Source organism: Amycolatopsis sp. CA-126428 (genome assembly GCF_002904335.1).
GTDB lineage: Bacteria > Actinomycetota > Actinomycetes > Mycobacteriales > Pseudonocardiaceae > Amycolatopsis.
On the sequence record NZ_PPHF01000019.1, the window covers coordinates 170,564 to 216,119 of the forward strand.

Below are 45,556 nucleotides of genomic sequence, written 5' to 3' on the forward strand. Positions count from 1 at the left end.
CTCGCCGAAGCCCTCGCCGCCGTGCCTGAAGGGCAGAAGCTGCCCTGGTACGGGCCGCCGATGAGTGCCGCCTCGATGGCCACCGCGCGGATGATGGAGACCTGGGCGCACGGCCAGGACGTCTTCGACGCCCTCGGCCTGACCCGCGAGCCCACCGCGCGGCTGTGGCACATCGCCCGCTTCGGCACCCGGACCCGCGACTTCGCCTACAAGGTCCACGCGCTCGCGCCGCCGCCCGAGGAGTTCCGCGTCGAGCTGACCGCGCCCGACGGCTCCACCTGGGCGTTCGGCCCCGTGGACGCCGCGCAGAAGCTCACCGGCACCGCGGTGGACTTCTGTCTCGTCGTCACCCGGCGGCGGCACCCGGCCGACACCGGTCTGGTCGCCCACGGCGCCGACGTCGAGGAATGGTTGACCATCGCGCAGGCCTTCGCCGGGCCGCCCGGGGAAGGCCGCAAGCCGGGGCAGTTTGCATGACCTACCGCATCGGCAACGCGTCCGGGTTCTACGGCGACCGCTTCTCGGCCGTGCGCGAGATGCTCACCGGCGGCCCTCTCGACGTGCTCACCGGGGACTACCTGGCCGAGCTGACCATGCTCATCCTCGGCCGCGACCGGATGAAGGACGCGAACCGCGGCTACGCCAAGACGTTCCTCCGGCAGATGGAGGAAAACCTCGGGCTGGCGCAGGAAAACGGCGTCAAGATCGTCGCCAACGCGGGCGGGCTGAACCCGGCCGGGCTCGCGGACGCGCTGCGCGAGCTGGCCGGGAAACTGGGGCTCGACGTCAAGATCGCGCACGTCGAGGGCGACGACCTCGTGGCGCGGGCCGAGGAGCTGGACCTCGGCAAACCGCTGACCGCCAACGCCTACCTCGGCGCCTGGGGCATCGTCGAATGCCTCAACGCGGGCGCCGACGTCGTCGTGACCGGGCGCGTCACCGACGCCTCCGTCATCGTCGGCCCGGCCGCCGCGCACTACGGCTGGGCGCGTGACGACTTCGACGCCCTCGCCGGCGCGGTCGCCGCCGGGCACGTCATCGAATGCGGTGCCCAGGCCACCGGCGGCAACTACGCCTTCTTCACCGAGCACTCCCTCGGCGTGCCCGGGTTCCCGATCGCCGAGATCGAGGCCGACGGCTCCAGCGTCATCACCAAGCACCCCGGCACCGGCGGCGTGGTCAACGCCGGCACGGTCACCGCGCAGCTGCTGTACGAAATCACCGGCGCGCGGTACGCCGGGCCGGACGTCACGACCCGGTTCGACACGCTCTCGCTGACCGAGGACGGACCCGATCGCGTGCGCATCTCCGGCGTCCGCGGGGAAGCTCCGCCGCCGACGCTGAAGGTCGCGCTGAACACCCTCGGCGGGTTCCGCAACGAGACGACGTTCGTCCTCACCGGACTCGACATCGAGGCGAAAGCCGCGCTGGTGCGGGAACAGCTCGAAGCGTCCATGAAGGACCGGCCGCCGGCCGACGTCCGCTGGACCCTCGCGCGCACCGACCACCAGGACGCCGGCACCGAGCAGACCGCGAGCGCGCTGCTGCACGTCGCCGTCAAGGACGCCGACCCGAAGGTCGCCGGCCGCGCGTTCACCGGCGCGGCCGTCGAACTCGCGCTGGCCAGCTACCCCGGGTTCCACGTCACGGCGCCGCCGTCGGACGCCTCGCCGTACGGCGTCTACACCGCGGCCTACGTGGACGCGGGCGAGGTCCCGCACGTCGCCGTGCTGCCGGACGGGATGCGGGTCGACATAGCGCCCTCCACGTCCACTCAGGACCTGTCCGAAGTGGATGAACCGGCGCTGCCCGAACCCCTCGGCCACGGACCGGTGCGGCGGGTGCCCCTCGGCGCGATCGCCGGCGCGCGCAGCGGCGACAAGGGCGGCAACGCCAACCTCGGCGTCTGGGTGCGGTCGGAAGAGGCGTGGCGCTGGCTGGTGCACCGGCTGACCGTCGCCGAGTTCAAGCTGCTGCTGCCCGAGACCGCGGACCTGCCGGTGACGCGGTACCTGCTGCCGAACCTGCGGGCGATGAACTTCGTCGTCGAAGGCCTCCTCGGCGAGGGGGTCGCGTCGCAGGCCCGGTTCGACCCGCAGGCCAAGGCGCTCGGCGAGTGGCTGCGGTCGCGGGAGATCGACGTCCCGGAGGTCCTGCTGTGACCGACCCGTTCCGGACGCCCGAACGGGCCGAACTGCGCAAGACCGTGCGGAAGTTCGTCGAGCAGGAGGTCCTGCCGCACCTCGACGACTGGGAGCGCGCCGGCGAACTGCCCCGGGCCCTGCACCGCAGGGCCGGCGACCTCGGCCTGCTCGGCGTCGCCTTCCCGGAAGAGATCGGCGGTGGCGACGGCAACTACCTCGACGCTCTGGTCGTCGCGGAGGAGATGCACTACGCCGGCGGTTCCGGCGGCCTCTTCGCGTCGCTGTTCACCTGCGGCATCGCCGTGCCGCACATCGCCGAGGCGAACGACCCGGTGCAGCTCGAACGCTGGGTGCGGCCGACCCTGGCCGGGGCCAAGATCGGCTCGCTCGCCGTCACCGAGCCGGACGGCGGTTCCGACGTCGCCGGGATCCGGACCACCGCCGTCCGCGAGGGCGACGAGTACGTCATCAACGGCGCCAAGACGTTCATCACCTCCGGGTGCCGCGCGGACTTCGTGACGACGGTGGTGCGCACCGGCGGCGACGGCGCCCACGGGCTCTCGCTGATCGTCGTCGAACGCGGGACACCGGGGTTCACGGTGAGCCGCAAGCTCGAAAAGATGGGCTGGCTCTGCTCGGACACCGCCGAACTGTCCTACGTGGACGTCCGGGTGCCGGTGGAGCACCTGGTGGGCGCCGAGAACAGCGGGTTCGCGCAGGTGGCCACCCAGTTCGTCACCGAACGGCTGTCGCTGGCCGTGCAGGCGTACGCGCACGCCCAGCGCGCGCTCGACCTGACACTGGACTGGTGCCGGCTGCGCGAGACGTTCGGCCGTCCGCTCATCTCGCGGCAGGTCGTCCAGCACAAGCTCACCGAAATGGCGCGGAAGATCGACCTCGCCCGCACCTACACCCGGCAGGCCGCGATCCGGCACGTCTCCGGAGAAGAGGTCATCGCCGAAGCCTGTTTCGCCAAGAACACCGCCGTCGAGGCCGCCGAGTGGGTGGTCAACGAGGCCGTCCAGCTGCACGGCGGGCTCGGCTACATGCGCGAGTCCGAAGTGGAGCGCCACTACCGCGACGTCCGGATCCTCGGCATCGGCGGCGGCACCACCGAGATCCTCACCGGCCTGGCCGCGAAGCGATTGGGATACACCTCGTGACTGCTCTTAGGTCCACAGTGGACACACGGGCCGCCGAGTTCGGCGCGAACCGCGAGGCGATGCTGGAGAAGCTCGCCGAGATCGACGCCGAGCACGCCAAAGCCGTCGCCGGTGGCGGCGAGAAGTACGTCGAGCGGCACCGCAAGCGCGGCAAGCTCCTCGCGCGGGAACGCATCGAGCTGCTCCTCGACGCGGATTCGCCGTTCCTGGAGCTGTCGCCGCTGGCCGCGTGGGGCACCGACTACCGCGTCGGCGCGAGCCTGGTGACGGGCATCGGCGTCGTCGAAGGCGTCGAGTGCCTGATCTCGGCCAGCGACCCGACGGTCAAGGGTGGCGCGAGCAACCCGTGGACGACGAAGAAGAGCTTCCGGGCCGCGGACATCGCCGCGCAGAACCGGCTGCCGTCGATCAACCTCGTCGAGTCCGGCGGCGCGGACCTGCCGACGCAGAAGGAGATCTTCATCCCGGGCGGCCGGATCTTCCGGGACATCACGCGGGCCTCGGCCGCGGGCTGCCCGACGATCGCGCTGGTCTTCGGCAACTCCACCGCGGGCGGCGCGTACCTGCCGGGCATGTCGGACTACGTCGTGATGGTCAAGGAACGAGCGAAGGTGTTCCTCGGCGGGCCGCCGTTGGTCAAGATGGCCACCGGTGAGGAGTCCGACGACGAGTCGCTCGGCGGCGCCGAGATGCACGCGCGGACCTCGGGCCTGGCCGACTACCTGGCCGCCGACGAGCAGGACGCCATCCGGCTCGGCCGCAACATCGTCAAGCGGCTCAACTGGACCAAGCAGGGGCCTTCGCCCAAGCCGGACTACGAAGAGCCGCTCTACGACGCCGAGGACCTGCTCGGCATCGTCCCGACCGACCTCAAGGTGCCCTTCGACCCGCGCGAGGTCGTCGCCCGGGTCGTCGACGGCTCCGACTTCGACGAGTTCAAGCCGCTCTACGGCTCGTCGCTGGTGACGGGCTGGGCGAGCATCCACGGCTACCCGGTCGGCGTGCTGGCGAACGCGCAAGGTGTCCTGTTCGGCGAGGAGTCGCAGAAGGCCGCGCAGTTCATCCAGCTGGCCAACCAGATCCACACGCCGCTGGTGTTCCTGCACAACACGACCGGCTACATGGTCGGTAAGGAGTACGAGCAGAGCGGCATCATCAAGCATGGCGCGATGATGATCAACGCCGTGTCGAACTCGAAGGTGCCGCACTTGTCCGTCCTCATGGGAGCGTCCTACGGCGCCGGGCACTACGGGATGTGCGGCCGCGCCTTCGATCCCCGCTTCCTGTTCGCCTGGCCGAGCGCGAAGTCCGCGGTGATGGGCCCGGCGCAGCTGGCCGGCGTGCTGTCCATCGTGGCCCGCGCGGCGGCCGAGAGTCGCGGCCAGGAATACAACGAGGACCACGACAAGGCCATGCGTGCCATGGTGGAAGGCCAGATCGAGGCCGAGTCGATGCCGATGTTCCTCTCCGGCATGCTCTACGACGACGGCATCATCGACCCGCGCGACACCCGCACCGTGCTGGGGCTGAGCCTGTCCGCGATCCACAATGGACCAGTGAAGGGCGCCGAGGGCTTCGGCGTCTTCCGGATGTGAGCGAGCGATGATCCAGAACCTGCTGGTCGCCAACCGCGGCGAGATCGCCCGCCGCGTCTTCCGCACCTGCCGCGACGCCGGGATCGGCACCGTCGCGGTGTTCTCCGACGCCGATTCCGCCGCACCGCACGCCCGGGAAGCCGACGCGGCCGTCCGGCTGCCCGGCAACGCGCCGTCCGAGACGTACCTGCAGGCGGAGCTGCTGGTCAAGGCCGCGGCCGAGACCGGCGCCGACGCCGTCCACCCCGGCTACGGCTTCCTGTCGGAGAACGCCGCGTTCGCCCGCGCCGTGCTCGACGCCGGGCTCACCTGGGTCGGGCCGCCGCCCGAGGCCATCGAGACCATGGGCTCCAAAGTGGAGTCGAAGCGGCTGATGGCCGCGGCCGGGGTGCCGGTCCTGTCCGAACTGGACCCGGCGGCGGTGACCCCGGAAGACTTGCCGTTGCTGGTCAAGGCGTCCGCCGGGGGTGGTGGCCGCGGCATGCGCGTGGTCCGCTCGCTCGACGAGCTGGCCGAGGCGGTGGAAGGCGCGAGTGCGGAGGCCGCCTCGGCGTTCGGCGATCCCACCGTGTTCTGCGAGCGGTACCTGGAGACCGGGCGGCACATCGAAGTCCAGGTGCTCGCCGACCGGCACGGCACGGTGTGGGCGGTGGGGGAGCGGGAGTGCTCGATCCAGCGCCGCCACCAGAAGGTCGTCGAGGAGGCGCCGTCCCCGTTCGTCGACGACGCCATGCGCGCGGAGCTGTTCGACGCCGCGCGCAAGGCCGCCCAGGCGATCGACTACGTCGGCGCGGGCACGGTCGAGTTCCTCGCCGGGCCCGACGGCCGGTTCTACTTCCTCGAGATGAACACCCGGCTGCAGGTCGAGCACCCGGTCACCGAGAACGTCACGGGGCTCGACCTGGTCGCCTTGCAGCTGCGGATCGCCGAGGGCGAGCGCCTCCCGGCCGACCCGCCACCCACGGTGGGGCACTCCATCGAGGTCCGGCTCTACGCCGAAGACCCGGCAGCGGGCTGGCAGCCGCAGAGCGGCACCCTGCACACGTTCGACGTGCCCGATGTGGACCGTTCGTTCGAACACGGACCCGGCCTCAGGCTCGACTCCGGCTTCGAGAACGGGTCGGTGGTGGGCGTCCACTACGACCCGATGCTGGCCAAGGTGATCACCTGGGCACCCACTCGCGTCGAAGCGGCGAGGCGGCTCGCCAAGGCGCTGGCGGCGTCGAAGATCCACGGTGTGGTAACCAACCGCGACCTGCTGGTGAACATCCTCCGCCACGAAGCCTTCCTGGCCGGGGAGACGGACACGGCGTTCTTCGACCGCCACGGCCTCGACACCCTGGCCGCCCCTCTGGCCACAGTGGACACCGAACGGCTCTCGGCCCTCGCGGCGGCGTTGGCGGACGCGGCGGCCAACCGGGCGTCGGCGACCACGCAGAGCAGGCTCCCGAGTGGCTGGCGCAACGTCCGCTCGGCCGGGCAGCGCAAGGTCTTCTCGGTGGCGGACCGCGAGTACGAAGTGGTCTACTCGCTCACCCGCGACGGCTTGCAGGCGGACGGGTTCGAAGCCGAGCTGGTGTCGGCCGCGCCGGAACGGGTGGTCCTGGCCGTCGCCGGCGTGCGGCGCGCGTTCGACGTCGCCCGCCGGGACGGGACGTCCTATGTGGACTCCGCGCTCGGTTCGGTCGCGCTGACGGCGGCCCCGCGGTTCGCCGACCCGGACGCGGCGCTGGCCGCCGGTTCGCTCGTCGCGCCGATGCCGGGCACCGTCGTGCGGCTGGCCGTGCAGGCCGGGGACCCGGTCAAGGCCGGCGACCCGCTGCTCTGGCTCGAAGCGATGAAGATGGAACACCGGATCGCCGCCCCCGCCGACGGCGTGGTGACCGAGCTGCCGGTGACCGTGGGTCAACAGGTCGAAGTGGGCACGATCCTAGCTGTGGTGGGAGACGAAGCATGAACGCCATGAACTTCATCGAGCCGGAAGAGCGGATCGCGCTCCGCAAGGCCGTCGCCGAACTCGGCGCCAAGTACGGCCACGAGTACTACGCCCGCAAGGCCCGCGCGGACGAGAAGACGCACGAACTCTGGGACGAGGCCGGCCAGCTGGGCTACCTCGGCGTCAACATCCCCGAAGAGTACGGCGGCGGGGGCGCGGGCATCGCCGACCTCGCCGCGGTCCTCGAAGAACTCGCCGCCGCGGGCTCGCCGCTGCTGCTCATGGTCGTCTCGCCGGCCATCTGCGGCACCGTCATCTCCCGGTTCGGCACCGAAGAGCAGAAGAAGCAGTGGCTGCCCGGCATCGCCGACGGCAGCAAGCGGATGGTCTTCGCGATCACCGAGCCCGACGCCGGGTCGAACTCGCACAAGATCACCACCACCGCGAAGCGGGACGGCGACGGCTGGGTCCTCAACGGACGCAAGGTCTACATCTCCGGCGTCGACGAGGCCGACGCGGTGCTCGTCGTCGGCCGCATGGAGGACTCGAGGACCGGCAAGCTCAAGCCCGCGCTGTTCATCCTGCCGACCGGGACCGAGGGCTTCGAACACACGAAGATCCCGATGGACATCGTCGCGCCGGAGGACCAGTTCTCGCTCTTCCTCGACGACGTCAAGCTGCCCGCGGAAGCGCTGGTCGGGGAGGAGGACGCGGCGATCGCGCAGCTGTTCGCGGGCCTCAACCCGGAACGCATCATGGGCGCGTCGTTCTCCCTCGGCATCGCGCGGTACGCGCTGGCCAAGGCCGTCGGCTACGCGAACGAGCGGCGGGTCTGGGGCGCGCCGATCGGCACCCACCAGGGCCTCGCCCACCCGCTCGCCGAGATCAAGATCGAGCTGGAACTCGCGAAGCTGATGACGCAGAAAGCGGCGTCGCTCTACGACTCCGGTGACGACTTCGGCGCGGGGGAGTCGGCCAACATGGCGAAGTACGCCGCCGCCGAGGTCGCCATCCGGGCCACCGACCAGGCCGTGCAGACCCACGGCGGCAACGGCCTGGCCACCGAATACGGCCTCGGCACGCTGGTGACGGCGGTGCGCCTGGGCCGGATCGCGCCGGTCAGCCGCGAGATGGTGCTCAACTTCGTCGGCCAGCACAGCCTCGGCCTCCCCAAGTCCTACTAGGAGCCGGCATGTCTGCTTTGGACGGCAAGACGATCATCATGTCCGGCGGCAGCCGCGGCATCGGCCAGGCGATCGCGCTCCGGGCGGCCGCCGACGGCGCGAACGTCGCGCTGCTGGCCAAGACGGGTGAGCCGCACCCGAAGCTGCCCGGCACGATCTACACGGCGGCCGAAGCGATCGAGAAGGCCGGCGGGCACGCACTGCCGATCCTCGGCGACGTCCGCGACGACGAAGGTGTCGCCGCCGCGGTGGCGAAGACCGTCGAGCAGTTCGGCGGCATCGACGTCGTCGTGAACAACGCCAGCGCGATCGACCTGACGCCGACCGACCAGGTCAGCATGAAGCGCTACGACCTGATGCAGGACATCAACGCGCGCGGCACGTTCCTGCTGTCCAAACTGGCCATTCCGCACCTGCGTGCCGCCGCGAACCCGCACATCCTGACCCTGTCGCCCCCGATCAGCCTCGACGAGAAGTGGTTCACCGCCGGGCACCTCGCCTACAGCATCGCCAAGTACTCGATGAGCCTGGTGACCGTCGGGCTCGCCGCGGAACTCCGCCAGGACGGTGTCGCGGTCAACTCGCTGTGGCCGCGCACCACGATCGACACCGCCGCGATCCGCAACGTCGTCGGCGCGGAGCTGGCGTCGCGCAGCCGGACGCCGGCGATCATGGCCGACGCCGCCCACGCGATCCTGACCAAGCCCAGCCGGGAGGTCACCGGCCACTTCTTCCTCGACGACGAGGTGCTGCGGGCCGAAGGCGTCACCGACTTCGCGAAGTACCGCATCGGCGGCACCGCGGAGGAAGACCTGCAGCTCGACTTCTGGGTGGACCCGGCTTGACCGGCATCCGCGAACCCCAGCAGGAGCGCAGCCGCACCACGCGGCGGCGCCTGGTCGAGGCCGCCCTCGACAGCTTCGGCGAGCGCGGCTGGCACGGCGTGACGGTGGCCGGGATCGCCGAGCGGGCGGGCGTTTCCCGCGGCGCGGCCCAGCACCACTTCCCGGCCCGCGAGGACCTCGTGGTGGCGGCGGTCGACCTGCTCGGCGAAGCCCAGATCGACGAGCTGCGCGCCCAGGCGGCCGGCCTGCCGAGCGGGGCGTCCCGCATCGAGCGCGTCGTGGAGATGGTGCTGAACCTGTACACCGGCCCGCTGTTCCGCGCGGCCCTGCAGCTGTGGTCGGTGGCGGCGACCGACGAGGCCCTGCGGGACGTGCTGGTGCCGTTGGAGGCCAGGGTCGGCCGCGAGGCACACCGCGTGACGGTGGAGCTCCTCGGCGTCGACGAGTCCCGGCCGGGGGTGCGGGAACTGGTCCAGGCCACCCTGGACCTGGCCCGCGGGCTAGGCCTGGCCAACCTCCTGACGGACGACACCCGCCGGAGGCGCCAGATCGTGCGCGAGTGGGCCCGCACCCTAGAGCTGCGCCTGGCCTGAGCCCCCACACAAAGGAGCGGCGAGGTCATCCCGTCGCCTGAGGCCGCAAAAATCACTTTGAGCCGGGCCCGCAACCGACAGCGCAACGCAAGACAACGACGCAACCTTGCGGGCCCGGCTCAAAGTGATAGGCCTCAGTCAGGCGACGGGATGACCTCCCGCGGCCCACCCGAGAAGGTGACACAACGGCGAGACCCGAGGTCATCCCAGAGCCTGCCCGTCCGGCGAGGACACGCTTGAGAACCCCGGCAGACCCGGCAGTCTCCTTCCGGGATGGCGACCAAGACGGAACCTCACCCGCACCCCGAACGTCATAGTGCCGTAAGTAACACAATCGGCCCAACGGGCGAATAACCCGTTGTAGTGGCAAAAAAAGGGAAGGCAGTCCGGTGTCCGGTTCAGGAGTCGAGCTCACCCACCGCGCGATGGCCATGCTGAGGGCGGTGGCCGCGGGCCGTGCGCAGATGTCGTGCAGCTGTGAGCCCGACCTTTTCATCGACGGATTCGCCTGTTGCGATCAGATGACCGCCCACGCGCTGGCCCACGGCGGTTACCTCCGCCCCGGCGCCGAAGGGGCCACCGGCCGCGTCGCCGCCGAGCTGACCGAGGCGGGCCGCGCGGCGCTGGCGATCGCCGTCGCCGCCTGATTCCCCGGCCGCTGTCACGCAGCGTCGTGTGGGCGAACAGGTGTTCGGTCTCCCGCGCGGGCCGCTGACCTGGCAGTCTTGTCCCCATGGCGGAGCACCCCCCACCGGCGGACAACGAGGCGACGGTCTTCCTCCCGAGCGAGCTGCGGGGCCCGCACTGGCCGACCCGTGACCCCGACGTCTCCCGGCGGGCCTACGACGAGTTCGCCGGCCAGATCGTCGCGCGGCCGCCCGCGTCGCCGGTCAGCGCCGGGCGCGGGGAAGGGGCCGGCTCGTCGCTGGCGCGCTCCAGCGGCCGGATGGCGGTCGCCTCGGCCGTCAGCCGGGTCACCGGGTTCGTCGCGAAGCTGCTGCTCGCCGCCGTGGTCGGGGCCGGGGTCGTCAACGACTCCTTCACCGTCGCCAACACGTTGCCCAACATCGTCTTCGAACTGCTCTTCGGCGGCGTCCTGGCCAGCGTCGTGGTGCCGCTGCTGGTCCGCTCGCACGACGACCCCGACGGCGGCCGCGCCTACACCCAGCGGCTCATCACGATGGCGCTGGTGCTGCTCGCCGTCGGCACGGCCGTCGCGGTGGCGATCGCCCCGCTGTTCACGGCGCTCTACGTCGACAAATCGTCCGAGTCCGCCAACTCCGGGCTGACCACGGCGCTCGCGTACCTGCTGCTGCCGCAGATCCTGTTCTACGGCCTGTTCGCGCTGCTCTCGGCCATCCTCAACGCGCAGAACGTCTTCGGCCCGCCGGCCTGGGCGCCGGTGCTGAACAACGTCGTCGTCACCGGCACGCTCGTGGTGTTCGCGTTCGTGCCGGGGGAGCTGACCCTCGACCCGGTCCGGATGAGCGACCCCAAGCTGCTCGTGCTCGGCCTCGGCACCACGCTCGGCATCGTCGCGCAGGCGGTCGTGCTCATCCCGGCGTTGCTGCGCACCGGGTTCCGGTTCCGCTGGCGCTGGGGTTTCGACCCGCGGATCAAGGAGTTCGGCGGGCTCGCCGCGTGGATCCTCGGCTACGTCGTCGTCAGCCACGTCGGGTTCGTCATCACCACCCGCGTGCTGACCGGCGGCAACAGCGGCGGCGTGACGGCCTACAGCTACGCGTCCCTGCTTTTCCAGCTCCCGTACGGCATCCTCGGCGTTTCGCTGCTGACGGCGCTGATGCCGCGGATGAGCCGCGCCGCCGCGGACGGCGACACGGTCTCGCTCGTCGGCGACCTCTCGCTCGCCTCCCGCATGTCCACGGTGCTCTTCGTACCCATTTCGGCGGTGCTGGCCGTGGTCGGCACGCCGATCGGCATCGCGATCTTCACCTGGGGCCGCGGCACCCTCGACGACGCCGAGCGGCTCGGCCAGACCCTGGCGGTGTCGGCGGTCGGGCTGCTGCCCTTCGCGCTGGTCATGCTGCAGCTGCGGGTGTTCTACGCGATGAAGGACGCCCGCACGCCCACGCTGATCATGCTCGTGATGACGGCGGTGAAGATCCCGCTGCTGCTCCTGTGCCGTGGACTGCTCGACGGCGAGCACGTCGTCTACGGCGTCATGCTCGTCAACGGCGCCGGCTTCGTGGTCGGCGCCGTCCTCGGCCAGGTCTGGCTGTGGGTCCGGCTCGGGCACCTGCGCAGCAAGCGGTCGCTGCGGGTCGGGCTGATCACGCTCTCGGTGAGCGGGCTCGGCGTGGTGGCGGCGGTGCTCGCCGGGCGCGCGGTGCCCGCGTCGCTCGGGGTGATTCCCGGGGCGTGGGTGAAGCTGCCGGTGCAGGGGCTGCTCGGGATGGCCGTGCCGTTCGGGTTGCTGGCGTTGCTGAAGCTGCCGGAGTTCACCCCGGTGACCCGGCGGGTGGCGGGATTGCGGCGGCGGTTGGTGGCTCGTTGACAGCTACGGCCGGAAAGCCGATCCGGTTGTCTCGAAACGATAACGAGAGCGCGGCGATCAGCGCGTTTACAATTGCCGCAAGGGTTTCTACTATCCACCGGGATCATGCGTCGCGGGCGAGCGCGGCGTGGGGGAATCGGGTGGAGGTCGTGCATGACGCGCAGCGCGCGCAGGCGACGGGACCGGATCACGGTCGACGAGCTGCTCAAGCAGACCGGGGCGCGGCCGCGCAAACCGGGCTCGAGGGCGGCCGAACTGGCGGCGCGCCGGGACGTCGAGCCGGAAGCCGGGCCGCGGGGGGCGGCGCGGCTGGCGCTGGCGTCGGTGGTGATCGTCGTGCTGGGCGGGCTGGTCGTCGTGCTGGCGGCGCAGCCGGACTCCGTGCCCGGCTCCACGCAGTTCCCGCAGCTGCAGCCGGCCACCGCCGTGCCGTCCTCGACCGTGCTGGCCGTCCCGACCGAGACGACCACGCCGTCGCCGGCGGTGATGCACGCGCGCCGGACGCCGACGCCCACTCCGACGCCGACCGTCACGATCGAGCTGCCGCCACCGCCGCCCCCGTCCACGACCAAGACGAGCCCGCCGCCGGTGATCTGGAACCCCTACCAGTGCTCCCCGTACTCCTGCGGGCCCTACCCCGGTGGGCCGCGGCGCTGACCCGCGAAGGCCCCCTCACCGGCCCCGATGCCGGTGAGAGGGCCCCCGACAGCCCCACTACGGGTCCGGTGGGTCAGCCGGTGTAGCCGGCGACGATCTTGGTGAACGCGTACTTGTCCTGGCTGATCCCGCTGCACTCGCCACCGCCGCTGCAGTCGCGGTTGGTGGCCCAGAACGTGAACCGGGCCAAGTGGTGGCTCGTCGCGTAGCCGCGGATGGAGTTGAAGTTGGCGACCGTGACCGTCTCGCCCGCGTTGTCGGTCTTGCCGTTCATCGAGGAGAGGCCGCTGTGCCGGTAGGCGGTGTCGTCGTTCCAGCCGAACGTGGTCTTGAGCTGGTTCTTCAGCCCGTCGACCGCGGACTTCGTCAAGGCGGCCATGTCACCGCCGCCGGAGAAGTCGAACGGCATGACCGACCAGACGTCGACCGGGGCGCCGATCGCCTTGGCCTGGTTGATCAGGCGCTTGCCCCACGAGTCGGGGCCGGTCGTGGTGGTGCCGATGGTGATGACGACCTTCAGGTTCGGGTTCTTCTGCTTGGTCAGCTTGACCGCATTGAGGATGCGGTCCTGCACCGTGTTGTTCTGGAACTCGTCGGTGTTCTCGATGTCGAGGTCGATCGCCTTGAGCCCGTAGGCGTCGATCACCTTCTGGTAGGCACCCGCCAGCGCGGAGGCCGACGTGCACTTCGAGCCCAGCTTCGTGCCGGACCAGCCGCCGAAGGACGGGATCACGTCCCCGCCCGCGTTGCGGATGTTCTGGATCATCGTCTTGTCGGAGCCGGTCAGCGACCGGCTGCCGTCCCACTTGGGGTTGCAGGAGCCGTCCGAGAGGACGAACGCGAGCGTAAACGCTTTCACGCCGGTCGCGGACATCGCGGCGGTCGGGCTGGTCTGCCCGCCCCACTGGTACAGGTACGGGGAGGCGAGCACGGGGTCGGCCGCGGCCATGGCCTGCGGGGCGAACCCGACCGTCGTGGCCAGGGCGGCCGAAGCCGCGGCCGCGAGGGTGACGAGACGGCGCACCGGGTTCGTCGATCCGGCCGAAAGCAGGCCGCCCCCCGAGCGGCGGGCGACCGTCGCTACGAAGGTGTTCGGCCGTGACTGTGGGCGGATCGACGATGAACGAAGCAGCATGGGGGTCCTCCGTAATGCGCAGGTGGAGCACCTCCGGTTTGAGGCGGCGGGATCAACCCGGGAGGAGTGCTGTGTGCCACCACACAGTGGACTAGACCAATGTGGTGTGTCAACCCTCCGTCGGTCGGAAAATGACCCACGGTGCCCGGAGCTCGCGACGGTGTTAAATTCCCCTGAAGGCGGATCGACACGGGCCCGCATTCCGGCTACTTTGCCGAAATGGTGGGGGATTCCACGGTCGCCGCCGGCGGGGAAGGCCGCCCGGGCCGGTTCCTGGCCGCCCTCGTCCCGCAGCGCTGGGCCCCGCGGCGGTGGGCGCTGTGGCGGCTGCCGCGCCGCGGCCAGGTCTGCTACCTCGTCGGGATCGACGCCCTCGCCGTCGCCGCCGTCGTGCTCGCCGCCCTCCGCTTCCCGCCGCTCGCCGCGATGCTGACGCCGTTCGCGCTGCTCGCGGCCGGGATGCTCGTGTCGGCGGAGCTCGTGCGGCCGGTCGAGCGCCACCGCGAGGAGACCCTGCTCGGCCCCGGCGTCGACACGCCGTGGATCTTCGCCGGGGTGCTCGTGCTCCGCCCCGGTCTCGCTGTCGCGCTGGTCGTGCTCTCCGCGCTGCACCAATGGTTCCGGGTCCGCAGAAGACCCGTTCACCGGCAGGCGTTCGGCGCCGCGGCGACGGCGCTGGCCGGTCTCGTCGCGGGGGCTTTCCTCACCGCGACCGGCGTCCGGCCCCTCGGTGAGGTGCTCGGCTCCCGGACCGTCCTCCTGCTCGCCGCGGCCGGGCTGGTGTTCCTCGCCGTCAACGCCGCGCTCGTGACCGGCGCCGACGGGCCACGGCGGCCACCCGAAGCCGCACCCGCGTACGCCTTCGACGCCGCGATGACGGCCTTCGGCCTGCCGCTCGCCTGGGCGGCGGTGGCCGCGCCGCTGCTCGTTCCGGTGCTGGCCGGCGCCACCGTCGTGCTGCACCGCGGCGGGCTGGGCGGCGGCCGCCGCGACCACGTCACCCTCGACCCGGGCACCGGCGTGCTGACCGCCGCGTCCTGGCGCGGCGCGGCCGAGGCCCGGCTGGACCGCCCCGGCGGATCCGACCCGGCCGTGCTGCTGCTCGACCTCGACCACTTCCGCCTGCTCAACGACCGCTACGGCGCCCGGATCGGCGACGCCGTCCTGCGCGCGGTCGCCGGCACCCTGCGCGACGAGGTCCGGGCGGCCGACCTCGTGGGCCGCTCCGGCGGCGAGGAGTTCGCGGTGCTGCTGCCCGGCACCGGCCCCTTCGACGCGATGGCGATCGCCGAGCGCATCCGCCTGCGGATCGCCTCGACACTGGTGGCGCTGAAGGCTTCGGGTGACGGTCCGCAGTTCGTGGGGGTGACGGTGTCGATCGGTGTGGCGGGTTGTTCGGCCGGGCTTCTCGATGAAGCGTTGCTGGCGGCGGAGGCGGCTTTGCTGCGGGCGAAGGCGGCGGGCCGCAACCGGACGGTCTGCGCCGAACCGGACGTCAGCTCATCGTGATCGCGTCCAACTTCTCCTTCAGGTACTGCGACGCGATCACCTCGGGGTAGGTCCGGGTGCCCAGCGGCGGCGCCAGTGACGTGATCCGCGCGTCGTGGTCGGTCTCGTAGAAGAAGATCAACGACACGAGGTCTTCGTCGGGCGCCGTCGCGGGTGGGGGGAGGACGCGGTGGCGCGTCGAGCGCCAGCGGTCGCCCGTCCAGCGGGCCATCAGGTCGCCGATGTTGACCGTGAACGCCTCCGGGTGGAACGGCGCGTCCGCCCACTCGCCGTCGGCGGTGCACACCTGCAGGCCGCCGACGCCGGCCTGGCGGTCGAGCACCGTGACCGTGCCGAAGTCGGTGTGCGGGCCGATCCGGAACTGGTCCGGCGCCGGCGGGCCGACGTGGGTCATCGGCGGGTACCAGTTGATGTTGAACGTGTACGTCGGGTGCGCGGTGTGGCGGGTGAAGTGGCTCTGCGCGAGACCGAGCGCCGCGGCGAAGATCTCCAGCAGGTGGTCCGCCAGCGCCCGCATCCGGCGCATGTACTCCGTGGCCACCTCGCCCAGGCCGGGTACCTCGTGCGGCCAGACGTTGGGCTGGAACCAGAACCCGTCGACCTCGGCCACGCCGGTGCGGGTGTCCGCACCCGCCGAGTAGGACTCCTTGAGGTCCGGCGGGGTCTCGGTGCCCTCGGCGTAACCGTTGGCCTCGACCCCCGGCGGCAGCCAGCCGCGGCCGCCGACCGTGACGGCGTAGCGCTGCTTGACGTCCTCGGGCAGCGCGAAGAACCGCCGCGCCAGCTCGCGCGTCCGGTGGCGCAGGTCGTCCGGGACGCCGTGCCCGGTGACCAGCAGGAAGCCGGACTCCCGCAGCGCCTGGTCGATCCGGCCCGCCACTTCGGCCCGGCCCTCGGACGTGCCCGCGAACCACGGCGAAAGGTCCACGAGCGGAACGGATGACGGCATACCGGCTCCTGTAAAGCGCTGTTGGTCAAGCATGTCCGGTCGAGCGAGCCCGATCGCTACTGTCCTATTCGGACTTTTCCACCCCGATGTCCTCGAACCACAGGTCCGGGCGCGCGGCGATGAACTCCGTCATCAGCGCGGTGCAGCCGGGATCGTCGAGCAGGGTGATCTCCACCCCGAGCCCGGCGAGCCAGTCGTGACCGCCGTGGAACGTCTCGGCCTCACCGATGACGACGTGCCCGATACCGAACTGACGGACGAGCCCGGAGCAGTACCAGCACGGCGAGAGCGTGGTGACCATGATCGTGTCCCGGTAGTGCGGGCGGCGGCCGGCGTTGCGGAACGCCGCGGTTTCGGCGTGCATCGACGGGTCGCCGTCCTGCACGCGCCGGTTGTGCCCGCGGCCCAGCAGCGTGCCCGCGGAGTCGAACAGCGCGGCCCCGATCGGCACGCCCCCTTCGGCCTTGCCCCGCTCGGCTTCTTCGCGGGCGACGGCGAGCAGGGTGTGCGGATCGATCGGCATGCGTCACTCTTTCCGCCCGGGGTGGTGCCTGGCAAGTGCTTGAAGCCCGGACTGCACCTTCCGGCCGATTGCGGACAGGAGCTGTCCGCGATGTCTGGCACACTGCGTGCCATGTACGGCACTTCGGAACGGCTGCTCAGGCTGCTCTCGCTGCTGCAGGCGCGCCGGGACTGGCCGGGTGCCGACCTCGCGGCCCGCCTCGAGGTCGACGTCCGCACGATCCGCCGCGACATCGAGCGGCTGCGCTCCCTCGGCTACCCGGTGCACGCGACGCCGGGGGTGGCGGGCGGCTACCGGCTGGGCGCGGGCGCGGCCCTGCCGCCGCTGCTGCTGGACGACGACGAGGCGGTCGCGGTCGCAGTCGGCCTGCGCACGGCGGCGAGCGGCACGGTCAGCGGCATCGAGGAGACGTCGGTGCGCGCGCTGGCGAAGCTGGAGCAGGTGCTGCCGGCCCGGCTGCGGCCGCGGGTGAGCGCGCTGCAGGCGGCGACGGTGTCCCTGCCCGGAGCCGGCCCGACGGTGGACGCCTCGGTGCTGACGACGATCGCCGCCGCCTGCCGCGACCAGGAACGGCTGCGGTTCGGCTACGGCGACCGGTCGGGGGCCGCGACGCAGCGGTCGGCCGAGCCGCTGCGGCTGGTCCACACGGGGCGGCGCTGGTACCTGGTCGCCTTCGACCTCGACCGCGCGGACTGGCGCACCTTCCGGGTGGACCGGATCGCCGGGGTGCCGGCGGTGGGTTTCCGGTTCACGCCGCGCGAGCCCCCGGCGCCGGACCTCGCGGAGTACGTCTCCCGCCAGATCTCGACGGCGGTCTACCCGCACCAGCTGGTCCTGCGCGTGGCCGCCCCGGCCGACGCGGTGGCCCGGCGCGTGCCGCCGACGGCCGGGGTGGTCGAGGCGATCGACGAACACCGCTGCCGGGTGCGCACCGGGGCGAACACCCTGGACACGGTGCCGTACTACCTGGCCCAGTGGGGCTTCGACTTCGTGGTCGAGGAGGCGCCGCCGGGGCTGGTCGAGCGGCTGCGCGAGGTGGCGGAACGCTTCGCCCGGGCGGTCGGCTGAGCGCCGGCGAGCGTCGTGCCTCGGCGGCCGTCGTGCTAGCTCGGTTCGACCCGGACGCAAGCGCTTTCGCCGTCGCTCAAGAACCCCGCCAGCGCGCTGCCCTCGGCCGCGAGCTCTTCGCGTTCCGCCCCGGTCAGCCGCCGCAGCGGCCGGACCACGACCGTGTCGCTCTCCGTCGTCCACGTCGCGGAAACGCGGCCGTCGACCAGGACCACCCGCTCGCCCGCGACCGAGAGCCCGCGGTGGGCGTCGTCGATGATGCGGGAGCGGTCGTCGTAGCCGAGGATCGCGTTGTCGAACGCCGGCAGGAACCGGACCGGCGCCACCGTGTCCGGGTCGGGGCGGGGTGCCTCGGGCAGGTCGAGCAGCTCGCGGCCCCGCTCGTCGCGGAAGACCACCAGCTCCTCGCGCACCGCCTTCACCGCGGCCGGCAGGCCGGCCAGGCCCGACCACGCGCGCAGATCCGCCGTCGCCGCCGGGCCGAACGCCGCGAGGTAGCGCCGGACCAGCGTCCGCCCGACGCCGTCGGCCGGGTCGATCGGGTCGGCGTCACGGCCGAGCCACGTGGCCAGCGGCAGGTTCCGCACGCCCGCCTTGGTGCGCCACAGCCCGCGCGGCGGCAGCTGCACCGACGGGATCAACGCGGCGATCAGCAGCTCCCCGAGCGGGCGGTGGCCCGGCGCGGGCCACCGGTCGGCGACCGCCCGCGCGAGCTCGCCCATCGAGCGGGGCTCGCCGTCGGCCAGCACCGCCCGGCCCGCCGCGGCGAGCTCGGCCATGTCCACCGTCGCCAGTTCGCGGCGGTAGGTGCCGACGACCCGCTGCCGCAGCATCGTGTCGAACCGGCTCCGCCACGCCAGGACGTCGACGGCGGTCAGCAGGTGCACGGTGCGGCGCATGAGGTGGGTCCGCACGACCTGCCGCCCGGTCAGCAGGGCGTCCAGCGCGGCCGGGTCGAACGCGCGCAGCCGCGACCACAGCCCTGTGAACGGTTCCTGCGGCTCCTGCGCCTGCAGGCCGCCGAGGTGGGCGACGGCGTCGAGCACGGGCCGGCCGGCCCGTTCGAGAAGCAGCTGCCGGGCGAGGGTGGCGCGGTTGAGGGCTCGCGCGTCGAGGACGGGGTGCACGAGGCCAGCGTGGCAGAGGTAGCGGACAGGTTGTGACCGCTACTGGGGCGCCATGCCGACGCCGAGCATCCGCAGCACGAGCCCGCCGTACTCCTTGCCCAGCGCCGCGGGCGTCTGGCGGGCGCGCTCGCTGTACCAGCGGGCGACGTCGACGCCGAGTGAGAGCACGGCCCGGGCGGCGACGTGCGGGTCGGACACGGTGAACACCCCGCTCTCGACGCCCTCGGCGATGACCTCGCGCACGATCCGCTCGATCCGGCGCCGCAGCTCGGCGACCACCTCGAACTCCTGCTCGGGCAGCGCCTGCAGCTCGTACTGGACGACCCGCGCGACGGTGTGGCGCCGCGCGTGCCACGCCACGAAGTCCTCGACGATCAGCCGGATCCGCTCGACGGGATCGGACTCCTTGGCGACGACGTTCTCGACCAGCGAGAGCGTCTGCTCGTGGCCGTACCGGCTGATCGCGAACAGCAGCGCGGCCTTGGAGGGGAAGTGCACGTAGAGCGCGGCGGGCGACATCCCCGCGGCGCCGGCGATGTCCCGCGTGGTGGTGGCGTGGTAGCCGCGCTGGGCGAAGGCCTCCACGCCGGCCAGCATGAGCCGCCGGGCGGTCTCCGGCTGCACGTCCGGCCAGAGCTCGGCCGACAGCGACATCGTCATCCGGTGGTCCTCCCCGCTCGCGCGCCCGGACGGCGGCCACGACGGCCGGCCCGGTCGTGCCCATTGTAAGCGGGCGCTTTGTCAGCGGAGCCGGGGATCATCCCCGAGAAGGGGGATGTCATGCCGCGTCAGGCGTGCACACCCGGCTCGATTCCGGTCGACTCACCTGGCTCGTGGTGCACCGCCTTCCGCGGGTCCAGGTGCAGATCCTGCCCAGCACCGGTCCGGATCCGATGCGGTGCCGCGGCCCCGACGGCGCCGGCCATCATCGGGACCCCGATCGCCGCCACGATGGGCAGGTACGGGTTGCCGCCCGCCACCTTGTACACATTGGACACTTCCCGCCGGGGGTAGCGGGCGGCGTCGGACATCGCGTGGACGGTGGTGGTGAAGCCGTCGGGAAGTTCCCCGGAGTTGTTTCGGCCGCCCCGGTAGCGCGTTGCGTGCGGCATGGGCATGCGCGCGTGGACCAGGCGCTGTCCCGCACGGGAAGCCCGGCTGACCGGGCGCTGACCTGCGGTTTGACTTTTTCGAGTGGGCTGGCCCAGGCCACCCCTTCGCCGTGCCGACGAGCATGGGCGAGGTCTGCCGCCACCCGTCACTGGGTGCTGATGCGCCCACGCTCGTCTGCCCCCACGTCCACCCGGGGGCGCGCAGGCATGGCCCGGGCGTCCTCGTGGCCAAGTTGTCCTGTTTGCGACAAGACACCCGAACCGGGCAAGATCGGGAGTGAACTCTGGGGGAACGATGAGAAAATCTTTCTCGCCTGCGTGCAGCACGCTGCGGTTTCGTGTGCTCGGTCCTCTCGAAGTCCTCGATGGCAACGGGAGCGCCCTGACCATCACGCGGCGCAAAGCCCGGTCGCTGCTCGCGGTGCTCCTGTTCAAGGCCAACTCGGCCGTGTCGGCCGACTCGCTCGTGGATCAGCTATGGGGCGAGTTTCCGCCCAAGTCCGCGGTGGCCAACCTGCAGTCGTACGTGGCCGAGCTGCGCCGCGTCCTCGGCGCCGCGGATCCCACCCGGGCGGACCGGCTGAGGACGTACCGCGGCGGATACCAGCTCACGGTCGACGATGGAGAGCTCGACGCCGAGCGGTTCGCACGGCTCGCCCGGTTGGGCACCGATCAGCTCGGCCGGGGGATGCCGGCCACCGCGGTCGAACACCTCAGCGTTGCTCTCGAACTTTGGCGCGGGCCGGTCCTCGGTGGTCTGGAACTGCCCGAGTTACTGCGTCCGGAAGCCGAACGGCTCGACGAGCTGCGCCTGCAAGTCGCCGAGGAACGCGCGCGGGCATGGCTCGATCTGGGGTGCAACGACGTCGCTGCCGCCGACCTCCGGGTGCTGACCGGCGAGGCGCCGCTGCGGGAGCGGCCATGGGAATTGCTGATGCTGGCCCACCATCGCGGGGGACGGACCGACGAGGCACTCGCCACCTACCAGCGAGCCCGCGCGATGCTCGTCGAGCAGCTCGGTGTCGAGCCCGGACCAGCGTTGCGCCGGACCCACCGCACGATCCTCACCGACGCCCCGGCGATCGAACCGGCACCGGTGCCGCAGCACAACGGCTGGATCCGTCCGCGGCAACTCCCGCCGGACTCGGCCGTCGTCATCGGTCGTGCCTCGCAACTGTCGGCTTTGGACGAACTGCTGATCCGGCGGGAGACGAGTGGTACCCCGCCGATCGCCGTGGTCGTCGGACCGGCCGGGGTGGGCAAGACCACCCTGGCCCTGCACTGGGCCCACCGCGTCGCACCGGCATTTCCCGATGGCCAGCTGTTCGTCGACCTCCACGGCTATTCGTCCACGCCCGCGCTCGATCAGCTCGAGGTTCTCAGCCGGTTCCTGCACTCACTGGGCGTCCCGGCCGCCCGCGTGCCGAAGGATCTCGCCGACGCGGCCGCACTGTACCGTTCGGTGCTGTCCGACCGGCGGCTCCTCGTCGTGCTCGACAACGCCGCCCTCGCCGATCAAGTCCGGTGGTTGCTGCCCGGGACTCGGGATGTTCCGTCCTGATCACCAGCAGGCATCGGCTGGCCGGCGTGGAGATCACACTCGGCGCTACGTCGCTCACGGTGGACGAGCTGTCGGCGGACGAATCCCTCGCGTTGCTCACCACGGTCGTCGGCGCGGACCGGATCGCCGCCGACGTGCCGGCGGCCCGGGAACTGACCGAGCTGTGCGCGGGGCTCCCGCTCGCCCTGCGAATCGTCGCCGCGAACCTGGTGCTGTGGCCCGGACAAACCCTTGCCGACTACCGGTCGGAGCTGGCCGGCGCCGGTCTGGTCGCCCGGTTGAGCGTGCCAGGCGACGAGCGGCTCGGCCTTCGCCGCGCCTTCGACATGTCCTACGACGCCGTCTCGGAGCAGGGCGCTTGGTTGTTCTCCCTGCTCGGCCTCGTGCCGGGTGCCGACGTCAGCCTGATCGCCACGGCAGCCCTCGCGGGCCTGGACACCAGGGCGACGCGGCAGGTGCTCCGCGAACTCGTCGCCAGTCACCTCGTGCAGTACCGGGCTTCCGAACGGTTCGGGCTGCACGATCTCCTTCGAGACTACGCAGCGGAACGTGCCGGCGAGCGGATCCCTGCGGCGATCCGGGACGAAGCGCTGGGCAGGCTGTTCGACCACTACCTGCGGACCGCGGACCGCGCGGCGACCGCCCTCTACCCCGACATGCTGCGGCTGCCGGTCGGCGAACCGCGCGAGCGGCCGTTCGATCCGGCCGAGGCACGGCAGTGGCTGCTGGCCGAGCACACGAACATACTGGCCGCGATCCGGTGGACCGCCGAACACGGCCCGATTTCCTACGCCTGGCGGCTCGCGGACGTCCTGCGCGGCTTCTACCATTCGCACCGCCTGGACGCGGACTGGGAGGCGGCGGCGGGCACCGGGCTGACGGCCGCGGAGAAGGCGGACGACCGGCACGCGGCCGGCGCCATGCGGCACAGCCTCGGCGCTCTGGCGTGGAGCCGTGGCGCCTACGGCCGGGCGCTCGCGGAACTCGACGCGGCCAAGGAGTCCTATCACGTCAGCGGGGCGCGCGCCGGCGAGGATTCGGTGCTGCACGCCCTCGGTGTCGTCCACCTCGACCTCGGCCGGCTCGACCGGGCCACGGACCATTTCACGGCCGCGCTCGCCGCGACCGAGGAGTGTGGCGCCCCGCTCCGCATCGCCAACGGCCTGATCAACCTCGGTGCCGTGCTCATCGAACGCGGCCGGCTGGCCGAGGGCATCCGGCACAACGAGCGCGCACTCGAGGTCTGCCGCCGGCTTGGTTCTCCGCACGCGGCGGCCATCGCCTTGTGCAACCTCGGTCACGGCTATCGGGTGACCGGCGACCTGGACCGTGCGCTGGAGGTCCTCACCGAGGCCCGCGAGATCCTCCGGGAACTGGGCTCACGCGACGACGAAGCGGACGTCTTGGTGCGCCTGGCCGCCGTGCACCTGGACACCGGTGGCTTCCCGGACGCGCACTCATGCGCCCACGAAGCGCTGCGCGCCGCCCGAGACGCGGACAACCGCAGGTTCGAAGCCGACGCGCTGTGCGCACTCGGCGACGTCCACGTCCAGGTCGGTGGCGAGGAAACCGGGCACGGCCACTATCTCGAAGCGCTTCGTCTGGCGAAGCGGATCGGCTACCGCCGGGGCGAGATCGTGGCGGCGATCGGGCTCTCCTCGGCCGCCCCTCGGACGGCAGCCGACTACGCCTCCATCGCGCTGCGGACCGCCGAACGGGGCGGCTTCGGTCTCCTCGCCGGGCAGGCCCGGATCGGCCTCGCGGAGGCGGTCCTCGCGGCCGGCGACCCGGTCGCGGCCGACGAGCACGCTTCGCGAGGTCTCCAGGACCTGCGAGCGAGCGGGCATGTGCTCGGCGAGGCGCGTGCCCTCGTCGTCCTGGGCGCCGTCCGGTCATACCAGGCCGACCACGTGGGTGCGCGAGAACACTGGCTCGCGGCCGGGGAACTGCTCGACCTCGGAAGCGCGGCGCCGATCGCCGTCGAGGTGCGAACCCTCCTGTCGACCGAAGCAGGCGTGGCACCCGGGTGCGGGCGGCATACCTAGGATGCGCTCACGATGAGGAGCGCGGAGCCGAACGTCGTCGGCCGGTGCCGCGCCGCGCCGCCGGCGCGATCGGTGACGATCAGCCCCGAATCGCGCAGGACAGTGGCGTGCTGGCTGGCCCCCGCCGCGGAAATCCGGAGCTCGGCGGCGATCTCTGTCGTGGAGACCAGCGGTCTGGCGCAGATGATGTCCAGCACCGCGGCCCGGGTCCGGCCCAGCAGCGCGGTCGCGGACCTGATGGGTGTGACCCCGGTGAACCAGCCGGGGCGCCGGTCGATCGGGTAGACGAGCACCGGCTGCCGGGCCGCGTCGAGCAGCGTGACCGGCGACTGCCAGCAGAACAGCGAAGGAACCAGCAGGAGACCGCGGCCGCCGAGCCGCAGTTCCTGGTCCACCGGGTAGTCGATCTCGAGTACCGGGGACTGCCATCGCACCTGCTGATGCAGGGTGGACAGCAGCGCCTCGACACCACCGTCGAGCACGATCTCGCCGCGTTGCAGCCTGTCCGCCCGAGCCTGGCTGACGATGGCAGGCCAGTACGGTTCGACCGCGACCGAGAAGTACCGCCGCACCGCGTCGCCGAGTTCGTGCAGGACGTCGAGCTCACCGGCGGCGAGCGACGGCGCCCACGACGGAAGGGGCCGGGAGGCGGCCAGCTCGGTGCGATCGGCGGCCAGCAGCGAGCGAGGAGTGCTGAGCACGGCGTCGAGTCCCGTTTCGAGGTCGGTCGCGCCCGCCCCGGGGGTCAGGAAGTCCACCGAGTAGCCGCGCGGTGGCGCCAGGGTGAGCAGCAATCCCACCGAACGGTCCAGCCGCTGCCGGACCCAGGACCGCCACTCGCCGAACACCGGCTGCCCGGTACCGCCCTGCAGCAGGTGCAAGCTCAGCAGCGTCTCCCACAACGGATCCGGCGTGTGCTGGACGCGGGTGCGGGCAAGATCTTCGGCCTCGAAATGAACGCGCAAAGTATTCTGGTGAACCCCCATGACCGGAAATGATCACAAAGTGTGCCATTCAGATGCTATACACGGATGTATGGCGGAATCTGGCTTCACCTCGCAGAACGCAACGATCCCGTGTGGCGGGGTTTCCGCCACACGGGATCGATGCTTCTTGCGAATCAGCAGAGGCCGGTGTACCAGGCGTTCTCCGCGAAATAGCCGAGGCTGGTGACGCCCGGGGTCACGCACAGGTTGTCGCTGCCGACGGTGTACTCGACGTGGATGGTGATGTTCGTCGGACCACAGTGGTTGTAGTAGCCTTTGCCGCCGGACGAGTAGTAGCCGCAGATTGCCTGCGTACCCGCGTCACTCGCCGGCGTTGCGGCGGAGGCGGGGGCGGCGGCGCCGAGCAGCAGTGCGCCCGCGGTCGCGGCGACGGCGGTCGCTGCGCCGGCCTTGGCGGCAAGCTTTGTCAACATACTGAATCCCTCCAGATTGCGTTTTCAGAGTACCGGAGCGAATTCCTGGTACGGCGAATTTTTCTGACGGAGCGATTCGTCGATTCCGGAATGCGCCGGACAAGACGAGCTTAGAAGAGGGCCAAGGCACCGACAACCCGTTTCAGCCAGGTCTGAAACGTCGCCTGCGGGGACGAGTGCTCGTCGTCACTCACGGGCAGGTGACGACCTGGCCGGCCCAGGAGAGCCCGCCGCCGAAGGCGAAGAGCAGGACCGGCTCGCCGGACGGCAGCTCGCCGCGGGCGACCATTTTGGACAGTGCGAGCGGCACGGACGCCGCCGACGTGTTGCCCGAATCGACCACGTCCCGGCCGATCACGACGTCGTCGCGCAGATCGAGCCGGCCGGTCAGCGCCTCGACGATCCGCAGGTTGGCCTGGTGGGTGACGACTCCGGCGAGGTCCGTGGTGGCGATGTCCGCGCGGCGGCAGGCCTCCGCGGCGACCGCGGGCAGTTCCTGGGCGGCCCAGCGGAACACGGACTGGCCGTCCTGGGCGAACGCGGGCTGCCAAGCGTCCACGAGCCGGACCAGGTGCCTGCGTGAAGGGTCGGATCCCCAGACGACCGGGCCGAGCCCCGGTGTGTCGGCGGCGCTCAGGATGGCCGCGCCGGCCCCGTCGCCGAGGAGGACGCAGGTGCCGCGATCGGTCCAGTCGGTGACGTCCGACATCTTCTCGGCGCCGATGACCAGCGCGTGCCGGGCGGCTCCGGCCTGGATGGCGTGGTCCGCGGTGGCCAAGGCGGTGCAGAAGCCCGCGCAGCCGTTGTTGAGGTCGAAACAGACCGGGGCGGGGATGCCCAGCCGGCCCGCGACCTGGGCGGCGATCGACGGGCAGCGGTCGATCGCACTGCAGGTGGCCACGGTGACCAGGCCGATTTCGCCGGGGTCCAGACCGGCCGCGGCCAGCGCCTTCGCCGCGGCTTCGGTGGCCAGGTCGGCCACCGAGCCGTCGGCGATGTGGCGGGTGGCGATACCGGTGCGGCGGCGGATCCACTCGTCGGAGGTGTCGACCATGCCTTCCAGGTCGGCGTTGGTCAGCACGCGGGCGGGCTGGTGGTGGCCGAGCGCGGTCAGGCGGGAGCCGGGCATGGGTCCTCCTCAGGAGCCGGGCAAAATAGCGACCGATCGTTCGTAATCTATAGTGTTTCCATGAGTCCCCGGAAGTCCCTGGCCGAATCCCGGCTCACCCGGCAGCGCATCCTCGACGCCGGCTTGGTGATCGCGTCGGCGGAGGGGCTGGAAGGGCTGACCATCGGGCGGCTCGCCGCCGAGCTGGGGATGAGCAAGGCGGGCGTGATCGGTCACTTCGGCACCAAGGAGAGCCTCCAGCTGGCCGTCGTCGACGCCGCCACCGCGATGTTCGTCCGCGAGGTACCAGAACGTGCGCGCGGGGTGGCGCGCGGCCTGCCGTACCTCCGCGCGGCTTGCGAGGCGTGGATTTCCCACCTGGAACGGGAACTCCTGCCCGGCGGCTGCTTCTTCACCGCGGCTGCGGCCGAGTTCGACGGCCGGGACGGGCCGGTGCGCGACGCCATCGTGCGGGCCGACCAGCTCTGGCAGCGCGAGCTGCGGCTCAACATCTGGCGGGCGGTGAGCCTGGCGGAACTGCCGCCGGACACCGACATCGACCAGCTGCTCTACGAGATCGTCGCGATCATGCTGGCCCTCAACCACTTCCTGCAGCTGCACGGCGACCGGCAGGCGCCGGCTCGCGCGCGCCGGGCGCTGGCACGCCTGGTGTAAAAGACACTGGGACAGGAAAAGGCGGGCCCGGCTTGCGCCGAGCCCGCCCGCTCCGGTTCACCGTTCCCGCTCGATCAGCGCTGCAGGGTCAGCACGCCCGGCTTGTACGGCAGGAGGCCGTAGTCCATGCCGTCGGAGCTCGGATCGCGCCCCTGGTAGAGCAGCTGCAGGTTGCACGGGTCGACGGTCTTGGTCTGGTCGGGGTTGGTGCGGACCAGGTCGCCGTGGCTGATGTCCCTGGTCCAGGTGGCGCCGCTGTTGGCCTTGCCCGCGAAGGGATTGCTCTCGGTGGCGGCCTGCGGAGTCCACGAGCCGCCCAGGCTGGTGGCGGTGAACGACCGGAAGAAGCGCCCGTTCGCGCCCTGGGCCTCGACGATCATGAGGTACTGGTTCTGGCCCTGGACCTTGTAGACCTCGGGCGCCTCGAACAGGTTGACGGGAGTGTCGCTCATGATCTTCGTGTAGCTCGAGCCGAAACTGCCCGGGAAGTTCCCGATCGGCATGGTGGCGCGGTGGATGCCGCCGTTGTCGTCGGCGAAGAACAGGTACATGTTCGTGCCGTCGCCGATGATGGTCTGGTCGAGCGGGGCCCCGCTGGGAAGGGTGCCGGTGAACAGCGTCTGCTGCGCGGACCAGCCGTTGGGGTTGGTGGGGTCGCTCGAGGTGCGGTAGGAGAAGGTGTCGGGCCAGCCCCACTGGTAGGTGAGCACCCAGATGTTCTTCGGGGCGAAGTAGAACAGCGTCGGCGCGACGGCCCCGATGGACAACGTGTTCTGGCCGGCGGTGGCCATGTCGGACCAGTTCGTGAAGGGGGCGAAGCTCATCGATCCCCAGTTCGATCCGGTGTCGTGCGTCGTGCCGTAGACGACGTGCTTGCCGTTGTAGACGACGCTGGTGAAGTCCTTGAGCGCGACCCACCCGGCCTTCGGGTTCGCCAGCGGGCCGGTCGACGACCAGCGGTACGTCGACGGCAGCGTGCAGGTGGCGCCGCCCCCGTCGACCTGGACGAGCTGCCACTGCTGGTCGTTGCCGGTCCCGCTGCTCGCCTGCACCACGCCGGCGCCGTCGGCCGTCGAAGCGCCCTGCACGCCGGCCACCTTGCCGCTGTTGCGGTTGACCAGCCGGACGTACCCGCTGCCGGAGTCGGCGAGGCCGAACTGCTGGTTGGCGCCGCCGTTGTCGGTCCACTGCACCACGCTGGCGCCGTCGGCGGTGGACGCGCCCAGCACGTCGGCGAGCTTGCCGGAGTGCCGCGCGCGCAGCTTGTAGTTGCCACCGCCGGCGTCCACGAACTGGAACTGCTGGTTGGTGGCGTTGGAGCGGGTCCACTGGATGAGGTTGGCGCCGTCGGCGGTGGAGGCGCCGTTGACGTCGAGGGCCTTGCCGCTGTTGCGGTTCAGCAGGACGTACCAGGCGCTGGTGTCCACAGTGGCGGCCGACGCCGTGGCCGGGGCCACCGTGAGCAGCCCGCCCGCGACGGCCACGACCGCCGCGGCGGCCGACCCCGCCCGGCGGCGCCACCTCGCGGTACGCGCAAGTCCAAGCGACATGGCATCTTTCCTTTCGGCGTGGGACCGCCCGCGCACTGTTAGCGTTAACATTTTGTGGCGGATGCGGTGGGGGAGCAGGAAAGGGCAGGGGGTGGGTGGTCGATCGGCGGTGCGGCTGAACGCAGTAGGAGGACTGTGAACGATTACGTCGGCCGCGTCAAGATGTAACACGAAGGTTTCGAGTTCTTCGGCCGGCTGTCGAATCCGGTGTCGCGCGATCGACGCAGGGGTGAGAGCGACTTCGTGCCCGAGGGTCACGCCGCCGCCGACTGTCCGGACGAAGGGAACGAAGATGGCCAGGACACCACTGCGGCTGTACATGTCCATGTCGGTCGACGGCTACATCGCCGGGCCGGACGACCGGCCGGGCCAGGAACTCGGCCGCGGCGGCGGGCGGCTGTTCGACTGGCTCGACGACCGGATGTCCGAGGGCGTCAACGGGCAGGTGTACGCCGAGGCCTCGTCGACCGGCGCGGTGGTGTCCGGCCGCCGGACGTTCGAGCTGGCCGGGCGGTGGCAGGGCGACCACCACGACGGCGTGCCGATCCACGTGCTCACCCACCGCATCGACCCGGCCGACGAGCCGCCGGGCAGCGCGAAGTTCTACACCGACGTCACCGCGTGTGCGGGCGAGGCCCGGGAAGCGGCGGGAGACCGGGCCGTGCTGGTCCACGGCGCGGGTGCGGCGCGGGCCTTGCTGGCGGCGGGCCAGCTCGACGAGCTCGAACTGCACCTGATCCCGGTCCTGCTGGGCGGCGGCCGCCGCTTGTTCGAGCCGGCCGGGCTCGGCCCCGTCGAACTGGAACCCGTCCGGCGGCTCGAAGGCCGCAACGCCACGCATCTGCGTTACCGCATCGTCCGGGACGGTCCTGAATCGCCGCGGTGAAGCCGGGATCCGCGGCGAGTCCGGCCGGTCGCGCCGGATTCGCTGCGCTGAACGGGTTTTCCCGGTATTGCGGCGGTCGCGGACCGCCTCTGCGGGGAGCGCGTCGCCGCACCCTGGTCCGGCGGCTTGAGCCTTCTCGGCGGCATCGAGTGTGAGGTGTTGTTCTTGGTGGTGGCAGCGGGCTATTGGGCCTGCCTGCCGTTCTGGCGCTGAGGTGACTCTGCGGCCGGCGGGTCAGGCGTCGGCGGGTTCGAGGACGACCACCGGAATCTTGCGCTCGGTGTAGGTCGCATAGGTCGCATAGGGCTTGTAGACCGCCACCGCTCGCTCCCACAAGCGAGCCCGCTCCGCACCTTCGGCGACGCGCGGGCGGACCCGCCGGCGTTCGCCGCCGGGCAGTTCCACCTCGGTGGCCGCCATCGCCGTCAGGTTGTGGAACCACGCCGGGTGGGCGTCCACGCCGCCTTTCGAGGCGACGACGACCAGGCGCGGGGAGTCGTCGACGTAGATCAGGGGGCTGATCCGGGCCTCGCCGGACTTGCGGCCGACGTGGTGCAGCAGCAGCACGGGCGCGCCGCCGAAGAACGACCCGCCCACTCTGCCGCCGGTGGTGCGGAACAGGAACGTGTTGAGCCGCGCCAGGCGGCGCTGCAGCTTCCAGTAGCGGGACGTCGGCGGGGGAGGCTTCATGCCGGCACACTGTCACATAGTGACAAGTGTCGTCAACTGACAAAAGCCTGTCCGTGACGCGGCTGTCGTATGCTGGCCGGCATGGAGAAGCTCGGCCTGCGGGAACGGAAGAAGCAGCGGACGCGGGAAGCGTTGATCGACGCGGCCCACGCGCTGTTCTGCGCCCACGGCTTCGAGGCCACGACCATCGACCAGATCGCCGAATCGGTCGAAGTTTCCTCGCGAACGTTCTTCCGCTACTTCACCTCGAAGGGAGACGTGGCGCTGGCCCTCGCGGACGACCAGATCACGGCGGTGCTCGAGGCGTTCGCCGCGCAACCGGCCGACCGGCCGGTGCTGACCGCGCTGCGGACGGCCGCGGTCGAAGTCATCCGGACGTCCGAGGCCGACACGCGCTTCCACAGCCTGCAGGAGGTGATCTCGGTCAGCCCGGCGCTGACGGCCGCACGCATCGAGCGCGCGACCGCCCGGTTCGACGAGGTGGCGCGGCTGATCGGCGCCCGGATGGGTGTGGACCCGGCCGTGGACCCCCGTCCGTACCTGGTGGCCTCGGTGGCACTGTGCGCGGTGCAGACGGCAGTCGTCGCGTGGCGAGCGGCCGGCCGGCAGGCGCCGGAATCCGAGCTGACCGGGCAGGCGTTCGACCTGCTGTCCACCGGCCTGGACTACCCCGCAGGGCCGACGGCTGCCAGTCAGTGACATCGGGGTGGGACGGCGAGCCCTTCCCGTGTTCCGGTCGGCGCCGCCGCGAACTTCCGCTTGGGTATCCCGGCGCTACTCTCCGCGGAGAACGTCCTTGAGTGCGTCGGGGATGACCGCGGTCGGCAGCATCGCGGTCAGCCGGTCGGTGAGCCGGCTGTCGCGGACGAGGCTTCCCGCGGCGAGGCCGGCGCCGACGGCGGCCGCGTCCGGCTGCCGCCGAGCCCAGGTTCGCGCCAGTTCACCGGCCAGCAGGAGCTGGTAGTCCTCGCGCATGTGCCAGCCGATGCCCGGATCGAGGCGAGTGTTGGCGGCGAAGGCGGATCCCGCGTTGGCGACCTTGCGGGTGAACTGCGCCAGTCCGCGGTCGGGCACGTGCAGGATCCCCAGGGGCCGCTCGGCGGCGAGTTCGCCGAGCGCGGCGCCGGTCGCGCTGTGGTTGCCGACGCCGACCGTCACCCCGGGATCGGCGCGGTGGCACACTTTGTTCCCGATCCGCGTGCCGCGCGCCGACAGCGCCAGGGTGTCGCGCAGGACGTGCGTCGACGGCCACGGACCGCCGCGAGCGGGATCGGCCACCAGGTTGTCGCGGACCATCTCCACGGTGCCGCACCGGCTGTCGACGGCGGCCAGCGCGTCCGGGATCGCCGTCCGGTCCACATCGGTCGCCGCGCCGGGCCAGAGGAACTCGTCGGCGTCACCGTTGATCACCCAGTCGGCGCCGTGCGCCTCCGCGGCGCGCCGGGCCATCGCGGTGACCCACCGGCTCTGCTCGTAGTCGCGGCCCGGCTCGTGCCACAGCTCCAGGACCCCGGCTTCGCGGTAGCGTTCCAGGATTTCGGTGGTGCCGTCGACGGACCCGTTGTCCGTCGCCACGACGAAATCCACCCCCGCGGCGAGGTGGTGCTCCACCGTGGCCGCCACGATGTCGGCCTCGTCGCGCACCAGCAACGTCATCACGATCCGCACTCGCCAACCCCCGGTCGATTTCGAACGGAGCTCAGCATACAAGCCGGAAATCGATCGCCGAGGTCCCTGGCCGAGCCCGGCGTTCGGGGACGCGGCGGCGAGCATCCGTCTGCCCGCCGCCGGAAGACCCGCGATGACCGGGTGGTCAGACTCCCTGCAGTTGATGGAGGTTCAGCGAAGTGCAGGTGCCGTTCGGGTCGTAGACCCAGGCGTCGGTCCGGTAGCTGAAGCGGTAGTCGTCGGCGAAGTTGCGGCCGAACCGGCCGAGCTTGTTGTAGCGGTACGTGCCGTCGGCGAACCGGTCCCAGACCGAGACGGGGCCGGAAGCGCGATTCCAGAACGAGTAGGTGTGGTCCTGCAGGCTCGTGCCTTCGAACCGCCACCCTTCGCAGGGCGCGTAGTTCCCGCTGAAGGCGACGAACGTGCCGGAGTAGTAGTCACCGGTCCAGAAACAGATGCGGTAGTCCACGCAGTCGTTCGCGGAGGCGGCGGCGAACGCCGCCGGCGACAGGACGTGGACGGCCGGTTGGTCACTGGTCGCCGCGGTGGCGGGGCTACCGCTCAGCAGCAGGGCGCAGAGCCCGGCACCGGCGATGAGCGCGGAAGCGAATCTCTTGAAGCGGTGGGTCATGGCAGTTCTCCTTCGAATGGTTCCCGGTCGAAGTCACCCTGATCCGCCGCAGCTGTGAAACGCCTGCAAGGCACTGCATTCCGCTGGTCAGGCCACGGTCGCCGACGTTGCGACCGTTCGTGTGAATCGCGCGCGTTCTTCCACGTTCCTCGACGCGGACCGGTATGCAGGTCCCTGGAGGGGGAGGGGGGAGCATGGCGGCGGAGTTCAGGCTGCTGGGCGAGGTGACCGCGCACGTCGACGGGCGGCCGGTGGATCTCGGACCCGCGCGGCAGCGGTGCGTGCTGGCCGCGCTGGCGGTGGACGCCGGCCGGTTGGTCCCGGTGGAACGGCTGGCCGAGCGGGTGTGGGGGACGGACGTGCCCCGCCGGGGGCGCGCGACGCTGCAGAGCTACCTTTCGCGACTGCGCCGAGCCTTGGCCGCGGACGCCACGGTCGAGATCGTCCTGCGTTCGGGTGGCTACGCCTTGGTGGCGGAGCAGGCGGACCGCGTGGTGGACGTGCACCGGTTCCGTGGCCTGTGCGCGGGCAGCCGGGGCGCGGAGGACGAGCGGGCCAGGGCGTTGCTGGAAGAAGCCCTGGGGCTCTGGCGCGGAGCGGCGCTGACCGGGCTCGACGGCGACTGGGCGGAGGCCGAACGCGACCGGCTGACGAACGAGCGGCAGGAGGCCGAGCACGACCTCACCGACGTCCTCTTGCGGCTGGGACACGGCGAAGACCTGCTCGCCGAGCTGTCCCGGCGCGCCGTCCGGTGGCCGTCGGACGAGCGGGTCGCGGGGCAGTACATGCTGGCCCTGCACCGCGCGGGCCGGACGGCTTCGGCGCTGGCGCACTACCAGCGCGTGCGGGACAGGCTGGTCGAGGAGCTGGGTGCCGATCCCGGAACCGCGCTCCAGGACCTCCACCTGCGGCTCCTCACCGACGCCCCGGCGCCGAGCGGGTCACGGCCCGGCGAGGTGGCGGTCCCGGTACCGCGGCAGTTGCCGCCGGATCCGGTGCGGTTCATCGGACGCGACGCCGAACTCGCCGCGCTCACCGGCGCCTTGGACCGCGCGAGGCGAGCCGGCACGGTGATGATTTCCACGATCACCGGGGCCGGCGGCATCGGCAAGACCTGGCTGGCGCTGCACTGGGCCCACCGGCACGCCGCCGGCTTCGAAGACGGCCAGTTGTACGTCGACCTCCAGGGCTACTCTCCGGCCGCCCTCGCGATGAACCCGGCGACCGCGGTGCGCGGGTTCATCACCGCGCTCGGGTTCGACCCGCAGCTGATCCCGCCCGACCCGCACGCCCAAATCGGCCTGTACCGCAGCCTGGTCGCGGACAAGCGCCTGCTGGTCGTGCTGGAAAACGTCCGGGACAGCAAGCAGGCCACGCCCCTGTTGCCCGGCTCGGCGTCGTGCACCGTGCTGATCACGAGCCGCCACCGGCTCGAAGACCTCGTCGTCGCGCACGGCACGGTCCGGACCGAACCACGCCTTTTCGACGAGTCCGACGCCCGCACCCTGTTCGGCTTGCAGTTGGGCGAGGACCGCGTCACCGCCGAGCCCGACGCGGTGACCGCGCTCGTCGCCGGCTGTGGCGGCCACCCACTCGCACTGGGAATCGCTGCGGCGCGCGCCGGATCGAATCCTTCCCTGACACTGGCATCGCTCGCCGAGGAGGTCATCGACCCGTCGACGCGCCTGGACGCGCTCAGCGCCGGTGAGCTCGGCAGCGATCTGCGCACCGTCCTGGGCTGCTCGTTTCGGGGACTCGGTCCCGAAGCAGCGGCTGTGTTCAGCTTGCTGGGTCTCGTGCCGGGGACCGGCATCAGCACCTCGGCGCTCGCGGCACTCGCCGGTCTCCCCGCCCGGCGAGCCGGCCGGGTGCTCCGCGAACTCGAGGCGTTGTCCCTGGTGTCGCAGTACGTGCCCGGTCGCTACCGGATGCACGATCTGGTGCACCTGTACGCCGCGGAACAACCGCCGGCCGACCACGATGCCGCGTTGCGGCGCTGGGTGGAGTTCTACCTCCACACCGCCTATTCCGGTGAACGGTTGCTGTACCCGCATCGCTTGCCCATCGCCCCGGCGCCGCCTGCGGCGGACTGCGTTCCCGTGCTTCTGCCCGACGAGCCGGCGGCACTGGCGTGGTTCGACACCGAGCATTCGTTGATCCTCGCTGCCCAGCACCTCGCCGCCGAGAAGGGGTGGAACGAGCTGGTCTGGCAGATCGCCTGGTCGCTGAGTGCGTTCCACCGGCGTCGCGGGCACATCCACGCCGACATCAGTGCGTGGCGCGCCGGTTTGGTTGCCACGCAACGCCTTGGCGATACCACTCTCCAGGCCTGGGCGCATCGATTCCTCAGCCATGCGTGCGCGCGGCTCGGCTTGGGGAGGGAAACCGAAGCGGTCCACCACCTCCAGGAAGCGGTTGCCCTCGGCAAGAGCGCGGCCACTTCGCCGGTTCGGGCGTCGCTGGCGTGGACACCGGCGGATCGGCAGGCCATCGACGACATCATCCAGCTCGTCGCCGATTCCCTGCACCTCTACCAATCCGTGCACGATACGCATTGGGAAGCCGACGCCTATGCCGCACTGGGCTGGCTGACCGCCAGAACCGGCAAACTCCGCGAGGCGCACGATTACTGCAGATCCGCGCTCGCCCTGTTTCGGCGGCACCAGGATCACGCGGGTGAATCCGCGGTCCTGGACAGTCTCGGGCACATCGCCCTCCACGCCGGCGAAAACAGCCAGGCGCTGACCTACTACCACGAGGCGTTGTCCATCCGTCGCACCAAAGGCGACACCTACAACGAGGCCGACACGCTGAGCAGAGTCGGCGAAGTGCACGCCGTCAACGGCATGAACGCGGAAGCGCGCGCAGTGTGGCGGCGCGCGCTCGCCCGATCGAAAAACGGTTCGTAGCCGGTTATCCCGGCGGCCGACCGGTCGCCCGCACCCGGAACTCGTTGCCGTCCGGATCCGCCAGTACGACGGTGCCGTCGTGGCCGGCGTCGAGCCGAGTGGCGCCGAGGGAGATCAGGGCGTCGACCGCCGCCCGCTGGTCGCCGTCCGCCGGGAGCAGCTCGAAGCGCTGCCGGTTCGGCCCCTCGGGTGTGCTTTCCCAGGTGTCCCAGGCGATTTTCGTGCCGCCGCGCGGTGATTGGATCGCGGTCTGCTCGCCGCGGTCCCACACCAGGGGCCAGCCCAGCGCCTCACTCCAGAACAGGCCGGCCTGCCGCGAGCCGGCACAGGTGAGCTCGCCCAGCGGGCCGCACCCGGCGAGGTAGTCGTTGCCGGGCTCGATCACGCAGAACTCGTAGCCTGCCGGGTCGGCCAGGACGACGTGCGTCTCCTCGGGTCGCTGCCCGACGTCGAAGTGGCGGCCACCGAGCCGGATCGCCGTGGCGACCGTGTGCCGCTGGTCGTCGAGGTCGGCGCTGGTCAGGTGCAGGTGCATCCGGTTCGCGCCGAGTTGCCCGGCGCGGCCCGGTATGAACCGCAGGCCGAGCTGGGTGTTCGCGCCCGGTAGCAGCAACCCGCCGGTGTCCTCGATGACTTCCCGGCCGAGAACGTCGGCCCAGAAGCGCGCCGGTTCGGCCGGGTTGTCCGCCTCGAAGGTCACCGCCAGCAGTCGCGAACGCATCACCGGAACGTAGACACCGCCGCCACGAGGGGGCAAGGCAATAGGGGACCGGCGGAATCCGAATCGCGGCGATCCAGTGCCGGTGTGTCCCTGAAACATCCTGCCCACGTACGGGTTTCTTCAGGCGGAGTCGCGGGCGAGCAGGCCGTCGACGAGGAGTTGCAGCATGCGGGTGGCCTGGTCGGTGTCGGCGGCGGTCAGCATGATGCCGGCCATGCCGGCGGAGATGTCGGCCGGTCGGACGTCGGTGCGCAGGGTGCCGTCCGCGCGGCCCGCGTCGAGGATGGTGGCGATGGCGACCTCGAGCCGCTCGCGGGTGTGGCCGGAGTTGATCGCGCCGCTGGCGATCACCGCGCGCAGGGCTTCGGCCATGCCGCGTTTCGTGGCGACGAAGTCCTGGTAGCGGCGCATCCATTCGCGCAGGGCTGCGGGCGGCGGCAGCTCGGCAAAGTCGGCGGCATCGGGCTGAGCCACGTCGATCTCGCCCAGCTGCGGCAGGCCCTTCCCGCCGGCATCGTCTGCGTGCAGAACCTGTACAACGTCCTCACCCGGGGCCACGAAGACGTGCTGACCGAGTGCGCCGAGCGGGGCATCGCCTGGGTGCCGTACTGCCCGCTCGGATCGGCTTTCGACCGGCTGCCCAGCGTCACCGACCACCCGGTCGTCGTCGCGCACGCCGGGCGCCTCGGCATCACCCCGGCTCAGGCCGGGCTGGCCTGGCTGCTCGGGCACAGCCCGGCCACGCTGCTGATCCCCGGCACCCGCGACCTCGCCCACCTGGCCGACAACGTCGCGGTCGCCCGGATCGAGCTGGACCACGAAGCGACGACGGCCTTCGACGCTCTGGCGCAGCGGCCGGGAACGCCCACCTGACACCGAAAAGAGGTTCGCTCCACCCGCGGCCTCGGCCTCGCGCACCAGCCGCAGCGCCTCGTCACCGCGCCTGACCAGCTCCGCCGCGTCGCGGAAACTGCCCGCGAACTCGCTGAGCAGGGGCGGCGCGCCGCATCCGGCCAGTTCGGTGCCGCCTTGGCGACCTCGGTGTCGTAGTTCTCACGAGCGGACTGGCGCTGCACCACGAGGGCGCGCCGCAGGAACGCGGTGAGGTTGCGGTTGCCGATCGCCGACCCGAGCCGGGCAACCGCGGGTGGCCGCGGGTGCACCGGCTCGTGGGCGCGCGCGACCTCGGCCGCATGATCGGGGTGGCGCAAGTGCTCGGGCACCGGTCCACGGTGACCCGTCGGCTTTTACCGACCGGACGCGCCTTTGCAGGCGGGGCGCGTCGCCCTTTCGGGCAACCCTCAGCCGGCGCAGGTCCAGCTGGCCGGCACCAACGTCTTGCCGTCCGCCGAGGGGCGCTGTCCGGCGAGTTCGCCGTCCTCCGTCACCACCTGGACCCAGCGTTCCGAGGTGATGTTGCCGGTGAACGTGGAATCGCGCCACACACCCAGTTCCCGCGCGGTGCCGCCGACGGGCGTGTACGAGGCAACCATCAGGCCGTGGGAGTTGATCCCTCGCGGGGAGGGGCGATCCTGCGCCTCGTACCGGTACACCAGGCTTCCGGTCGCGTCCCACTTGTGCAGGCTGGTGTAGTCGCCGAAGGCCTGGCCGAGGGCGTAACCGCCCTGGAACTTCTGGACCTGGAGGTCGGGAGAGCCGGCGAGCCGGTGGGTGGTCCCGTCCGGCGACCACACCGATCCCTTCTCGGTCACCACGTTGCCCGCGTTGTCGATGCCGACCGCCACGTCGTCGGCGACGATCTGGTAGGTGCCCGGCCGGTCTCGTTTCCACACGACGCTCTGGTAGGGACCAGGGGCGGCGAAAGAGGTACCGACGATGTCACCGGAATCGTTGATGGCCGTGGCGGACACGCTCGCCCCGGCGGGGCCGGGGAGCGTCTGGAACGTGCCGTCGCGGTACACGAAGGCCGCGTTCGAGAGCCCGTTGTAGCCCACGATCTCGCCGCTGCCGTTGACCCCGAGAACGTAGATGGACCTGCTGGCCGGCGCGTTCACGTCGAGGAGGGCACCGTGGTGCCACAGCAAGACCCTTCCGTCGGTTGCTTGACCGGCCAGGTAGCCGTCCGCGCCCGCGGCCCACACCGCTCCGCTCGTGGCACCCGCCGGCAACGGCAGGGCCGACGACGTCCAGGTGCATTGATCCAGAGTTCGCGCTTGAGCGGGAACGGATCCCCCGGACAGTGCCACCAACGCAGCACAAACGACCAAGATGCGACGCATTTGTTTCCCCCCAGGGTCGCTGAAACGTGCCAACCGTACCACGCCGGCCAGGGTGCGTGGAGATCTTTTCCGGCCGGCCTGCTGCCGGCGGCACCGGCGATTCGGAGATCGCCGGGCCGGGCGTGCGGCCACCATGGTGTCCACTGTGGACCGGATCGGGCCTGGGATGTGGATCAGTTCGCTGGTTGCGGCTCGAACAAGCCAGGACCAGGCAGATCTGGTCGTAACGCGCCGGCCGGTGCATCCTGGTTGACATGCCTGACCAGCCGCGGGTGCACAACGTCGTCAACGGCCATGTGACGGGAATGGTTGTGCAGGCCGGAGAAGTCGTCATCGCCCGGGTGCCGCCGCCGCCTCGGCAGTTGCCTGCCGCGCCGGCACGGTTCGTGGGCCGGGCCGGTGACTTGGCCGATTTGGCCGGCGGCCCCGGGGTGCACGTGATAGCCGGGATCGGCGGAATCGGCAAGACGTGGCTGGCGGTGCACTGGGCGCACACCCACCGGCACCGGTTTCCGGACGGTCAGCTGTTCGTCGATCTGCGCGGGTTTTCGCCGGATCGACCGATGGTTCCCGCGGTCGCGGTGCGGGGGTTCCTCGACGCTCTCGGAGCCGTCGACGTCCCACCTGATCCGCATGCTCAAGTCGCGCTCTACCGAAGCTTGACCGCGGACAAGCGGCTGTTGGTGGTCCTCGACAACGCTGCTGACGCGGTCCAGGTGGAGCCACTGCTGCCCGGTGGGTCATCCTGCTCGGTCCTGGTGACCAGCCGCCGTCGACTCAGCTCGCTGAACACCCGGCACGGCGCCGTGCACCTGCGGCTCGGCGTGCTCGGCGACGCCGAGTCCCGCGACTTGCTGGCCGCGCGACTCGGATCGGCCCGGGTCGCCTCGGATCCCGCGGCTGTGCGGCGGATCGTGGAGCATTGTGCGGGACTGCCGCTCGCCCTGGCGGTCGTGGGCAGCCGCGGCCAGATGGACCCGGAGACGTCGCTGGCACGGATCGCCGACGAGCTGGGCCGGCTCGATGACGAAGACCCGGCCAACAGCGTGCCTGCGGCGCTGTCGTGGTCGCTGCGCGCGTTGACCAAGACGCAGTCGCGTCTCCTCGGGCTGCTTGCCGCCGCCCCAGGCCCGGACATCGGGCTCGCCGCCCTGGCGAGCCTCGCCGGACCGGAATCCGACCTGCCGGCTCTGGAGCGCCTTTGCCTGCTGGAACGGGTGGCCGGCGGGCGGTACCGCATGCACGACCTGCTCCGTGCCCAAGTCCGCGCCGAAGACGTCGAGGCCACGCGCCGGGTGATCGACCACTACCTGTACACGGCCGACTCGGCGGACCGCCGGCTCCAGCCGTACGGTGCACCCGCGGAATTGCCGCCGATGTCGCGGGGATGCCGGCCGGAGGCGCTCAGTGGCGTCGATGCGGCGCTGGCCTGGTTCGACGCGGAACACCAGTGCCTGCTTGCCGCGGTCGACACCGCCGCGGAGCACGGGTGGCACGACGTGGTCTGGCACCTGGCGCGAACGTTGACGACCTACCACCACCGACGAGACCACGCCGACGCCGACATCCGGACCTGGGGACTTGCCCTGCGCGCCCGAACGCCGAGTCCGGCCTTGATCACTTCCCATCGACGTCTCGGCGAAGCTCTCACTCGTGCCCACCGGAATGCGGAAGGGCTGACACACCTGAGGGAAGCAGGCGTCCTCGCCGCGCGGTCGGGGGATCTGTACCAGCTCTCGCACACACATCGTGCGCTGGCTTGGGCCCTCGGCCGCCAGGACGAGAACGCCGAGGCGGTGAACCACGCTCAGGAGAACCTGCGGCTGTCCAGGGAACTCCGCGACACGATCAGCGAAGCCCACGCCCTGAACGCGGTCGCGTGGTTCACCGCCCGGCTCGGCGACCTCGATCGGGCCCGGTCGTTCGGCGAGGCCGCTCTCGCCCTGGGGCCCAATCCGGAGGGCGAGGCGTCCTGCCGGGAAACCCTCGCCCACATCGAGTACCTCGCCCACCGGCCGGCCGAGTCGATCGAGCACTACGAGCGAGCCCTCACCCTGCGCCGTTCCCACGGATATCTCCGGCACAGAGCCAATACCCTGGACAGGATGGTCGCCCCGCTGCGCGCCTTGGGCCGGGATGAGGAGGCCGAAGCCCGATCCCGGGAGGCAAGGGAACTGTTCGCCCGGCTCCGGGAATGACCCGGCAGACCACGACCACGACACACTCATCGGCGTGGGATGCTCACCGGCCGCGCCTCGGGCGCCGGGACGTGCTGGCACGACGCCTGGGGATTCGCCGGTGCCGGCCCTGGACACACCTGGTCCACCGGGGTGGGGCCGGGCAGCCCCACCGGGCGGAGATCTTCGGCACGGCGGCGGCCTGCGCCACCGCGCCCTCCGACCACTGCGCTACTGAGCTTGCCGCCGGGGGTGGTGTTCAGGGCAGGCTGAAGAACGCGAGGCCCAGCGGGGAGTGGCCCGGGACGGCGATCCGGACCGGGCCGCCGATGCGGGGTTCGCCCAGCACGCGGAGGTGGCCCGTCCGCTCGATGTGGCGGGTCAGGACGTCGTCGGTGCTGGTCAACTTGAACGCCAGCTCGGTGCCGTCGGGAGTTCGGGCCAGCCGCCAGGGCTCGGCCGCCGCCGGGCCGATGACCTGTAGTTCCGTCCACGTTGCCGGGAGCCGGGAGCGGAAGCGCACCGAGTCGACCAGTGCGGCCACCGCCGCGAAACCGGCGATGAACGCCGAGCTGACGAGCGGCGCGCGCCACGGTCCGTCCGGCAGCAGCGTGAGCGCCGCCAAGGCGGCGGACAGCACCGCGCAGATGCCGGCGATGGCGCGGGAAGCCCGCACCCGGGCGCGCGTGGCCGCCACGACGACCGTGTCTTCATCCGGTGGCACGGCGGGGGTTCCCGGATCGCCGGGAACCGGCTCGGGTCGTGCCTGCGTGCGCCGCAGCTCCCGGAGCGCGGCCACCGGCCGGATCGGGTTCCTGCCGGACTTCGTGATCCCCACGCGCCGAGAGTACGCCACGGGCGGGCCTCGGACGGCCGTCGAGAGCGCCACTCCAGGCTCGGTCACCGGTGGCACTCCGGCAGGCGGTGCAGGATTTCGACGATCCGCCGGAACTGCTCGGCGGTCGCGGCGTGCCCCGCGTCCACCGAGTGGACGTCGAAGCGGTTGTCCGGGGTCAGCCGGTCGGCTTCGGTGATCATCCGGTCCTGCAGCGCGAGGGGGATCATCCGGTCCGCGGTGTGCCGGATGTAGGTCCGCGGGATGCGGCCCCAAGTGTCCGGCCGGACCTGGGAGTTCTCCCGGCCCACGGTCAGCGATTCGTCGGGGTGCAGGGAAGCGAGCATGGCGTGGAACTCGGCGTCGCTCGCGCCGGCCATCAGCACCTTTTTCAGCCTGGTCAGGGTTTCGACGTCGGCGGTGCGGTAGTTGGCCCGCACCGCGCCGATGACCGCGGGGTCGGCGACCACCAGGGCGGCGACCTCGCCGGCCAGGGTCGTCGAACCCTCCGGCGTGGTCAGGTAGTCCTCCGGGCAGGCCAGGTCCACGCAGCAGAACGCGCTGTCGTAGACGATCCGGTCGATCAGGTGGGGCACCGCGTTGCCGACCCGGTTCAGCGTCGCTCCGCCCATGCTGCCGCCGTAGAGCACGACCGGGCCGAACTCGGCGACCGTGCGGACCGTTTCGATCGCCGCCGCGGCGTACGCGTCGAGGCCGACACCCGCCATCGGCGACGGCCGGGTCGCCAGGGACGCCGGGTCCTGCGGGCACTGGTAGTCGAGGGCGAACTGGGCGTCGGTGGCGCGGTGCCCCGGCAGGTCCACCCCCACGGTGCGGTGCCCACGCAGCGACAGCGCGTCGATCCCGCCCGGGTTCCCGCTCGCACCGGTGACGACCACGAACGTCGTCGTGCGGCCCCGGCCGGTGCGGGCCTGGGCCATCGCGCCGCCTCCGGCCAGGGTGAGCCCGCCGGCCGTCACGCCGAGTGCCGCCGCGCGCAACGCCGTGCGCCTGGAATGCCGTGTTTTCGTCATGACGCCCAGGGAACCGCGCCGGGCTGTCCCGGGGTAAGCGGTGAAGGTGGACATCGGGGGCGACGAAAGTTGATGGGCGGTGTGAGAGGGCACGCCGTCAGAGCAGGGCCGGGTCGGCGAGGGCCCGGCTGCTGACGTCGGGGACGTAGGCACCCAGCGCGGCGACGAGCTTGCGGATGCCGCTGCGGGTTTCGGTGGTCAGCGCAGCGGTGCGGGCCACGTCGAGTTCGTTGGCGATGGTCAGGAAAGCGAAGTCGGTCAGGTCGTCGGCGGCCAGGGGGACGGTCTCGCCGGTGAAGCGGTCCGTGAGCGGCAGCGGTGTCGTGCCGAGGTGGGCGTAGGTCCTGCTCCGGTCGCACCCGCCGTAGAGGTGGACGAGGGCCTCGGCGTCGTCGCCGATGGCCGCGCGCAGGCGGGCCCGGCGATCCGGCGGCAGCAGCGGGTGCGGGAAACCGTCGGTGCCGTAGGTGGCGTGGCACAGCGCGGCGAGGCGGGCGCGCCGGCTCCCGCCCCACTCGGCCACCTGATCGCGGACGCGCCGGAGGTGGTCGAGGAGATGGCCGCCGGGGTGGCCGGCCCGCTCCGCGCCGAGCTCGCGCAGGAGCGCGAGCGCGGGCCACTCGGTGGTGGCGGCGGCGAGGGTTTCGGCCAGCGCCACCGGCTGGTCCCGGGCGATCAGGTGCCCGGCCCCGGGGATGCGGGTCACCACGGCGTGCGGAGCCTGACGCAGCAAGCGGTCGACGTCGTCGTCGGTGACGGGCGACCCGTCGCCGCCGCGCACCAGCAGGATCGGCAGGTCGAGCCGGGCGGTGATCTCTCGCAGCCGGGGAACCCCGGCCAGGATGTCTTCGACGAGTCCGGCGTGCGTGTCGAGCAGGCCGCCGGCGGCGAGGAAGCGGCGGACCCGGCCCGGATCCAGACCGGGGACGACGTCCACCAGCACGAGACCCGCCACCCTGGCCCGGACCGCCGGGTCGCCGAGGGCGGCGATGGCGGCGAGCCCGCCCAGGGAGGCGCCCACGACCACGCAGCCCGGCGGTTCGGCGTGGAGCATGGCGGCGACGTCGTCCGCGCAGAGCGCGAGCGTCCGCGGCGAGCCGGCACTCTCACCGTGCCCGCGTTGGTCGAAGGCCACGCACCGGAACCCGGCCTCGGCGAGGACGTCGGTGACCGGCGTCCAGACCCGGCGCCGCTCACCGCCGGCGTGCAGCAGCAGAACGGTCGGTCCGGCGCCGGTCTCGTGTCCGATGAGGACCGCGTCCGGACGTGCGAGGCGTCGCTCCGAAACGAGCACGGCGGCCCCCCTCTACCTTGTGGTGTCAAGGTAGGACCGTAGGCCCCGTACTTTGACCAGTCAAGGTATGGTGGCGGCGTGACCTCTCCGCGTGTGCGCCGTCCTCCCGAGGAGGCCCGGCGCCTGATCCTGGACGCCGCCGAGCGGATCCTGGCCGAGGGTGGCGTCGCCGCGGTGCAGGTCCGGGCCGTCGCCGCGCGGGTCGGCATGACCGACGCCGGGATCAGCCACCACTTCGGCGGCCGCGACCACCTCCTGGAAGCGCTGCTGCGGCACGGCGGCCGGAAGATCCGCGCCGGGGTGGCGGCGGTGCTGCGGTCCTGGCTCGATCGCGGCGCCGACCTCGGTGAGCTCGTCGACACGCTGGCCGCGTTCTACCGCGATGGCTACGGCGAACTGGCCGTGGCGCTGCACGCCGCCGGGTGGCGGGACCGGGGCTCGGGGATGCTCGCCCCGGTCGTCGACGCGCTGCACGCCATGCGGACCGACGCGGCGGACTTCGAGGACACCCGGCTCGCCGTGGCCGCTCTTCACCAGGCCCTCGTCACCGAGTCCTTGTACGGTCCCGTGTTCCGCCGCAGTGCCGGCGTCACGGGCCGGGCGGCCACGGCCAGCGGCCCGCAGCTGCGCTGGTGGGCCGCGCACCTCTCGCGCTCACTCGGCCTTTCCTAGCGCCGGTCCGGACGACCTCTGCGCGCTGCTCCGCGTCTCGGCCGGCCAGGACGACCCCGACCGGCTGTGCGGCCCGCTCAACTTCCACCACTTCCTGACCATCGACGAGATGATCGGGATGCACCGCATGCTGACCGACGCCGTCGGCGACCTGGCCACCCCCGTCGGGCAACCCGCCTGCTACTGGTGGACCGTGTCGCCGTCCTGGCTGCCGTTCCTCGCCTTCGAAGGCGACTGCTACCTGGTGGACCTCGACCCCGGCGAGCGGGGCACCCCCGGCCAGGTCGTGTTCCGCCCCGACGTGCCGGACCTCGGCGCACCCCAGGCGCCGTCGCTCGCCGCGTTCCTCACCTGCGCCGCCGACCTCGTCGAAGCCGGGCACGCCTCCGTGGAAGAAAGCACCCTCGCCCTCCTCGACCTGTACTGAACCGCCCCGGCCGGCCGTCGCGACCGGGTGGTCCTGCTGGTGACCGGTGGGGGAGTGCGGTACAACCGGAAGCGTGGCCGAGCGCGTCCGGCGTCCTGACCCGCACGTTTCCGTCGAGCGTGACGTGCTGGTGCGGTACCTCGACGCGTGGACGGCGACCGTGCTGCGGTCTCCGCGCGGCGCCACGTACGTCGAATGCGGGGATTTCGCCGCCGATGCCTTCCGGGTCTTCGGCGAGTTCGCCGACCGGCTGGCCGGTCACCCCCTGGAGGCGGTCCTCGTCGGACGGCCGATCCCGCCGGGCGGCGCTCCGGCCGGGCTGGCCGTCCGGACCGTCGCCGACCTCGGGGAGGTCGAGGTGCCCGGGCCGATGCTGGCGCACCTGTCCGGCGCCTGGCCGCCGGCGCTGCTGCGGGGCAAGGCGCACGAGGTCCTGCTCTCGGCCGAGCCGGACCCGGACCACCGGGACCGGCTGTGGGCGGTGGGCCTCGGGTGCGTGGTGGCGGTGGACCTGGTGGCCGACGACGGAACCGCGCGGACGCTGGTGTTCGCGACGGCGGACACCCGGCACCTGGCGACGTTCAAGACCGAGCTGTGGGCGGTGGACGAGTTCGCGGGCATCCGCTACCGCGACCCGCGTGACGCCGAAGGAGCGCTGGTGGACATCTCGCTCACCCCGCAGCTGCTGCCGTTGCGGCGGGCACTGCTGGCGGAACTGGCCCGGCGGGGTTCCCGCACGGTCGCCGAGCTGCAGCGGTTCACGCTGCTCGAGACGATCTACCGGGCCGAGGACGCCGTGGGTGCGCTGACCGCCGCCGTGGCGGCCGGCCAGCTCACGCGGGAACCCGAGAAGGGCCGGCTGGGCTCCCGCACGGTCCTCTCGGCGGGCTAGGTGGCTGGTGTTTTAGTTGGTGAGGGATCGGGGTGTGTCGGTCGCTGGGCTTGGGTGATCGGCCGG

Annotated in this window: 43 protein-coding genes (1 of these 43 only partly in view); 24 read left to right on the forward strand and 19 right to left on the reverse strand. The window is 71.7% G+C overall.

Annotated features, from left to right (window positions below):
- From C2L58_RS05025 to C2L58_RS05075, 11 genes are all read left to right on the forward strand, one after another.
- A protein-coding gene (locus C2L58_RS05025; RefSeq protein WP_103336207.1) for a TIGR03084 family metal-binding protein crosses the window boundary here: on the forward strand, positions 1-477 show its 3' portion. Its footprint begins 315 nt before the window's first position; 477 of the gene's 792 nt are visible here — the last part of the coding sequence; its start codon lies off the left edge, out of view; the stop codon is at positions 475-477.
- Positions 474-2,162, forward strand: coding sequence for an acyclic terpene utilization AtuA family protein (locus tag C2L58_RS05030; protein WP_103336208.1), 1,689 nt, complete (start codon positions 474-476; stop codon positions 2,160-2,162). Before C2L58_RS05025 ends, C2L58_RS05030 begins: the two co-directional genes overlap by 4 nt.
- A complete protein-coding gene (locus C2L58_RS05035; RefSeq protein WP_103336210.1) occupies positions 2,159-3,307 on the forward strand; it encodes an acyl-CoA dehydrogenase family protein in 1,149 nt (382 codons plus the stop codon). The genes C2L58_RS05030 and C2L58_RS05035 overlap by 4 nt, the downstream gene beginning before the upstream one ends.
- The gene (locus C2L58_RS05040) at positions 3,304-4,902 is read left to right on the forward strand and encodes an acyl-CoA carboxylase subunit beta (RefSeq protein WP_199191102.1); all 1,599 of its coding nucleotides are present in this window, start codon (positions 3,304-3,306) and stop codon (positions 4,900-4,902) included. The genes C2L58_RS05035 and C2L58_RS05040 overlap by 4 nt, the downstream gene beginning before the upstream one ends.
- 7 nt (positions 4,903-4,909) lie before the next feature.
- Entirely contained in the window at positions 4,910-6,859 is a 1,950-nt protein-coding gene (locus C2L58_RS05045) for an acetyl/propionyl/methylcrotonyl-CoA carboxylase subunit alpha (RefSeq protein WP_103336213.1), read from the forward strand.
- The gene (locus C2L58_RS05050) at positions 6,856-8,022 is read left to right on the forward strand and encodes an acyl-CoA dehydrogenase family protein (protein WP_103336214.1); all 1,167 of its coding nucleotides are present in this window, start codon (positions 6,856-6,858) and stop codon (positions 8,020-8,022) included. The genes C2L58_RS05045 and C2L58_RS05050 overlap by 4 nt, the downstream gene beginning before the upstream one ends.
- 8 nt (positions 8,023-8,030) lie before the next feature.
- Positions 8,031-8,867, forward strand: a complete 837-nt coding sequence (locus tag C2L58_RS05055; RefSeq protein WP_103336216.1) for an SDR family oxidoreductase — start codon at positions 8,031-8,033, stop codon at positions 8,865-8,867.
- Entirely contained in the window at positions 8,864-9,460 is a 597-nt protein-coding gene (locus tag C2L58_RS05060; protein ID WP_103336217.1) for a TetR/AcrR family transcriptional regulator, read from the forward strand. Before C2L58_RS05055 ends, C2L58_RS05060 begins: the two co-directional genes overlap by 4 nt.
- 389 nt (positions 9,461-9,849) lie before the next feature.
- On the forward strand, positions 9,850-10,107 hold the full coding sequence (locus C2L58_RS05065; RefSeq protein ID WP_103336219.1) for a hypothetical protein: 258 nt from the start codon (positions 9,850-9,852) through the stop codon (positions 10,105-10,107).
- A gap of 86 nt (positions 10,108-10,193) precedes the next feature.
- On the forward strand, positions 10,194-11,975 hold the full coding sequence (gene murJ / locus C2L58_RS05070; protein ID WP_103336221.1) for a murein biosynthesis integral membrane protein MurJ: 1,782 nt from the start codon (positions 10,194-10,196) through the stop codon (positions 11,973-11,975).
- Positions 11,976-12,128: 153 nt separating this feature from the next.
- On the forward strand, positions 12,129-12,632 hold the full coding sequence (locus C2L58_RS05075) for a hypothetical protein (protein ID WP_103336223.1): 504 nt from the start codon (positions 12,129-12,131) through the stop codon (positions 12,630-12,632).
- A 73-nt stretch (positions 12,633-12,705) separates the two neighbouring features.
- Here C2L58_RS05075 and C2L58_RS05080 read toward each other — a convergent pair whose 3' ends face one another.
- On the reverse strand, positions 12,706-13,656 hold the full coding sequence (locus C2L58_RS05080; RefSeq protein ID WP_103336296.1) for a chitinase: 951 nt from the start codon (positions 13,654-13,656) through the stop codon (positions 12,706-12,708).
- Positions 13,657-13,986: 330 nt separating this feature from the next.
- Here C2L58_RS05080 and C2L58_RS05085 point away from each other — a divergent pair, with 330 nt between their 5' ends.
- Complete coding sequence (locus C2L58_RS05085; protein WP_103336225.1) at positions 13,987-15,276, forward strand: GGDEF domain-containing protein; 1,290 nt, start codon at positions 13,987-13,989, stop codon at positions 15,274-15,276.
- Here the strand turns inward: C2L58_RS05085 and C2L58_RS05090 are convergent.
- Together C2L58_RS05090 and C2L58_RS05095 are read right to left on the reverse strand one after the other, a co-directional pair.
- The gene (locus C2L58_RS05090; protein ID WP_103336226.1) at positions 15,263-16,225 is read right to left on the reverse strand and encodes an isopenicillin N synthase family dioxygenase; all 963 of its coding nucleotides are present in this window, start codon (positions 16,223-16,225) and stop codon (positions 15,263-15,265) included. The genes C2L58_RS05085 and C2L58_RS05090 overlap by 14 nt on opposite strands.
- Before the next feature lie 64 nt (positions 16,226-16,289).
- Positions 16,290-16,748, reverse strand: a complete 459-nt coding sequence (locus C2L58_RS05095; RefSeq protein ID WP_103336228.1) for a nucleoside deaminase — start codon at positions 16,746-16,748, stop codon at positions 16,290-16,292.
- Positions 16,749-16,859: 111 nt separating this feature from the next.
- On the opposite strand from C2L58_RS05095, the gene C2L58_RS05100 reads away from it, so the two are divergent.
- A complete protein-coding gene (locus C2L58_RS05100) occupies positions 16,860-17,816 on the forward strand; it encodes a helix-turn-helix transcriptional regulator (RefSeq protein ID WP_158264077.1) in 957 nt (318 codons plus the stop codon).
- Between the two features lie 35 nt (positions 17,817-17,851).
- Here C2L58_RS05100 and C2L58_RS05105 read toward each other — a convergent pair whose 3' ends face one another.
- The 3 genes from C2L58_RS05105 to C2L58_RS05115 all read right to left on the reverse strand — a co-directional run bounded on the left by C2L58_RS05105 (position 17,852) and on the right by C2L58_RS05115 (position 19,974).
- Positions 17,852-18,943, reverse strand: a complete 1,092-nt coding sequence (locus C2L58_RS05105; protein ID WP_103336231.1) for a winged helix DNA-binding domain-containing protein — start codon at positions 18,941-18,943, stop codon at positions 17,852-17,854.
- Between the two features lie 39 nt (positions 18,944-18,982).
- Complete coding sequence (locus tag C2L58_RS05110; RefSeq protein ID WP_103336232.1) at positions 18,983-19,603, reverse strand: TetR/AcrR family transcriptional regulator; 621 nt, start codon at positions 19,601-19,603, stop codon at positions 18,983-18,985.
- Positions 19,604-19,731: 128 nt separating this feature from the next.
- Positions 19,732-19,974 carry a hypothetical protein gene (locus C2L58_RS05115; RefSeq protein ID WP_146073525.1) on the reverse strand — a complete coding sequence of 81 codons (243 nt, stop codon included), beginning with the start codon at positions 19,972-19,974 and terminating at the stop codon, positions 19,732-19,734.
- A 421-nt stretch (positions 19,975-20,395) separates the two neighbouring features.
- On the opposite strand from C2L58_RS05115, the gene C2L58_RS05120 reads away from it, so the two are divergent.
- Together C2L58_RS05120 and C2L58_RS05125 are read left to right on the forward strand one after the other, a co-directional pair.
- Complete coding sequence (locus C2L58_RS05120; RefSeq protein ID WP_158264078.1) at positions 20,396-21,616, forward strand: AfsR/SARP family transcriptional regulator; 1,221 nt, start codon at positions 20,396-20,398, stop codon at positions 21,614-21,616.
- Positions 21,580-23,661 carry a tetratricopeptide repeat protein gene (locus C2L58_RS05125; protein ID WP_158264079.1) on the forward strand — a complete coding sequence of 694 codons (2,082 nt, stop codon included), beginning with the start codon at positions 21,580-21,582 and terminating at the stop codon, positions 23,659-23,661. Before C2L58_RS05120 ends, C2L58_RS05125 begins: the two co-directional genes overlap by 37 nt.
- Here C2L58_RS05125 and C2L58_RS05130 read toward each other — a convergent pair.
- The 3 genes from C2L58_RS05130 to C2L58_RS05140 all read right to left on the reverse strand — a co-directional run bounded on the left by C2L58_RS05130 (position 23,658) and on the right by C2L58_RS05140 (position 26,210).
- Complete coding sequence (locus C2L58_RS05130) at positions 23,658-24,647, reverse strand: winged helix-turn-helix domain-containing protein (RefSeq protein WP_103336238.1); 990 nt, start codon at positions 24,645-24,647, stop codon at positions 23,658-23,660. The genes C2L58_RS05125 and C2L58_RS05130 overlap by 4 nt on opposite strands.
- Before the next feature lie 134 nt (positions 24,648-24,781).
- Positions 24,782-25,081, reverse strand: a complete 300-nt coding sequence (locus C2L58_RS05135) for a DUF6355 family natural product biosynthesis protein (RefSeq protein ID WP_103336240.1) — start codon at positions 25,079-25,081, stop codon at positions 24,782-24,784.
- A 190-nt stretch (positions 25,082-25,271) separates the two neighbouring features.
- Positions 25,272-26,210, reverse strand: coding sequence for a beta-ketoacyl-ACP synthase III (locus tag C2L58_RS05140; protein ID WP_103336241.1), 939 nt, complete (start codon positions 26,208-26,210; stop codon positions 25,272-25,274).
- A 60-nt stretch (positions 26,211-26,270) separates the two neighbouring features.
- On the opposite strand from C2L58_RS05140, the gene C2L58_RS05145 reads away from it, so the two are divergent.
- A complete protein-coding gene (locus C2L58_RS05145) occupies positions 26,271-26,864 on the forward strand; it encodes a TetR/AcrR family transcriptional regulator (RefSeq protein WP_103336243.1) in 594 nt (197 codons plus the stop codon).
- A gap of 74 nt (positions 26,865-26,938) precedes the next feature.
- On the opposite strand, the gene C2L58_RS05150 is transcribed toward C2L58_RS05145, so the two are convergent.
- Complete coding sequence (locus tag C2L58_RS05150) at positions 26,939-28,414, reverse strand: non-reducing end alpha-L-arabinofuranosidase family hydrolase (RefSeq protein ID WP_103336244.1); 1,476 nt, start codon at positions 28,412-28,414, stop codon at positions 26,939-26,941.
- Positions 28,415-28,706: 292 nt separating this feature from the next.
- On the opposite strand from C2L58_RS05150, the gene C2L58_RS05155 reads away from it, so the two are divergent.
- A complete protein-coding gene (locus C2L58_RS05155) occupies positions 28,707-29,300 on the forward strand; it encodes a dihydrofolate reductase family protein (RefSeq protein WP_103336246.1) in 594 nt (197 codons plus the stop codon).
- 234 nt (positions 29,301-29,534) lie between these two features.
- Here the strand turns inward: C2L58_RS05155 and C2L58_RS05160 are convergent, their stop codons facing one another.
- Positions 29,535-29,990: a nitroreductase/quinone reductase family protein gene (locus tag C2L58_RS05160; RefSeq protein WP_103336248.1), complete on the reverse strand. Its 456-nt coding sequence runs from the start codon at positions 29,988-29,990 to the stop codon at positions 29,535-29,537.
- Between the two features lie 81 nt (positions 29,991-30,071).
- Here C2L58_RS05160 and C2L58_RS05165 point away from each other — a divergent pair, with 81 nt between their 5' ends.
- Positions 30,072-30,689, forward strand: coding sequence for a TetR family transcriptional regulator (locus C2L58_RS05165; protein WP_103336297.1), 618 nt, complete (start codon positions 30,072-30,074; stop codon positions 30,687-30,689).
- Between the two features lie 75 nt (positions 30,690-30,764).
- Here the strand turns inward: C2L58_RS05165 and C2L58_RS05170 are convergent, their stop codons facing one another.
- Positions 30,765-31,658 (reverse strand): glycosyltransferase family 2 protein, encoded by an 894-nt coding sequence (locus C2L58_RS05170; protein WP_158264080.1) that lies wholly within the window; start codon positions 31,656-31,658, stop codon positions 30,765-30,767.
- A 145-nt stretch (positions 31,659-31,803) separates the two neighbouring features.
- A complete protein-coding gene (locus C2L58_RS05175; protein WP_103336252.1) occupies positions 31,804-32,289 on the reverse strand; it encodes a peptidase inhibitor family I36 protein in 486 nt (161 codons plus the stop codon).
- A 194-nt stretch (positions 32,290-32,483) separates the two neighbouring features.
- Here C2L58_RS05175 and C2L58_RS05180 point away from each other — a divergent pair, with 194 nt between their 5' ends.
- Positions 32,484-35,198 carry an AfsR/SARP family transcriptional regulator gene (locus C2L58_RS05180; RefSeq protein ID WP_158264081.1) on the forward strand — a complete coding sequence of 905 codons (2,715 nt, stop codon included), beginning with the start codon at positions 32,484-32,486 and terminating at the stop codon, positions 35,196-35,198.
- A gap of 4 nt (positions 35,199-35,202) precedes the next feature.
- Here C2L58_RS05180 and C2L58_RS05185 read toward each other — a convergent pair whose 3' ends face one another.
- Together C2L58_RS05185 and C2L58_RS05190 are read right to left on the reverse strand one after the other, a co-directional pair.
- Complete coding sequence (locus C2L58_RS05185) at positions 35,203-35,919, reverse strand: VOC family protein (RefSeq protein WP_199191103.1); 717 nt, start codon at positions 35,917-35,919, stop codon at positions 35,203-35,205.
- 120 nt (positions 35,920-36,039) lie between these two features.
- Positions 36,040-36,393 (reverse strand): SbtR family transcriptional regulator, encoded by a 354-nt coding sequence (locus tag C2L58_RS05190; protein ID WP_233225559.1) that lies wholly within the window; start codon positions 36,391-36,393, stop codon positions 36,040-36,042.
- 15 nt (positions 36,394-36,408) lie between these two features.
- Between C2L58_RS05190 and C2L58_RS05195 the strand changes: the two genes are divergently transcribed.
- A complete protein-coding gene (locus C2L58_RS05195; RefSeq protein ID WP_233225558.1) occupies positions 36,409-36,792 on the forward strand; it encodes an aldo/keto reductase in 384 nt (127 codons plus the stop codon).
- A 428-nt stretch (positions 36,793-37,220) separates the two neighbouring features.
- Here C2L58_RS05195 and C2L58_RS05200 read toward each other — a convergent pair whose 3' ends face one another.
- Positions 37,221-37,964, reverse strand: coding sequence for a hypothetical protein (locus tag C2L58_RS05200; protein WP_146073527.1), 744 nt, complete (start codon positions 37,962-37,964; stop codon positions 37,221-37,223).
- 449 nt (positions 37,965-38,413) lie between these two features.
- On the opposite strand from C2L58_RS05200, the gene C2L58_RS05205 reads away from it, so the two are divergent.
- Positions 38,414-40,357, forward strand: coding sequence for an ATP-binding protein (locus C2L58_RS05205; protein WP_103336259.1), 1,944 nt, complete (start codon positions 38,414-38,416; stop codon positions 40,355-40,357).
- A 238-nt stretch (positions 40,358-40,595) separates the two neighbouring features.
- On the opposite strand, the gene C2L58_RS05210 is transcribed toward C2L58_RS05205, so the two are convergent.
- From C2L58_RS05210 to C2L58_RS05220, 3 genes are all read right to left on the reverse strand, one after another.
- On the reverse strand, positions 40,596-41,174 hold the full coding sequence (locus tag C2L58_RS05210; RefSeq protein ID WP_146073528.1) for a hypothetical protein: 579 nt from the start codon (positions 41,172-41,174) through the stop codon (positions 40,596-40,598).
- Positions 41,175-41,236: 62 nt separating this feature from the next.
- Complete coding sequence (locus tag C2L58_RS05215; protein WP_103336262.1) at positions 41,237-42,205, reverse strand: alpha/beta fold hydrolase; 969 nt, start codon at positions 42,203-42,205, stop codon at positions 41,237-41,239.
- Positions 42,206-42,302: 97 nt separating this feature from the next.
- The gene (locus C2L58_RS05220) at positions 42,303-43,499 is read right to left on the reverse strand and encodes an alpha/beta fold hydrolase (RefSeq protein ID WP_103336263.1); all 1,197 of its coding nucleotides are present in this window, start codon (positions 43,497-43,499) and stop codon (positions 42,303-42,305) included.
- Between the two features lie 78 nt (positions 43,500-43,577).
- On the opposite strand from C2L58_RS05220, the gene C2L58_RS05225 reads away from it, so the two are divergent.
- The 3 genes from C2L58_RS05225 (at position 43,578) to C2L58_RS05235 (ending at position 45,490) form a co-directional block, all read left to right on the forward strand.
- On the forward strand, positions 43,578-44,171 hold the full coding sequence (locus C2L58_RS05225; protein WP_233225554.1) for a TetR/AcrR family transcriptional regulator: 594 nt from the start codon (positions 43,578-43,580) through the stop codon (positions 44,169-44,171).
- Positions 44,080-44,598 carry an SMI1/KNR4 family protein gene (locus C2L58_RS48480; RefSeq protein WP_146073529.1) on the forward strand — a complete coding sequence of 173 codons (519 nt, stop codon included), beginning with the start codon at positions 44,080-44,082 and terminating at the stop codon, positions 44,596-44,598. The genes C2L58_RS05225 and C2L58_RS48480 overlap by 92 nt, the downstream gene beginning before the upstream one ends.
- Positions 44,599-44,671: 73 nt before the next feature.
- A complete protein-coding gene (locus C2L58_RS05235) occupies positions 44,672-45,490 on the forward strand; it encodes a hypothetical protein (RefSeq protein WP_103336268.1) in 819 nt (272 codons plus the stop codon).
- Positions 45,491-45,556: the final 66 nt, after the last annotated feature.

Bases quoted from the DNA above. Each gene is read 5' to 3' on its own strand.
- C2L58_RS05030 (WP_103336208.1), top strand. From the start codon at position 474: ATGACCTACCGCATCGGCAACGCGTCCGGGTTCTACGGCGACCGCTTC.
- C2L58_RS05045 (WP_103336213.1), top strand. From the start codon at position 4,910: ATGATCCAGAACCTGCTGGTCGCCAACCGCGGCGAGATCGCCCGCCGC.
- C2L58_RS05050 (WP_103336214.1), top strand. From the start codon at position 6,856: ATGAACGCCATGAACTTCATCGAGCCGGAAGAGCGGATCGCGCTCCGC.
- C2L58_RS05055 (WP_103336216.1), top strand. From the start codon at position 8,031: ATGTCTGCTTTGGACGGCAAGACGATCATCATGTCCGGCGGCAGCCGC.
- murJ (WP_103336221.1), top strand. From the start codon at position 10,194: ATGGCGGAGCACCCCCCACCGGCGGACAACGAGGCGACGGTCTTCCTC.
- C2L58_RS05075 (WP_103336223.1), top strand. From the start codon at position 12,129: ATGACGCGCAGCGCGCGCAGGCGACGGGACCGGATCACGGTCGACGAG.
- C2L58_RS05085 (WP_103336225.1), top strand. From the start codon at position 13,987: ATGGTGGGGGATTCCACGGTCGCCGCCGGCGGGGAAGGCCGCCCGGGC.
- C2L58_RS05090 (WP_103336226.1), bottom strand. From the start codon at position 16,225: ATGCCGTCATCCGTTCCGCTCGTGGACCTTTCGCCGTGGTTCGCGGGC.
- C2L58_RS05095 (WP_103336228.1), bottom strand. From the start codon at position 16,748: ATGCCGATCGATCCGCACACCCTGCTCGCCGTCGCCCGCGAAGAAGCC.
- C2L58_RS05100 (WP_158264077.1), top strand. From the start codon at position 16,860: ATGTACGGCACTTCGGAACGGCTGCTCAGGCTGCTCTCGCTGCTGCAG.
- C2L58_RS05110 (WP_103336232.1), bottom strand. From the start codon at position 19,603: ATGACGATGTCGCTGTCGGCCGAGCTCTGGCCGGACGTGCAGCCGGAG.
- C2L58_RS05115 (WP_146073525.1), bottom strand. From the start codon at position 19,974: ATGTCCGACGCCGCCCGCTACCCCCGGCGGGAAGTGTCCAATGTGTAC.
- C2L58_RS05130 (WP_103336238.1), bottom strand. From the start codon at position 24,647: ATGGGGGTTCACCAGAATACTTTGCGCGTTCATTTCGAGGCCGAAGAT.
- C2L58_RS05135 (WP_103336240.1), bottom strand. From the start codon at position 25,081: ATGTTGACAAAGCTTGCCGCCAAGGCCGGCGCAGCGACCGCCGTCGCC.
- C2L58_RS05140 (WP_103336241.1), bottom strand. From the start codon at position 26,210: ATGCCCGGCTCCCGCCTGACCGCGCTCGGCCACCACCAGCCCGCCCGC.
- C2L58_RS05145 (WP_103336243.1), top strand. From the start codon at position 26,271: ATGAGTCCCCGGAAGTCCCTGGCCGAATCCCGGCTCACCCGGCAGCGC.
- C2L58_RS05150 (WP_103336244.1), bottom strand. From the start codon at position 28,414: ATGTCGCTTGGACTTGCGCGTACCGCGAGGTGGCGCCGCCGGGCGGGG.
- C2L58_RS05155 (WP_103336246.1), top strand. From the start codon at position 28,707: ATGGCCAGGACACCACTGCGGCTGTACATGTCCATGTCGGTCGACGGC.
- C2L58_RS05160 (WP_103336248.1), bottom strand. From the start codon at position 29,990: ATGAAGCCTCCCCCGCCGACGTCCCGCTACTGGAAGCTGCAGCGCCGC.
- C2L58_RS05165 (WP_103336297.1), top strand. From the start codon at position 30,072: ATGGAGAAGCTCGGCCTGCGGGAACGGAAGAAGCAGCGGACGCGGGAA.
- C2L58_RS05175 (WP_103336252.1), bottom strand. From the start codon at position 32,289: ATGACCCACCGCTTCAAGAGATTCGCTTCCGCGCTCATCGCCGGTGCC.
- C2L58_RS05180 (WP_158264081.1), top strand. From the start codon at position 32,484: ATGGCGGCGGAGTTCAGGCTGCTGGGCGAGGTGACCGCGCACGTCGAC.
- C2L58_RS05185 (WP_199191103.1), bottom strand. From the start codon at position 35,919: ATGCGTTCGCGACTGCTGGCGGTGACCTTCGAGGCGGACAACCCGGCC.
- C2L58_RS05205 (WP_103336259.1), top strand. From the start codon at position 38,414: ATGCCTGACCAGCCGCGGGTGCACAACGTCGTCAACGGCCATGTGACG.
- C2L58_RS05215 (WP_103336262.1), bottom strand. From the start codon at position 42,205: ATGACGAAAACACGGCATTCCAGGCGCACGGCGTTGCGCGCGGCGGCA.